Source organism: Enterococcus phoeniculicola ATCC BAA-412, assembly GCF_000407505.1.
GTDB classification, from domain to species: domain Bacteria; phylum Bacillota; class Bacilli; order Lactobacillales; family Enterococcaceae; genus Enterococcus_K; species Enterococcus_K phoeniculicola.
Map to the genome: position 1 here is coordinate 57,672 of NZ_ASWE01000003.1, position 57,671 is coordinate 115,342.

Below are 57,671 nucleotides of genomic sequence, written 5' to 3' on the forward strand. Positions count from 1 at the left end.
TAGGATAAAAATTCAGTTTTTTCATAGCTTCTTCAACTCGTGACCGAGTTTTTGGAGAAACTTTAGGACTGTTGTTAATCACCCTAGACACAGTAGTTGTGCCAACTTTTGCTTCACGTGCTATATCTTTAATCGTTGTCATTTTCTCACCCCACCTAAAAAAAACGCTTGCAAAACATATTTGCTAATGTTAATATTAACACACGAATGGTACCGATACCACTTTTTAGTGATTTTTAAGTAAAATATTTTTTTGGAACAAAATGGTATCGATACCATTTCGACGGATAAATAGAAAGGGAGAGTCAGATGAGAAGCAAATGGAAAAGAATAATCATGGGTTCAACTATTATGTGTGGAGGAATTTTACTTGCAGCTTGTGGCAATGGCGATGGTGGAGAAAATGCAGACAAGACAAACATCAGTATGTTTTTAACTAAGATTGAGTATAAAAAGGAAATGGAACAATTTGTTGATAAATTTGAAGAGGAAAATAAAGACATTGCGATTGATGTGACGTTTGTTGGTGGTGGGGAAGATTCAGAGTCTTCGCTAAAAGCAAAATTTTCATCTGGAGAAGCACCAACCATATTTATGGCAGCGGGCCTAGATCAATTTAATAATTATAAAAAATATGCGGCAGATCTTTCTGATACAGAGTCAATTAAAACGGCGATTCCAAGTACGATAGATTCTATGAAGTTAGATGATGGTGGTGTAGGAGCAGTACCGATGAGTATGGAAGTCTATTCTTATATCTACAATAAAGATATTTTTGAAAAGGCTGGTATTAATGCAGAAAATATTCAGACTCAAAGTGACTTAACTGAGGCTGTTAAAGAACTAGACAAGCAAAAAAAACAATTAGGCTTAGAGGCAGTTTTTGCATTTCCTGCTAAAGAAACTTGGTCAACTGGTATGCATGGCGGAGGGATTTTTGTGGCGCCAGAATTTGAATATGATCCAATGAAAGCATTCTCTACTGAAACGTTTAATTTCGATTACTCTGAACAAATGAAATATTATGTAGATATTCAAAATGATTATTCGATTCAACCAACAGCTAGTTTAGATTATTCAACACAAATTGATGATAAATTTGTTGGAGAAAAAGTTGCTATTGTCATGCAAGGTAGCTGGGTTGTTCCAACTCTAATGGCAGCAAACGAAGAGTGGGCACAAGATAGTGTTGGGATTTTGCCTGTTCCTGTGGAGGGGACACCAGAAGGCTATATTGATGGTGGTTGCTTGAATTACTATGTAGTAAATAAAGAATCTGGAGAAAAAGAAGTTGCAGCAGCAAAAAAATTCTTAGATTACATGAACTGCTCAGATGAAGGAAAGAAAAATACTGTGGAAAACTTTATGTTTATTCCTGCCTATCGGGGATATGAAGAGTATCAATCAGATATCAATTTGATTCAAGAATATACCCAGTATGTTAATGATGAAAAGTATCGTAATGCTGTATTTAATGCGGTAAATGTTGACTGGTTAAAAAATTCGATTGGTACAGGGATTCAAAAATATGTAACTAATGAAGCAACTTGGGATGAGGTAACAAAAGAGGTTAAAGATAATTGGAAAGCATCATCAAATAACTAGGAGGAAATACAATGGCAGTGGTGAAAGAAATAACTGTCATTGAAACCAAAGCTAAAGGAGCTAAGAAAAAGATAAACAATCAGTCTTGGTCTTATCTTTTTCTGGTTCCGGCTTTGATTGCAGTGACGGCAGTTGTAATCATCCCTTTTGTAATAGGGATATATTATTCCTTTACAAAGTGGGACGGTATTGACTCAGCGACATTTATAGGACTAGAAAATTTCAAACGGTTGTTTCAAGATAAAGACTTTTTATCCTCTCTATGGTTTACGATAAAATTTTCAACGGTGACGGTCTTATTAATTAATTTAATTGGATTAACTCTGGCATTGATTGTAACTCAAAAATTTAGAGGAAGCTCTGTTTTAAGAACTATCTTTTTTATGCCGAACCTAATTGGGGGATTAATTCTTGGGTTTATCTGGCAATTTGTTTTTATAAAAGGTTTTTCAGCAGTAGGTGAAGCTTTAGGAACACAATTGTTTAGTGGGTGGCTAGCAGACTCAACAACGGGTTTTTTGGGAATGGTTTTGATGGTTGCTTGGCAATACGCAGGGTATATCATGGTGATTTATATTGCTTTTTTACAAGGTGTAGATGAGTCGTTGTTAGAAGCAGCTAGTTTGGATGGCGCATCAGAATGGCAGAAATTTTTGCACGTAAAGTTTCCGATGATTCGTCCGGCATTTACAATCAGCTTGTTTATGACGCTATCATTTTGTTTTAAGATATATGATCAAAACTTGGCTTTGACAGCTGGAGGGCCGTATAAATCAACAACGATGGTCGCAATGGATATTGTTAATACAGCATTCTCTCAAAGAGAAATGGGATTGGCACAAGCTAAAGGAATGATTTTTTTCTTGATTTTAGCAGGAGTGTCACTTACACAGGTCTACTTTAGCCGTAAGAAAGAGGTGCAAGTTTAATGAAGAAAAGAATAGCATTCTCACCAATTTTAGGGATTCTTTTTGCTTTAGTGTGGCTACTGCCATTTTATTTAATTGTGGTGAACTCATTCAAATCAAAAACAGAAATTTTTTCAAACACGTTAGGCTTGCCAGAGAATTTTACTACTGAAAACTATCCGGAAGCATTTAAGGAATTAGATTTTGGTCTTTCATTTATGAACACGGTAATTATTACAGTCGTTTCAGTGCTGTTAATCTCAGTTGTATCTGCTATGGCAGCTTATGCAATTCAACGTTCAGAAACCAAATTTTCTAAAATTATGTATTTTGTTTTTATTGCAGCAATGCTGGTGACTTTTCAGTCGGTGATGATTCCATTAGTTTCAATTTATGGAAAGGCAAACATGTTGAATCGTGGCGGTCTGATTTTCATGCACCTAGGGTTCAATGTTAGTATGGCTGTATTTATGTTCGTTGGCGCATTGAATGGTATCCCTCGTTCTTTGGATGAAGCCGCAACTATTGACGGTGCATCGCGTTGGCAGATTTTCTTTAAGATTATCTACCCTATGTTGAAACCAACGGCAGTAACAACTGCGCTACTAAATGCTATTTTAATTTGGAATGATTATCTGTTACCCTCCCTTGTGATTAATAAGCCGGGTATGCAGACAATTCCGATTAAGATGTTTTATTTCTTTGGATCCTATACGAAACAGTGGCATCTTGCTTTGGCAGGATTATTGATAGCGATTCTTCCAATTATCATATTCTACTTCTTTATGCAAAAACATATTATTAAAGGAGTGGCCGATGGTGCTGTTAAATAGACATAGATAAAGGAAACATGAATGGTAAAAATAACTAATTATCATAATTAGGTCATACAACGTTTTAAAATTTTACAACGTTGTAGAACAAGTAAATGAGGAGTAAGAGAATAAATATGACGTCAAGAAAGAAACAATTGAGAATTCAAAAACTGCTAAAGAGAATGTCAGACATGTCTACTTTAGCGATACCACCCAAATCAGCTGAAAAGTCAGGGACATTCAGTAGCTATGATCGTGCATCAGCCTATAATGCAGATACAGATACTTATAGTAATTGGGGAGCAAATGAAGATGCTGATGGATTTATTCGGAAAGAAGGGGAAGAAGTTGTTGTTGTGGAATTAGATGGGCCAGGAGTTATTTGGCGAATTTGGTCAGCTAAACCTGAGATGGGTGCTATCAACTTCTACTTTGATGGCGAAGAGCAGCCAAGCTATACGCGTCCATTTAAGAAATTTTTTGAACAGATTACAGATGAAGTTTCGCCCGCAGGATTTCCTAATCTAATGCCAAAGCTTTCAGGTGGATATAATTCTTTTTTTCCAATTCCGTTTAAAAAGAACGTAAAAATTACATTTTCCAAAAACTGGGGAGAGTACTATCATTTTACGTATACTACGTTTGATGACGAGGAAGTGCCTAGTTTTGAAGAGTTACTTTCTAAAGAAGGGATGACCGAACTGGCAAAGCTAGACAGAGATTTTTTTGCTAGAGGAGATAGATTTGAAAAAGACTATGCTTGTGTCGAAAATGTAATTAAATCAGGCAGGACTACTTTGCTAGAAGAAACAGGGGCAGGAGCAATTTCTTATCTTGGGATAGATATTCATCATGAAAGATATACTGAAAAAGAACTGATACACTTGTTACGTTCGAGTCTGATTAACATATACTGGGATCAACAAGAAATTCCATCTGTAAGTGTTCCTCTAGGAGATTTTTTTGGCTCCGCACCTGGATACAATTTAATGAAAACAATAGGTGTGGGAATAACAGAAAAGCGATTATATGCAAATTGGTACATGCCATTTTCAAGTGGTGTTAGGATAGAGATTGTTAATGAAGGAGTATTAGATTATCCGCTTGTTATGCACTATAATATGGAACCACTGACGGTTGACGTTGCAAGTGAACTGCTTCGATTTCATGCAAAATGGCATACAGGGGATTTTCAATCCATTAATCAAGATCGTTTTATGCCCAACGGAGATAGGTGGCCAGACTGGCCGGTACTAACAGTGGAAGGAAAAGGGCGTTTTTGTGGAATGCATCTTCATGTATTGGATAAATGGATAGAACCAGGAGAAAGTAGTACATGGTGGTATGGCCATTGGGACGAGAAAACAATTGACTGGTGGTGGGGAGAAGGAGATGAAAAATTCTTTGTTGACGGAGAAAAATTTCCTTCTAGCTTTGGAACAGGAAGTGAAGATTATTTTGGTTATGCATGGGCAGCAGAGCCACCGTTCGCACTTTTTGACTCAGCATATGCTGCACAATCCTTAATGCCTGTCGACGGTAACGGACATACTTCTATTTTAAGACTTCAAGTCTGTGATAATGTACCTTTTAACACAAAATTTGAAGCTTTTATGGAAAAATATAAAGAAGAACATTGGGGTGACACCAATGTAAATATTCATGAAGTGACTCCTTATTGGTATCAGGATATTTCTCATATGGATACCTACGATAGCCCTAATCTAAATCAACGAATGAGAACAATTACAGATGAGGAGGGGGAGTTATGATCTATGGTTCAATTGAGGCTGGAGGAACAAAATTTGTTTGTGCCGTTGGAAGTGATAAACTAGAAATTATAGAACGAATTCATTTTCCTACAACAACACCTAAAGAAACAATGGAGCAAGTTATTTCTTTCTTTAGTAAATACAAAGTATCGCTTAAAAGTTTAGGAGTAGGCTCTTTTGGTCCTATTGATATACAAAAAAAGTCAAAAACGTATGGATATATAACATCTACTCCTAAAATTGCGTGGAAAAATTTTGATTTTATTGGTGAGTTAAAGAAATACTTCGATATTCCTATTTATTGGACGACTGATGTGAATGCTGCATGCTATGGAGAATATGTTGCTGGTAATGGTGTAGGTTTGTCTAGTGTTGTTTATTATACAATTGGAACAGGAGTAGGCGGTGGTGCACTACAAGATGGACGATTTATCGAAGGGTTTAGTCATCCTGAGATGGGGCATATGCGTATCTTAAAACATAAACAAGACTTGTTTGGAGGAAATTGTTCCTTCCATCACGATTGTTTGGAGGGGCTTGCATCAGGAACTGCACTTGAAAAACGTACTGGAATAAAAGGACAGGAATTGGACAAGAGTCATCCAGCTTGGGAGATTGAAGCTTTTTATATTGCGCAATGCGCGTATAACACAACTTTACTTTTCTCACCTGATAGAATTATTTTTGGTGGGGGCGTGATGAAACAAGCACATTTGGTGGAAAAGGTTCGAGAAATATTTACTGACCTACTACAAGAATATGTACAAATTCCAGCTATTGATACCTATATTGTCACACCTAAGTTAGGAGATAATGCTGGAACGATTGGTTGCTTAGCGTTAGCAAAAGAGGCAACATCGTAACTCGAACTTCTTTATTAGTAAAAATAGCTAGAACAGGCCTCTTCCAGAGAGATTCATGAGAGGAGGCTGTCCTAGCTATTTTTTTAATTGTTTTTATTGAAGATAGCAATTTTTGTCCGACTAAATTCCAAATCTTTTTGAAGATGCTGATTGATGAGCATCTCTGCGCGTTCTCCATCTCCTTCACGGATTGCCTGAACGATTTCTTCATGTTCATCAACTAAATGAGGTCGTTTTTGTAGGGTAACAATTCGACGTAAAAGGTAGATAATAGACTGCATTCGATCAATAATTCGAGTGATTTCAGAGTTATTTGTTTCGTCAACAATAATTTGATGAAATTGAAAGTTTGCTTCTAATTGTTCAGAAGTTGAACCGGTTCGTGCGATAGTAATACATTGCTCTAATTTTTCTAACGACTCTTCTGAAATATAGGTTGCACAAAACTTTGCTGCATATCCTTCAAGTAGCATGCGAACTTGAAAAATATTTCGAATATCATTTTCTGTAGGAATATAGACGTGCTTATCTTTAATGAGGCCCTCTTGTTCTAATTTGGACATAGCTGAACGAATCGGCGTTCTGCTGATATTTAATTCTTCTGCCAACTTTGCTTCTGTCAATTTTGTCTGAGGCTCAATTTTCCCATTTAAAATTTGATCTCTTATATATTCATAAGCGTAATCATAATTATGAACTTCTTTTTTCTTCACAAAAACACATCCTAAAGGTAGTAGATAAGTACTAGTATACTTGAAAAGAAGAGATAAATGAATTGTCTCTCCTGTTTCTTTTATTATACCTTTATTTATTTGTGAAATAAATAATTTGTATACAATTTAATATAAAATGTATACAAAAAATAAAAAGTGAGGTATACTTCGTTTTGTAAATGCTTACAAAAAATAAAAGGAGCGATTCTGATGAGTAAAAAAATTGGGTTTATTGGTTTAGGAATTATGGGAAATCCGATGACAAAGAATTTGTTGAAAGCAGGATTTGAAGTATCTGTATTTGATTTGAATGAAGAGGCAATCAGTCGATTAGTTGACCAAGGGGCTAAAAAGAAAAATGTCGCAGATATGGCTAAAGAGATGGATGTCATTATTACCATGTTACCTGCTGCAGCCCATGTACGGGAAACTATGGTGAAAAAAGAGGGTATTTTTGCTCATGCACGCAAGGGGTTAATTGTGATAGACATGAGTTCTATTGGACCAAAAGATGCGATTGAATTAGCGCAGCAGGCAAAAGAATATGGAGTAGAGATGTTAGATGCTCCTGTAAGCGGAGGAGAGCCAAAAGCGATTGACGGAACCCTTTCAATCATGGTTGGTGGAGAAGAAGATACGTTTGAGAAATCACTTGAGGTGTTTAAAGGTGTAGGAAAAGATGTTGTTTTAGTTGGGGGACATGGTAGCGGAGTCACAGCCAAATTAGCGAATCAGATTATTGTAAATCTAAATATTGCTGCAGTTTCAGAAGCATTAGTGTTGGCAGCAAAAGCGGGGATTGACATTGAAAAAATGTATCAAGCAATTCGTGGAGGTTTAGCAGGCAGCACGATTTTAGATGCCAAAGTTCCACTGATTTTAGATCGTAATTTTAAACCTGGAGGAACAATTGCGATTAACATGAAGGATATAACTAACGTTATGGAAACAGCACATGATCTTGATGTTCCACTGCCGATGTCCAGCCAATTACTTGAAATTTTCCATTCGTTGAAAGCAGACGGAAAAGTGATGAATGATCATGGGGGAATTGTTCAATATTATGAAAAAATAGCAAATACTGAAGTGAATAGAGGCGTACATAAATGAGTAGAGTGAAAGTCGCTGACGTATTTAACCAAATTCCTCAAAAACCAGATGAGTCCGTTGTAGATATGCAATTGAAAACGGAACTAAATAAACTAGAAAAAAAGATTATTGTCCTTGATGATGATCCAACAGGTGTACAAACAGTTCATGATATTTCCGTCTATACAGACTGGGAGACAGATAGTATTCGTAAAGGATTCTTAGAAGAAAATTCGATGTTCTTTATTTTAACTAATTCTCGTGGTTTCACTGAAGCACAAACAATAAAAGCGCATAAAGAAATTGCAGAACGAATTTGTAAAATTGCAAAGGAAACACAGAAAGAATTTTTAGTTATCAGTCGAGGGGATTCAACCTTACGTGGCCACTATCCTCTGGAAACTGAGGTTCTTAAAGACACAATTGAAGAAAATAGTGCGATTCATTATGATGGAGAAATTCTCTTTCCCTTTTTTAAAGAAGGCGGTCGATTTACAGTAAATAATGTTCACTACGTTCAATATGAAGAAGAGCTGGTTCCAGCAGGTGAGACAGAATTTGCGAAGGATCGGACGTTTGGCTATCATTCATCAAATCTTGCGGAGTGGGCAGAAGAAAAAACAAATGGACGTTTCAAGGCAGATAAAGCGGTGTCGATTACCCTTGAAGAACTACGTGCAGTGGATATTGAAAAAATAACAGAGAAGCTAAAAAGTGTAGAGAAGTTCAATAAAGTGATTGTAAATGCGGTTGATTATAGTGATGTAAAAGTATTTGTCATTGCTTTGGTACGTGCGATGAATGATGGAAAACAATTTCTCTTCAGAAGTGCTGCTGCACTCACGAAAATTATTGGGGGTGTCTCTGACCAGCCATTACTTACAAAAGAAGCACTTTTAACGAAAGATAATCGCAATGGTGGATTGATTGTGATAGGGTCACACGTACAAAAAACAACCGATCAATTGCAAGCGCTTCAAGAATTGGAAGATGTGAAATTTGTTGAATTTAAAGTTCATTTGGTCCTTGAGGAAGACAAATTTGCTGAGGAACAAAAAAGAGTTCAAGACGAAGTAAACAAGTCGATTCTTTCAGGAAAAACAGTGGCTGTTTATACAGAAAGAGAGCGATTGGATTTAGGTGAAAATAAAAAAGAAGAAGAGTTGCTTTTGTCGGTGAAAATTTCAAATGCAGTGACAGAAATTGTGAAACAGTTGAAAACTAGACCAAAGTTTATTATCGCAAAAGGAGGAATTACCTCAAGTGATATAGGGACAAATGGGTTAGGTGTGAAACAAGCAGTAGTTGCAGGACAGATTGCACCGGGAATCCCAGTTTGGTATACAGGAGAAGATTCAAGATTTCCTAGGTTACCTTATATTATCTTTCCAGGAAATGTTGGAACCAATTATACGTTGAAGGAAATTGTTGCCCAGTTAAAATAATAGTAAATAAAAAGGAGTAAATCTATGCCGATTATTTCGATTGTATTAGGTGTGGTCATGTTATTAGTTTTAATGATGGTTTGTAAATTAAATGCATTTTTAGCATTGATTCTTTCATCATTGGTTGTAGGGTTGTTGGAAGGAATGGCACCACAAGAGGTAATGAACTCAATCCAAAGTGGCTTAGGTTCATCTTTAGGAAGTCTGACATTAGTCATCATTTTTGGGGCTGCACTCGGAAAGTTATTGACTGATTCTGGCGGTGCACAAAGAATAGCAAAGACAATGGTTCATGTCTTTGGTCGTAAACATGTTCAATTTGCGTCGGTTGTCACAGCTATCGTTGTTGGAATAGCAATGTTCTTTGAAACAGGTGTAGTCGTATTAATTCCACTAGTCTTTTCGATTGCGGCAGTCGCAGGAGTACCGATTCTTTATATTGGGTTACCTGTAATTGCGGCATTAATCACGATGCATGGATTAGTTCCGCCACATCCGGGACCGACAGCAATCGTTGAAATTTTTAATGCAAATATTGGATTAACACTTATCTATGGCGTGATTATTGCCATTCCAGCCATTATTGTGGCAGGTCCATTATATACAAAAATATTTTCAAAAGAGTTTTTAGAGGTTGACATTCCTAAGGGACTCTATACGGAAAAAGAATTTGATGAAGAAGAGATGCCTAGTTTTCTTTCAAGTATAGTCACGGCTACTTTGCCAGTCATTTTAATCTCGATAAAGTCAATTGTAGAAATCATTGCTCCAAATTCAAGTATTCGCGGATTTACTGATTTTATCGGCTCTGCAGGTACAGCATTACTACTTACTTTTGTTTTTGCAATGTTTAGTCTAGGAATCATGCGTGGGAAAAAAGTTCAAGAGGTAATGAACTCATTTGGTGAAGCGGTGGCAGGTATTTCATTAATTCTCTTAATCATTGCAGGCGGTGGCGCGTTTAAGCAAGTATTGATTGATAGCGGAATTGATACATATATTGCTGGTTTAATGGAAAATTCAAGTATGTCGCCTATTTTATTAGTCTGGATTATTGCAGCGATTTTGCGTATTTCATTAGGTTCTGCTACTGTTGCTGGCATGACTGCGGCTGGAATTGTCGCTCCCATAGCCATTGCAACTGGGACACATCCAGAGCTTATGGTTTTGGCAGCAGGTGCTGGAAGCGTTGGATTTTCTCATGTGAATGATGCAGGATTCTGGATTGTGAAGGAGTACTTTAACCTATCTGTAGCAAAAGCATTCAAGACATGGACCGTTTTGACATCAATTATTGCGGTAGTTGGATTAATAGGCGTGTTAATTTTTGATTTATTTGTTTAAACGAAGCGAGGTCGGGATAGAAGTGTTCAGCTCCGAGAAATAAGCTGAACTTGCTTCTCTTCTATATGTGGGGCTGCAAATTACGATGTTTTACTTCCGATGACGTACAGTCCCTAACTCTCGTAGCTAAATATTTCTGTTCCAAACTTAACTAATTGGAAAAGGGCAAATCATCCACAAAAAACAGACGTAGTGATTTTCTCAATAGATAAACTATTGAGGGATACACATACGTCTGTTTTACAGTAGAAAATGTTTAACCAGAGTGTGGCGCTCAGAGAACTACTCACCCATCACCATGATATGGCAGGTTCTGTTTCGCACACGATTTTGATCGAAATCGACAAAATAGATATAGCCGACGGATCCTATTTCTAATTTGCCTTCATTAAGAATGAAGCTTTCGCTTGCACCAAAGAACGAAGAGCGGATATGTGCGTCTCCATTCAAAATAGTTCCAGGATCGGTAGGGTAGTTGGGATCATCTAGTCCCATTAGAAATTCCAAATGCTTCGGTCCTGGATAACGATAATTGGTATTTTCGGATAATTCTCTAGGAACAATCTTATCCAAAATACGATTTAAATCAACCTGTAAGAATTCGTCTCCATTAAAGTCTGTATCGTGCATATATTCTTCAAAAATGACGGAACATGTTGTGTGTGGGGATTGAACGAGACAGAGGCCATTTTTGATTTGACTTTTTTCTACAATCTCTTTTACTTGTTTGGTGATATTATGATAGGAAACACGATTGCCATTTGATGTTAAAGTGAGTTGTTCTTTTACAAATTTCACTTATTTACGCCTCCTTCTTTATTTCTGCTACTTTATGAATCATATCTGTTAGTATAGCTGCCGGATCGTCGGCACACACAATTCCGCTTGTTCCCCCAGTTCCATCTGCGCCAGATAACAATGCTTTTTCAACATCCGCTACAGTGGAAATTCCTGCAGCCTGCAGAATTTTAATGGTAGGATTAATCATACGAATGGCTTGATTTGTTTCTTCCATATATGAAATATCACTGGTTTGTCCGGTACCTATTAATTCAGTTGGCTCACAAACCATTACATCTGGATTTAATGAAGCGACAGCTTTTGCTTCAGTCAGTGAATCTGCACAAACAATTGTAAGAATTCCAAGTTCATCTGCTCGCTGAACAGCAGTCGTTAATTCACTTACTGTCATTGGGTGCTCTGCATGGTTTAAAAATGTTGCTGTAACGCCGGCTTCTGCGACAGCTTCTGGTAAAATATAGCCCATACCTCTTCCTATTTGAATGCCATCCAAATGTTGCACTGTGATGAATAGATGTGCGGTTTCATTTTTTATTCGTGCCGCATCGACTTGCTGGACAGTAAATAGAATGTCTACATCAAAATCAGCAGCGAGCTGATCGGCAACTTTCGCTAATGCCAAGGCTTTTTCGCCATACAGATAAGCTTTAGGATTGACAACAAAGAAGGGGGCTCGTAAGGTTCTTTTTTGCATACTCATTCTCCTTTACTCGTTGGAAGCTGTATGAAACACTGAAAAATAATGTTGCAGCGTTTCAGCCATTCCTTTATTTGCGGCTTGTTTTAATTCAAAGTAATCTTTTGGCGGATGACGGTGAATTTCATCCATTGCCGCTGAAATGAAGTCCGTAAATATATTTATTTTTCGTATGCCATTTAAGGCGCACTTTTCAAGATTTTTATCTCCAGAAGAAGAACCACCATGTAAAACCAGCGGAATAGCTATCGATTGATAAATTTCCTTCAGCACATCAAAATTAATACTAGGTGTTCCATGATAATGTCCATGTGCAGTTCCGATAGATACAGCTAGTGAATCCACGTGAGTGAGTTCTGCAAACTTAACAGCTTCTGTACACTCTGTATAAATAGAATCACTTGTACCTGTGGCCTCTAAACTATCTCCAGAGCCGACATGTCCAATTTCTGCCTCCACGACCACTCCATTTTTATGAGCCAGCTCAGCCACTGCTTTAGAACGCCGGACATTTTCTTCAAACGATTCTTCAGAAGCATCAATCATAACGGAAGTAAAGCCTAGCTGGATAGCTTGTTTAATTATCGCTTCATCTTGCCCATGATCTAAATGTAAGGCAACTGGAGAGGTACTTTTTTCTGCTAGGAATTTCCCAATTAAGGCAGCTTCTTCCAAGGACATCATGTTCATATGAGATTGAGCAAATGCTAAAATTAATGGTTTTTTCAATTGTTCCGCAGTTTCCACATAGGTTCGTGCGCTGTCTAAATCAAAAAAATTTGCTGCTGGAATTGCATAATTCTCTTTTTGTGCTTGTTCAAATAATTCTTTTGTTGTCACTAACATAGAGGGAGCCTCCTTTTATAATCTGATTTTCTTTTCAATTTCGTCATACATTTCATCTGTCCCGATTCCTGTTAATAAAGGAAGACCCATAATCACCTTGTCTTTTATTGAATCTGGGACAACGGTCGTGCTGACAACAATATCGTAGTTATCAATTTTATTCATTTCGTCGGCTACCTTTGATTGGTAAAGTTTTACTTGATCGGTTAATCCTTTTTCCTTTAACCACTCCTTCACCTTATTTGTAACAACGGTTGAAGTAGCGACACCTGTCCCACACATAATTAATAATTTTTTCATCATGAATACCTCCTATTTACTTGTTTGTTTTTTTGGTAATACTTTATTAACATAAATGAGACCAAAGACGACAACGGCAGCGATGATTGCAAGTCCGCCCCAGCTTAGCAATTTCGTAAGACCTACATATAGCCAAGTTGTCCAAAGTCCGCCTTCTGCTAGTGCAGTAATGGTTGAGTTTCCTTGTAAATCAAAGTTCGCTGATTTTGCTGCGGTAGTTACTAGCGGTGCTACCCACGAAGTAATATAAAGAATGCTCGTCATATAAATAGATCCCGCAATAACCGTTCGGATAATATTTCCTCCAAATACAGCGGCCATTAGACAGACAAGAAAAGGAATTGTTGCTAAATCACCAAAAGGTAATGTAGTGTTCCCAGGTAAAATGACTGCTAATAAAATGGTAATAGGCACCAATAGTAAGGAAGAAGAAAGAACGGCAGGATGTCCTACAGATAAAGCCGCGTCCATTCCAATATAAAGCTCTCTTCCAGGAAAACGCTTTTTGACAAAATCATTTGCTGATTCAGAGATAGGCGTAAGACCTTCCATTAACAAAGCGACCATTTTTGGCATAATCACCATAACTGCGCCTGTTTTAACTGCTAATTGTCCAACTCCAGCTACGTCATATCCAGCTAAAACTCCGATGACTAGCCCAATCATAAACCCCATGACTGTTGAATCACCGAATACACCAAATTTCTTTTGAATTGTTTCAGGATCTGCTTTCCAATTTTTCAAGCCTGGAATTCGATCAAACAACCAATTCATCGGTAGAGCAAAAACAAATCCGGGAGCAGCTGTTCCATGTGGGAAGGTAATATTTGGGAATCCGTAAAACTTATTAATTACAGGGCCTAAAATATCTCCCATCAAAAGAATCATCATTAGGTAGATAACGGTTGCCGCAATCCCCATTGCAAAATCACCAGTTAATGCATAAACTAATGATGAAATGAACGCTGCATGCCAGATATTCCAAATATCGACATTTAATGTTTTGGTTAACCCTAAAATAATCAGGACAATATTTAAGACTACCCCGATTGGAATCGCCAAGCTTCCAAGAATTGTTCCATAAGAGATAGCTGCAGCAGCAGGCCAGCCTACATCAATCGTGGTTAAATTCAAACCAAAACGCTCGACCATTTGTTGTGCTGCAGGTCCTAAGCTGTTACTCAGTAAATCAATCACTAAGTTTAGACCAACGAAACCAACACCAACAGTTAATGCTGAGGTAAAGGCTTTTCCTGGCTTTGTTCCTAGAACCATCCCAAAAATGAAAATTAAGATTGGCAGAACGACGATTGACCCTAAGTCAACAAACCATTGTAATGCGTTTAACATAATTTTTTCCTCCTTAACGTAATCCATAGTTTTTTATAATTGCTAAGTATTCCTCCACTGTATTTACCGTCAGTAACGACTCTAAAACGCCGGGCATTTGAAACATCTCAATGAGACTTTGTAACATTTCCAGTTGCTCGTGAGGTTCTTTTAAGGCAAGCATAAATAAAAGTGATACCTTTATCTCTTTATCATTTGTCCCCATTTCAATAAAAGAAAGAGGGTTTTCAAGTGACATAAACGCAATTTGCGAGTTGGTTACATACTGGCTGTCTGTGTGCGGAATAGCGACACCGATGTCATTAATTTTTAACCCTGTTGGGAAAGTTTTTTCTCGTTGTACAATATTTTTATAAAAATCATCCGTAACACAATGATTTTTAAGTAGCTCATTGGATAGTAGTTCAAAGGCCTCCTCTGTTGTTTTTGGGGTCTTTTTTACTAATGCAATCTGATGGTCAAAAAACATGCCCGTGTCCTCCTCTTAAAAGTCTGTGATACAATTCTTCTGGGGTTTGACTATTCACAACCCATTGAATTTCTTCTTTTGAATTAAATAAGTCATAAATTGATGCAATCAGCTCTTTGGCTTCAGTCATATTTTCTTCAGCAATCGCCAGCAATACGATTAATTGAATCTTAGTGTCACCCCAGGAAATGGGCGAGTGTAGAGTAACGAAAGAAAGTTTTGTTTCTTTTACGGTTTGTGGGTCTGCATGGGGAATGGCGACCCCTGTTTTTAATCCTGTACTACCTAACTCTTCTCGATCAAATAGAGATTGTTTAAATTCGTTTGTTACCAATCCTTTGTTTAAATAATCATCTGCTAGAAAATTTAATATAGCTTCTTTTGTCAAAAAGTCTTTCTTTATAAAAAGAAAAGCAGGATCTAAATATTTTTCCAGCAAAGCAGATGATTGATATTTTTTGGAATGGAATTTTTTTTCGTTCTCATTCAGATTTGAAATTTTTGCTGAAATGGTTGCAATTTCTTCAGTAGTAGGTAATGCAGACACGTATAAAATGGGTGGCTCTACCTCTTCAAGCGGAATAGTTGAGATAATTAAATCAACCATATCAAGAGAGGTGCTTGTTAGTTTATTTGATTGAATGATTTCTAATACAGTATTTGCTGAGATTGTTTGTTTTATACGATTAAAAATTAATTCTGAAGTAGCTATACCTGAACTGCATACGATTAATATGTGGTTCGTAACATTCACTTTTTCAAAAGCGAGCTGAAAATGAATGGTCAAAAACGAGACTTCATCTTCAGTCAGAGAAAGCTGAAATTTTTTCTCTAACTCTCCAATTGCATATTTGGTCAGTGTAAACATCGTTGAATACTGTTTTTTTATACTTTTAATCAAAGGATTTTTAATCAGCATGTCACTTTTTAATCGATGAATCATTGGAACAATGTGAGAGAGTAAGGCTTGTAACAATAGGTCGTCTTGTGTTAAATCAACTTTTAATAATTTTGACATCTTTTTAATCAGCTGTTTCGTATAGAGTGTTACATTGGTTTCTTTTTTTTCTGTTGACTGTATATATGGCTCGATACCATGAGCTAACAAGAGAGAACAAATGTATTGAATATCTGACTCCTGAAGAGAAACAGCTAATTTTTTATAGATGATCTCAGAAAATGAAACAGCGACCATATATAATTTCATCCGTTTTAACTCGTCAAATACCAAGTTTTCTTGTTTTTCAATATGCTTATCGATAAGCAGACGAGATAAAAAAATTTCCAATGACATTGTTAGTGAATCAATAAAATAATGGTTAATTTGCCGACCTATTGCATTGGACATTTCCGAGATAAAGTCTTCTGTTAATTCAACGACTCGAGCATCAAATAATGAAGCGATAGATGCTCTTTGATTTGTTCCAGTTTCTATCGAATGGTCCAAAAATGATTTGAATAAACTCTGCTGACTAGATTCTCTGGCAGTTAACTGTAAACCAAGGTGTGTTATTTTTCCTGTTACCTGTTTTAATTGACAGAAGTCTAAGATTTCATCAACATCTTTTTTGATTGACTGGTAGCTAACAAAAAAGTAGTCAGCGAATTCTTGATAATGCATTGGTTTTTTTGAAAACAAGTAGTTAGAAAAAATGAACATCCTTCGATAGTCTGGAGAAAATTCATCGAGTGAGTTTTGATTCTTTACCAATAATCGATAGACCTTTTGTTTTTCTAGTTCATCTCCTTCTAATCGAATCCCTTTTCTAGGGAGTCTAATGATGGCTACGCCAGTATCTTTTATCTTCTCTTCTACATTCGTCAAATCGGTATAAATCGTTTTTTGAGAGACGTATAGCTGTTTTTGAAAAAAAGATGCTGGCTGATAATCCTGCTGTTCGAGCAATAACCTTAGTAATTGCTTTTCTCTTTTACTTAAAATCATGTACCCACCTCCGGAAAGCGCTTCCCTATTTATATCTTATTGAAAACCTATTTGTTAGTAAATAACATCTAGCTACCACATTAATGTGGTAATTATGAGGGTACTACAAAATTCATTTCGATGGGTTCTTATTTACGTGGCTCTATCATTGTTTTAAGGGTGGCATAGAATATGAACGATTAGGAAGAGGACAATCGCGCTGTGATTAGAGAAGAATCATGCGGTTCTTTATAAAATCACCTATAAGGCAGAGAATAGAATGGCAGACAGTTGTTTATTGAACCTATTTTTAGTTCTGCGTGAAAAAGGAAGGACTCTATCTATATAATTTAAGTATGAATAGAGGGAGCATGCACAAATTATTTTGATGGAGGGTAACAGATGAAGGAGAAGGAAAACAAAATTTCTGCAGGCAAAAAGACGTGGGAGAGCTACGATCAATGGGGAAAATACAAAAAAAGAGGAGTTCTTTAAGGGATATGAGCAAGTAGCAGATGAGGTGAGAAAAAATAATGAATACCTGTTAGAGGCATTCAAGCAATAGTTACTTTCTGAAAATTTGAGTGAAAAAACGGTTAAAAGATATGTTGGATGAGGTCGGGACAGAAGTGTTCAGCTCCAAGAAATAAGAAGGAATTCACGAAGATTGCTCCTCAAATCTTTGGGAATTTCAGCTTATTTTCGAAGGAGTTACTTCTGTTCCCGCCGTTTATTAAGATTTTACGAGAGTGAGATATAGCTTAAATAGTTATGTCTCACTCTCTTGCTTTATTATCGAATTATCACTTCAGTATCTAGTGAGGCTGACTTAGTGGATTACCTCGGTTATTGGGCAAGCAAGAAAATGGTTTGGACGAGTGTTGATGGATTAAGAAAAGCTGCGACAAGCTTAAGACAATTCTATACGTTTTTAGTACAGGCAGGAGAAATTACAGAAGAGCAGTTCAAGCAATTGAAGGAAGAGGGATGGAAAAGAGATGGGCGAAAATGAGTTTGAGTTAGAAGCAGATGGGTACTATGACTTGTTTTAATGATGGAAAAAGGATAGAGGGGAATACCCGAAGTAACGAATGATGTTCCTTCGCTCAGTCTACAGTATCTGACTCAAAAAAAGATAAACTATGAGAACCTTACAGTAGAGCATAAGAAAGCCAACTGAGTGGTGGGTCTTCCTATGCTTATTTTTTATTTTAAAAACTTATTTCAAGGAAATGAATCCTTTTTTTAATTAGTGTTGACTCGGAAACGAAAGCTTGTTATTATAAATTTGACCGAAAGAGTATTTTAAGTCAAAAATAAAAATGATCAAAGGGGAATCCGAAAATGGCTTTTTCAGAGGTGGAAAAAAAGAATATTAGAGAGCGATTGTTGACAAATTGTGAAGAGAGCTGGTCAACCTTCGGCTATAAGAAAACAAGTGTGGATGAGTTATGTCAGAAGGCGGGAATTTCAAAAGGATCATTTTATTTATTTTTTGACTCAAAAGAAGATTTGTTTTGTCAGGTGATGATTCGCGTACAAGAGCGGCTGATTGCTATTACGAAAAATTCTTTAGGAGAAAAACCAACAAAGTATGACTTAGCCAATACGTTGAAGCTTGTTTTTAGAGAATACAGTAAAGTGCCGTTTATAACAGAAACACAATCACCAGATTTTGTTATGTTTATTAATCGTTTGTCTCCAGATAAATTAAAAGAATTAGAAGAGCACGGAAATTATGATATTCAGGATATCATCCGCGAATCAGGATTGGTGTATCGGGTAGAGGAACAAAAAGGGCTTGCTTCCTTAGCATTAATTTTTCGACCGATAGGTGCTAGTCAACAGCTTCCGTGGGAGTATCTAGATGTGTTTGATTTTGTTTTAGATACATTAATAGAAAAAATATTTGAATAAGAGGTGTATCAATGGAAAACGTGATAAAAGCAGAGAATATTAGTAAAGAGTTCAAAGGGAAAACAGTTTTAAGTAATATTAATTTGACTATTGAAAAAGGAACCATTTATGGGTTACTTGGAGCAAATGGTGCAGGGAAAACCACCTTGATGAAAATGATGTTACAGCTAATTAAGCCAACGACCGGTGAAATGACTGTTCTAGGCAGTAAGATACAGTCGGGAGATATGAGTTACCTGACAAAAGTAGGCAGTTTGATTGAAACACCCGTCTTTTATCCGAATTTGACAGTGAATCAGAATTTGAGTATTCATTGTGAATATTTAGGCGAGGAATATAAAGCTTCCATTCCAGAAATTTTAGATTTAGTTGGATTAAAAGATATAGAGGATTCTCTGATTAAAGAGCTTTCTTTAGGAATGAAGCAACGGCTTGCAATTGGAAGAGCATTACTTTGTCAACCTGAGTTACTTATTTTAGATGAGCCGATTAATGGGATTGATCCAGAAGGAATTGCTGACATCCGAAATCTTTTACTTCATATTAATAAAAAAATGAATGTCACTATGATTATAAGTAGTCACATCATTAACGAAATTGAAAAATTAGCTGATACAGTGGGGATTATTAGTGAAGGAGCGCTTTTAGAAGAGTTGGATAAAGAGGTCTTTCTAGAAGAAGCGTTTGATTTAGAAGCACATTTCATCAAGATTTTACATAAAAGTAAAGCAGCATAATAAGAGGCTTACAAAATAAAGAGGTCAAAGAAAAGGGGCAAACGGTTATGGGAATGAAAAAATTAATACATATTGAGATGGAAAAAATGAATATAAAGAAATACGTGCGGTACGCATTATGGGCAAATGTAGTCATTGCCTTACTTGTTTTTATGATGACGGGACTAACTCAGCTAGCAGGAGAAGAAATGCCAACTATAGCAACTACAACAGTGATTGATTCATTAGTAAAATCAACTTTTCTTGTTTGGGAAGCCGTACTTATTGCGGGGCTGATTATAGAAGAGTATCGAAGTAAGACAATTTTATTATTATTTTCATACCCGGTGGATAGAAAAAAAGTAATCATTAGCAAGCTTGCAGTAATCACTGGCTTTGTGTTCCTTTCAATGACTGTGTCTCAGATTTTTCAAAATGGTTTGTTTTTCTTTATCCACCAGCTATTTCCCGTCGTAGAATATAGCTTGTCTATCGCAGATGTTGCAGGAATTACTCTAACGACGATTACTTCTATTTTTCTTGGGCTGCTTCCAATGTATGTGGGAATGTTAAACAAATCCACCATTGCTACTGTTGTAAGTTCTATCCTGATTGTTGCATTGACAGTAAGCTCAGGCGGGCAGGATGGTTCAGGGCTAATCACATTAATCCCTGTGTCGATTGTTTTGGGAATTTTAGGTGCCGGTTGCGCAGGCTGGGCATTAAAAATCATGTTGTCAGAAGATATTGTACTTTAAACCATAGGAGGAAAGAAAAAATGAATAAACAAATGATCCCTGAATTAAGTCCAGAGTTGACTCTAATCGGTATTATCTTAAGTATTATTTTTGCACTAGTTATCATTGGTGTCGGAATTTATTTCAAGAAAAAGGAGAAAAGCTGGTGGTCGCTACCAGTTCTTCTAGGACTCGTGTCAATTATAGTCAACGGTGCTCGATTATTATTATAGAAAAAAGATTTACTTGCTGCAGACAGAAGTGATTTTCTCTTAATTGAAGCTTTACATATGATTACTGTTTTTTCGTAGGACAATAAAGGCAGCAATCAGAAATAAGATACCCATGAATGCAGGCATGCTATGATTGATGCTAACGTAAAGCTGACCACCTATTAATGGGCCGATTACACGTGCAAGTGCTTGAATACTTTGTGCTCCTCCTTGTACGTGACCTTGCTCATGAGGGGCGACCGATTTTGAAAGCTTTCCATTAAATGAAGGACCAAAGATAGCGTCACCTACACCAAAGAAAATCATTCCAAGAATAAAAAGCGCAGGAAGCTCAGTGAAGCTGGAACTAGCAATAAAGAGATATCCTACTATCTCACTACCGATACCCAATTGAGCGATTTGACTATCAGTGAAAACAAGAAGCAAACGTGGCATAATAATTAGCTGCGAAAAGATATCAAGAGCGCCAATAATGGAGAATGTAAGACCGATAAGTAATGGCTGCCAGTGAAATGTATCAATTGAAAACTGTGAGAAAATTGCTTGAAGAGAGCCATTTGGCAGCCACAATAGAAAGCCTGTCAACAATAAATAACTCACAGATCGAATAGAAAAAATTTCTTTTAACTGAATAAAAGGATTGAGTCGTTTCAAAGAAAGTGACTTAGCTCGAAGTGAGATGTCTAAGCTTTCAGGCATGAAAAAGTAACCATATAGCGTATTTAGTAATGTAATGAAAGCACCTGTGTACATAGGCAGCCGAATATTAAATTCAGCCAAAGTACCACCAATGATAGGACCAAGTGCGGTTCCGACACCTACGAGTGCGCTGAGCCAGCCAAAGTATTTTGTTCGTTCAGCTTCAGAAGTAATATCAGAAAAAAAAGCAAAAAGAGCAGAGATTTCACCACCTGTTAGTCCTTCAATTATTCGACCTAAAAACAGAACCCCTATGGAACCACCTATTCCTAAAATACTGTAGCCGATTGCTGAGCCCACCAGACTAAGAAGTAAAATGGGACGACGGCCAAATCGATCGCTCAGCGAACCAAGTATGGGGGAAGCTAAGAAAATGGCAAATGCATAAAGTGAAGTCAAAGCAGTGACTATGAATGCTTGGGTTGTTTCATTTTTTGTATAGGAAGCGACAAGAAAAGGGAGGACAGGTGCAACGATTGTTAATCCTAAGCCAGTTAAAAATACGGAAATAAATCCGAATACTTGTGCATGCTTATTGATTGAATGATTCATAAAAAAACTCCTTACATCTTTTTTTAGTTTCCTGGGAAACAAAATGAGTATAAGGTTTTTTTGTTTCCTTGTCAACAAAAAAGAGAGCCTGAAAAACAACCGTACTAGTTATCTACAGATTCTCTAGAATAGTAATGAAGATAGGGGAAAAGATCATCTTCACTGCGGCTCTCAATAATCTCTAAAAGCGAGACGGAGAATGGAAGGTTTCCCCTGCGTTTCGCTGTCAAAATCTCTATACGTGAGAAATGCAAGAGCTGTGGGCTTCAAATTACATCCCTGGTGTTCTAAATTCCAAAGCTGAGCACCTCCATCCCACTATTTTCTAAGTAGGGAGGTGGAAAAAAAGAGAAGATTTAGAGAGCAGAACTATTTTGTTTTTTGTAAATGATGTCTATATCTGCCGATAAAACGAAAAATCGTATCGTATTCCTCTTCTGTCATGGGCGTAAAAACCTCTTGATCTCGTTCAAGAAATCGTTGATGTAAATCTGTGTGGATTTTCCGAATTTTTTCTCCCTCTTTCGTTAGGCGAAAATAGATTTCTTTTTTATTTTCAGGCGTTTGATAGCGTTCAATAATAGATTTTTCTAATAACTTTTTGGTCAGTTTACTGATTGCTCCGCGCGTCATAAAGCTTGCCGCTGCTAATTTAGTAACATTTGCTTGAGGAATTAATGCGATATGTTCAATCACTTCAATTTCATTTAACGTATAGCCTTTAAGAGCAGCTTCTAATTCTGGTTTGTTACGCCAAATAATTTCATTACTTAAGTCCATTAGTTCACTCATTAGTATGAATCGTTTATCTTTCATTTTTACACCTCATTTAAGATAAGTATAGAAATAGATTGTTTCTTTTGCAACAAAAAGCAATGTCAAGTAAGCAATTTTCTTCAACTCTTTCTTGTTAAATAACAGGCGATTTGCTATTATGAATAATTAGTAAGCAGGTACGGATAAAAGGAGAAATGAATATGTCATATAGGGAAAGAAAAGAATATATTTTTTATACATCTATTGCATTAATTCCAGGACTCGTACTGTTTGGAATTCTCCCATTCGTAGTGATGATAGGAACAAACGACTTTACAGGTCCGTTTAACAACCTTATTTTGAATGCATTCACTTTTGCCTTTGGAGGAGGATATCTTACATTATCTCTTGTTAGCGGGTTTCTATTAATAACAAGATTTTATGCAACGAGAACAAAGACGTTTAAAGTGTTAAGTATTTTATTTTTCTTGTTTATTCCATTTTTCATTTATTATTTTTTCTTCCTTATTTCAGCTCCGTATTACATCTATAGCTTAATAAAGGTACATGACAGACGATTTATACGAGAAGGATAAACGATAAAAAAGAAAGCTTAGAGACAAGCAGACTGCTCCGAAACAGAGGAAGGGCTGCCCGTTCTAAGCTTTTTCTTCTGCTTCCGTTTCTTATTAAAGGAGCGAAATAACTCATTTAACGAGTAAATTTCTTCTATACATAGGCTTTACAATGAATATTAACGGACTATCTTGAAAGCAGAGGAATGATTGGTTGATTACAAAGAAAGAACAGACATACAAGAAGAAGTAAAAAGCTTAGTTTTTGAATTAAGAAAGAATTAAGAATTAGTTAATAACCGAGTTAAGAAATGGTTGATAAAGTAAGACTATCGAAAGAGGGGGAACACAAAAATGACTGAAAATATATTAACACTAAATAATGTAACGAAAAAATTTGGTAATCAATTCGCTTTAAAGGATGTCTCATTAACTGTGAAAAAAGGAGATATTTATGGATTGATTGGACGAAATGGTTCAGGGAAAACAACCATTATGAAATTAATCACTGATTTATCAAAAGAGTCTTCTGGTGGAGAGATTGTGTTATTGAATAATAGGAAAGGTTCAAAGCAATATCAAAAGAGCTTGCAACGTTCAGGAGCAGTTATTGAAAGTCCGGCGGCATATAGCAAATTAACAGCGTATCAAAATATGAAAATTATATGTATTCAAAAAGGGATTCATGATTTTTCTGTTATTGATGAAGTGCTTGGGTTTGTAAATTTAGCGGATACAGGGAAGAAAAAATTTAAAAATTTCTCACTAGGGATGAAACAGCGGTTAGGAATTGCTATGGCACTAGTTAATAATCCAGATTTTCTGATTCTTGACGAACCAATTAACGGGTTAGATCCAATTGCAATTATTGAATTTAGAGGGATTTTAGAACGAATCAATCAGGAGAGAAATACGACCATCATCATATCTAGCCACATTTTAACCGAACTATATCAGGTATCTAATCGTTTTGGGTTCATTAATGAAGGCGAAATGATTCAGGAAATTTCAAAAGAAGAATTTGATAACTTAGTAACAAAATCAATTATTGTTGATGTGGAAGATACAAAGAAAGCAGCAATGATTCTAGCGGAAAACCAGTTTACTAATTTTGAAGTGACGAATGAAAATATTATCCGGATTTTAGATGATCGTATGGAAATTAAAGAGATTAATAAACTATTGGTACAAAATGATATTTTAGTGAACCAAATTCAAAAACAAGAGAATAGCTTAGAAGATTATTTCACAGAATTAGTGAAAAAAGCAGGGGGAAAATAGAATGATTCGATTAATGAAAGCAGATATTTACCGTTTATTACATACAAAAGGATTTTTTGCTACTGGCTTAGCAGTCATGGCTTATGCAATTATACAAGTTATAACAGAGACTTCAGGTGGCGTCGGCATTAATCAGGATTTGATGAGTCCTGCCGGGGCTGACTTAAAAAGTGCGGTGAATGCAGCAATTTTTTCTAGCAGCATACTTGTCTATATATTTATTGGGTTGTTTGTCATGATTATTGGTTATGAGTTTTCACAAAAAAACTATAAAAATTCATTAACAGCAGGATTAAGCCGGTTTCAGTTTGTTTTTGCAAAGTATCTTAGTGAAGTCATTTACTTAACATTGTTTATTCTTATCTATTTTTTGACAGTTATTGTAACAGCCTATGTAAAATTTGGAAATACGCAAAGTGATTTTCTTTCATTAATAATGGAGGTACTATTTTTAGCAATTGCTTTTGGTTTGTTAATTAGTGTGGTTTTCAGCTTGGCAACGATGTTATTAATTAGTATGGGAAGTTTAATTGTAGGATCAGTGTTTATTGTATTTTATCCTCTTATTATTCAAATTGCCTATTCGTTAACAAGCTGGGAGCAATTAAAATATTTCGATTTTTTGGGCTTCGTTCAAATTCTTGCTACGGGACAGTTAACATTTGAAGAAATCATCCCTTATGTCATTGTCAGTGCAGTAGTGACGATTCTTGCTCTGATGGGCAGTGCGCTAGTGATTCGTAAGAAGGAATTATAAAAATAAGGACAATCAGCCGATAGCGGATTGTCCTTATTTTTTTAGCGATATTTATCTGCGAGTTCTTCATCGACGAATTCAAAAGGTCCCCTCTCTCAATCAGCCGATACATAGCTTAGCGTATCTGAACGAATAGGGATGGATAGATTGATTTGAAAGCTTGAACGCTCGGTTACTAGCTCAATATCGCCATCTAACAGCTTGATGAGTTCTTTTATGATATTTAAGCCTAATCCGGTACTCTTATTTTGACGAGAACGATCATTTGTAACAAAACGATTTAAAAGATTTTCATTCTCATCAATTGGTTGAGCAGAGTCATTTTTTACAGTCAGAAGAATGCAGTTTGCTTCTTTTTTTCCTGTAAAATGAGCGCGTGTTTGTCCATGTTTTAAAATATTTCCTAACAAATTTTGAATAATTCGCTTTAATATTGTTAGATCAGAGATGAGTAAAAGATTGTCTTCTAAATCAAAGGATAACTCAATAGCTTGTGCTAAAAAATTCTCGTAATAGACAAATGCTTCTTCCTGAAGTAACTGAGTCACATTAACTAATTCAAATTCCATCTGCAGCTTTTTTTCATGAATGAGCGTATATTCCATTAAATAACTTAAATAGTTTTCAATAGTTGAGAGACCCGTTTCTGTTTTCTTTAATAGTTCATAGGTATTAGGATCATTTTGTTTTTTTAATAACAATTGAACGTATCCTGAAGAGACCGTCAATGGTGTTTTTAAATCATGAGAAAGGTTGCTTAGTGAGTGATTAAACTGTTTTTCATTATTCCAATGTTTCTGATGAATTTTTTTGTTTTTTTGTATTAATTGATTATTTAAATTCAATAATTGGCGAATAAAGAAAATTTTTGAAGTAGAGACAAGCTCTGCATTCGTGTCATTTTTTACTATATAACTTAATTGTTGATTGATATCAAGGAGCGTGTAGACAAGAAATACAAGAAGCCCCGCAAGTACCAACACAAGTATCGTAAGAAAAAGAATCATTTAGTTTTGCTCCTTTGCTAAACGAATACCCATACCCCAAATTGTCTCAATGTATTCATTTTCAGGATCGGCACTCTTCAACTTTTTACGCAAATTACTTAAATGAACATTTAAGGTATTTTCGCCACCCAAATAAGATTCTTCCCAAACTCGTTCATAGAGATTTTCTTTTGAAAATATTTTTTTAGGGTTAGCTAATAATAAATCCATTAGCTGATATTCTTTTCTGGAAGCTTCAATAGGTTGGTCAAAAATAGTAATCTGGTGGAACTCTTCATTTAACGTGAGATTTTTATAAGTTAACTTTTTTTCTTCTAGAATAGCTGGTTGATTCCGGAATTGGACTTCAATACGAGCCTCCAGTTCATCAAAATTAAAGGGCTTGGGAATGTAGTCATTTGCACCGGCCTTCAAAAGTGTAACTGTCTTTTCTTTATCCCCAATGGCAGTCATGACAATAACAGGCGTTTGAACCTGCTGACGAATTTCTTTTAGAACCTGCTCACCCTCTTTTCCTGGCAACATCAAGTCTAGTAAAATCAAATCATAAGAACCGCTTCCCCCTAACAAAGCGCCTTCAGTTCCTGTATGTACAATCGTTAGCTGTACGCTATTTTGGAAAAATTCCCTCAAAAGCTGGCAAATATGTATGTCATCTTCAACAATTAGAATACGTTTCACTATGTCTACTCCTTTTTCCCTTTTTTGTTATCATATCATCAAAAAAGGGTAAAAATACAGTCTTTTTTAAGTTGAAAATAAGAAGTGGGTAACTGAAGTGTTTTTTTTGCTCAGTTATGAAAAAAATAGTGAGAATATAGAAAAATCTATGAGGTAGGATTTGCATAGACTAGAGAAGGGGGAATCAGCTGGAGTCCTTTTTGTCGTGGTATACTTAACAAGTAATGGTTACGTAGAAGTAATTTTGAGGTAGGTAAAATTATCGGAAATTAACTAGGTAAGTTCAGGAGGAATTTGTATGCAAACAATTTCAGAATGTTTAGGAATTCGGTACCCAATTTTTCAGGGAGCAATGGCACAGGTTTCAAGATATCCTCTTGCTGCTGCAGTGTCCAATGCAGGGGGACTAGGAATTATTGCTTCGGGTGGAATGGCAAAAGATGAGTTGAGAGAAGAAATTATTCAATGTAAAAAGCATACCTCAAAGCCTTTTGCAGTAAATCTTATGTTGATGGCACCTAATCTTGACGAGCTAATTGAGGTCATTCTTGATGAAAAGGTGAAAATCATCACTACAGGAGCAGGAACTCCTAAAAAGTATATGCCCACATTTAAACAGGCAGGGATAAAAGTGATTCCTGTAGTTCCCAATGCACATATTGCAAAGAAAATGGAAGCTATTGGCGCATCAGCGGTAGTGGCAGAAGGCTCAGAAGCAGGTGGACATATTGGCGAGCTGTCAACCATGGTATTGTTGCCACAAGTGGTGGAAGCAGTTACTATTCCGGTGATTGCAGCAGGAGGGATTGCGACTGGAAAAGGAGTTGCAGCGGCATATGCTTTGGGGGCTCAAGGGATTCAAATGGGCACCGCCTTTATGCTTGCTGAAGAGTGCCCGATTCCGCTAAATGTAAAGAAATTTATTGCAGAAGCAGGAGAATTAGATACGGTTGTCACAGGACGGTATACGGGTGCCCCTGTCCGAAGCTTAAAAAATAAAATGATTCAACAGTATGCACAATGGGAAAAAGAAGGCGTTTCAAGAGAAAAACTAGAAGAACTAACCCTAGGATCCGCGCGCAAAGCATCGAAAGGTGATATAGAAAATGGTTCAGTGATGGCTGGTCAAGTGTCAGGAGTCGTTCATGATATAAAACCCGCAAAAGAAATCATAGAAACAGTTTTATCTGAGGCTAGACAGACGGTTGCGCATTTAACTTTGAATTTTTAACATGAAAGCTATGACCTTAATTCAAAGAAAAAACCGATTCTACGCATGAGACATGCTTGAGTTGAAGGCCTCCACAGCGTTTATTTCTCAACAAATTCTACACACAGTACCTATTTGGTTCTTGGAGCTGAACACAGCTGTCTCGACCTCTATCTCCAGAAACAGATTCTTTTACGTAGGTAAAACGTGGGAAATTTAGAGCATGAGTTATAGTAATTTGAATATTGTAAATACTGCATGCTATTGTTTCAATAAAACTGGCCCCTTTTTAGGAATGTAAACGGACATATACGCTAGATAAACAGCTGTTGTATACCATAATAGACAGACAATTATCTCGCTTTACTTTATTCTGAATTCACTAGGAGGAAACAAAATGAACTTTAGCAAACAACTAAAAAAATATCGGGAACTAAATCTCCTGTCACAAGAAGTGTTAGCTGAAAAAATATATGTTACTCGGCAAACTATTTCTAAGTGGGAAAATGATAAAAGTTATCCTGATATTCATAATTTAGTCGCTTTAAGTATTCTTTTTGCTATCTCCCTAGATGAATTAGTTAAAGGAGACATGATAATTATGAAGAATGCTATTGCAAACGAAAAAATGGATAAAGATGTTAAAGGAATGTTGTTATTTATGGGATTGGGATTGATAGTAGGGGTTCCAAGTATTACTATTTTTGGGGCAAAAGGGTATATTCCTTTTGGTATTTTATGGGCAATTGGTACGTATTTTGCGATGAAAGTAGAAAAAGCGAAAAAGAAACATAATATAAAAACGTATAAAGAAATTATCGCTTTTTCGGAAGGAAATTCAAATTTAGAAGAGTTACAAAAGAAACGTAGTAATAGAAAGTATTTAGTAGAGAAAGTACTAATTGTGCTGGCTTTTACACTAACATGCAGTGCTATTGCATTGATTATCGGATTTATCACTAATATTTTTATGAAATTGTGAGTATTGAGTTATTAGCTTACATAATCAACTCATCAGCTAATCAACTCATTAGGTATAGGACAAACGAAATAACCCACATCCTCTTTTCATCATGGAAGAGGATATGGGTTTTTATGCGGGTAAAATATGGAGAATCAGAAGGTAATTACCTATCTATTTATTTTAGAGAAAAGATAGTTTGAAAAAGTGCGAAAATAATAGTGAGAAGTACGAATCCCCAAATAAATTTTCCTAACGGATGATGAGGATTAACCGTTAGTCCAAAGCCATAGATCTTAGGAATGAATAAAGGGGAATTATTTGTCGTCTTTTTTGGATAAAATTCTCGAAGAACGAAATAGCTTAAGATAACAAATGGAATGCATAAGCTAAGCAGTATAATAGATAAATAAGGTTCAAAATGCTTGTTGATGGTCAAGACCAGAATCGACAAAAGAATGAGGAAAAAGAAGAGAAGGGTCAAGTAGATTAATAATTGAGAGAGTTTCTTCTCTTTGTTAATAAGTTGATAGTCACTACCTACTTTTTCTATATACTCCTTATCTTCTTTTAATAGAGAATCCAGTGATAAGGATAAATGGTCGCTAACAGAAATAAGTGTGGGAATATCAGGATAATTTTTTCCATTCTCCCAGTTTGAAATAGTTTGTCTTGAAACAAAAAGTTTGTCTGCAAGTTCTTGTTGAGTGAGTCCTAATTGCTGTCTGCGTTTTTTTAAATGGTCTCCGAACACGTAAACGTCATCTCCCTTTATAAGTTAAAAAAAGTGTAGCAAGGCAGAGGAGAAGAAACAAGCAAGATTTGTTTGCAGTACATCAAATGTATAATTTCCGGTTGTTTGCACAGTGAATGACTAGGTAAAACAACTAGGTATTCACTAGGGTGCTTACCTGTAGATATATTAAAAATTTCTTTTTACAATCTGTTTAAAAATAATAATACTGTATTGTCAACAGAGTAATGAGCACCAAAATTCCAGGTAAAAAATTAGAAATTCGAATTTTTGTTAGGTTCAGAATATTTAAACCGATACCTAAAATCATCAAGCCACCAATAACACTGATTTGGCTCATGATGATAGCGAGTAAATCTTCTGGAACGTATTGAATGATAAAGCGAGCAAACAAAGTGATGGCTCCTTGATAAATGAGCACAGGAACGGCTGAAAAAAGAACCCCAACGCCTAAAGAGGCTGTTAACATGCTTGCCATAAAGCCATCCATTACCGCTTTTGTTAATAAGGTTTGATGATTTCCCGAAACGCCGCTTTCTATTGCGCCGATAATACCCATTGAACCAATTACAAAAATAAGTGTTGCCGTAACAAAGCCCTCAGAAAAATTGGTATTTCCTCGAGCAAATCGATTTTCTAAAAACATCCCGAACCGAGCCATGGAATCCTCGATTTTAAGCCATTCACCAATTAGCCCCCCAAGACAGATACTAATAATGATTAAGATAAAAGAGGTGGCTTGAATACCCATTTGAACAGCCAAGATGATAATGCCTAAGCCAATACCTTTTGTAACCGTATCTTTGGTTTGTTCATTGATGTTTCGTAAAATAATTCCTGCAAAACTCCCTAAAATAATTGCTAAACTATCTGCTATTGATCCAAATAAAATGATACTGTCCGCCTCCTTTATTTTTTTATGAGAAATAGATGAAAAAGTTCTTAAGTAGGATAGTAGCACAAACTTGTTTGTTTTGAAATATGAATGTATGAAAAATGAAAAAACTGTTTCTTTATGGAATTATTTATAAGTATTGATAATAAAGAGAATAGTTTTTAATTGTTAGATTATCTATTAAAAAAATAAGGTGTAGAATTAACCGTTGTTTAGAAATGAATTTGTTTTTTTATCCATTGATTTATGATAGACAAGTGAGTACGTTTTTGATATGGTTAAAAAATAAATAGATTTTGATGTGATAACAAGGAGGGAGTATATGAGTGTTAAATTAAGTGAATTATTAGCATTACCTTCATTAAAAGAAGCACAAGTCATCACGGGACAGAATCGATTGGACAGTCGAGTGACGTCATTATCTTTTTTAGAAGTATCAGATATGGCGTACTTTGAGAAAAATATACATATCCCCTATGAGTATTTTGGCGGCGAGCTTGTTATTACTTCCCTGTTTAGTGTGAAAGAAGACGTCGATAAACAATGTGAAACGATTCGTCATCTACATAGTTTAGGGGAGGTAGGGATGCTTCTTTACTACGTGGGGATTGTTTTGCCAGAGTTATCTGAAAAAGTGATCAATACAGCAAAAGAATTGGATTTTGTTATTATTCAAATGCCAAAAAATAATTTTTCACTCCGTTATAATGAAGCAATTGTTGAAATTATGGCTGAATTATTAAAGCAAAAGCCAACAGATAATATTGTGAATGAAGTACTGGAAAAGGCGTCTGCTCTACCAGTACATATTCAAAGTGTTGATATGACCTTGAAAATACTCGCTGATTTTTTGCGAACGAATATTTTGTTGACGAATAAGAATGAAGAAGTAATCAATCAGATTAAATGGCCCAGAAATTCAACAATGAAGCTTGAGCCATTCCTAAAGTCTCTAAAATTAGTAGATGGCCATAAGGTACATAAGGGAGAATTTTCTGTTTTTTATAAGGAAATCCTTCATAAAGACAATGGTCGTTTAAGCTTATATTTGGTAAAAGAGCATGAATTACTGACACAGGAGGAATGTGAGCAAGCGGTAGAGGTTGTTCGAGTGGCACTAAATCTATGGGGAAAAAAACATGGCGAAATGAGTGAGTTTGCCCTTGTTCAAGCTATCCTAAACGACGAAAGTGAAAAGATGTTTCGTTTAGCTAGTCAGCTGTCTATTGATGTAAAAGGAATCGGGATGATGTGGCTAGTACAGATGAATACGTTGGCTCATGCAAAAGAGATAAGAGAGGAGCTAATTGCGCATGTTTCAAAGCATTATCAAACCGCTCTTGTTCAACTCATTGGAAAAGAGCTTGTTGTGCTAGTAGGAAATCATAGACACAGTGATTCAGAATTGGATTTAGGAAAACAATTTGTCCAAACAAGTCAGTTTCGTGACGAGATAGATAGCATGGTTGTTTGTCCTCGTATGCGTCATACAGCAGATGTGCGACACACCTATCAGCTGATTAATGAGGTGGCTGCACATTTACCAGCTATTTTCCCAAATCGCATTCATTTTTCATTGAGTGAAATTCGACAGGTACAAAAAAGTGTTCAAATTATTCAATCTGGAGATTCACAGGTGGAAGAAATGTTGCTCATTTTAGAGCCAATTATCAAAAATCAGGAATATTTGACAACGCTGAGTCTTTTTCTATTGGATGCGCAAGCTGATTTTCAACGATGTAGTGAGCTACTCTTTGTCCACAAAAATACGGTGAAATATCGAATCAAGAAAATTAGTGAGCTCGTGGGGTATGATGTGACTCGGTTTTCTGAAAGCTATGAATGCTCACTTGCCTGCATGATTTATCGCTTGGTAAATCAATAAGAACAGGAAGCAGGTTTGTTTTCACCACTTATAACAAGAAGGAAGGAGAGGAGTTGCTTTCGTTCTCATCTGTTATTAAGAATTTATGGGATATTTTTGGGAAATAGGTCCCAAGAATGTCCCACTCTTTTTTTTAGCATATTCTACTGTTAGATTAAAAAATGATGTGTATTTTTGTCGATTTTCAAAATAATTTACAATATATTTTTCATAATGAAAAAGACTCTTCTGTTTCTTTACCGTATAATCGTAAATTAACAAGAAGGAGGAATGGATATGGAAAAGCAAGAAAACACTCAATCGTGGCAAAGTTTAGCGTTTGTTTGGGCTGGAGCAATGATTTGTGTTCCTAGTTTAATGATAGGTGGCACATTAGTGTCAGGAATGTCCTTTATGCAAACGTTACTTGTTGGTTTTATAGGGTATGGAGTGATTGTATTATTAATGATCTTGCAAGGGATGCAAGGGGCTGATTTACATAAGCCGACAGTGAGTATGGCTTCTCAGGTATTTGGAAAAGTAGGCTCTCAAAAAGTAATTTCTATTATTTTAATGATTGCGTGTTTGGGCTGGTTTGGTATTCAAGCAAATGTATGTGGGCAGGCCTTTACAACATTTTTAGCTACCTATAACATTGATTTTCCTGTTCAATTGTCTTCTCTTCTTTGGGGAATTATTATGCTGGTTTCAGCATTGTACGGAATTAAATTTTTAAATATTTTAAATTATGTAGCCGTACCTATTTTGATTGCAACGTGTATTTATGGCGTGGTTGTTTCCATAGGGGACAGTCAAACGACGTCAATTTTTTCGTATCAAGGCTCTGGAAGTGTTGATGTGATGTCTGGCTTAGCAATTACAATTGGTTCCTTTGCGTTAGGTGCAGTCATTGCGGGAGATTATTCTCAGTATTCTGCCTCAAGAAAAGATGTGATAAAAGCTGCAACATTAGGTATTTTACCTTCAGGTGTGTTGATGATTGCTGTTGGAGCAATATTGACCATTACAGCAGGAACTGCCGACATTGCCCAAGTCTTTATGAGTATTGGCTCACCAATCTTAGGTGTGGTGGCATTAATATTAGCGACATGGACAACCAATGCAGTTAATGCGTTTTCCGGTGGACTGGCACTCATTCATGTGTTTGATATTCCAAAAGAAAAAGAAAAATTAGCTGTAGGAATTTCCGGTGGAATTGGAACGATTCTGGCAGTGGTAGGAATACTAAACTATTTTGTTCCAATTATGTCTGTATTATCGGCAATGGTTCCTGCAGTAGCGGGTGTGATGATTGCTTCTTATTGGATTGTTCAAAAAGGTGACGCTGCTCGTTGGTCACCGGTAGAGGGAATGAACTGGTTGGGAATTATTTCTTGGTTAATCGGTGCAATCATTGCAGGAATTCCTGTAATCTTGAGTTTCTTTCCAAGCTTACCGCAATTACCGAATCAGCCGTTAATCGGAATTGTTTTATCTTTTATTAGTTATTTAATAGGAAATCGATTATTTGTTAAACAAGAAAAGCAGCAAATGAAATCAGAGTTGGGGGAATAAGCATGCGTTATTTAGATGCAGAAGCAATTGAAAACATAGCAATTGGGGCAGCCTTTTTAGGAACTGGAGGAGGAGGAGATCCCTACATCGGGAAAATGATGGCTTTATCCGCGATAAAGGAGACGGGACCTGTTCAGCTGGTTTCAGTAGAAGAGATACAGGATGCAGACTTCTTTATTCCATCTGCGATGATGGGTGCACCCTCTGTCTTGGTAGAAAAATTTCCTAAAGGAGATGAGTTTGTCCGTGTGTTTGACAAATTAAGTCGCTATTTAGGAATTGATAAGGTGACAGGAACCTATCCAATGGAAGCGGGTGGAGTCAATTCAATGATTCCTATCGTTGTTGCAGCTAAGTTAGGGATTCCATTAGTGGATTGTGATGGAATGGGTCGTGCGTTTCCTGAATTACAGATGACAACCTTCAATTTGGGTGGTGTGTCGGCAACTCCAATGGCGATAACAGATGAAAAAGGCAATATTGGAATTTCAGAAACTATCAGCAATAAATGGACAGAACGTTTAGCTCGCGTGCAAACGGTTGAAATGGGTGCAAGCTCTTTGATTAGCATCTATCCCTCTACGGGAAAACAGTTGAAAGATCACGGCGTGCACAATATTATGACATTCTCTGAAAAAATTGGAGAGATTATCCGTTCAAATGATGTAGAGGAAACCGTAAAATTAGACAATCTATTGACATTGATTGATGGTATTGAATTATTTGAAGGTAAAATTGTAGATGTTATCCGACGTGTTGAAGGCGGATTTAACTTTGGGGAAGCCACTATCGAGGGGCTGAACAAAGATGTAGACACTGAAATGAATGTCTTTTTCCAAAATGAAAACCTAATTGCTGAAAAAGATGGGAAAGCGGTGGCGATGACTCCTGACCTTATTTGCATGGTTGACTTAGAAACACTAATGCCAGTAACAACAGAAGCTTTAAAGTATGGCAAACGAGTACGTGTCTTAGCTTTACCCTGTGATAAAAAGTGGCGGACAGATGAAGGAATAGCAACTGTCGGACCTAAGTATTTTGGGTATGCGCTGGACTATGTGCCTGTAGAAGAACTAGCGGCAGGAGGACGAGCAGATGTATAGAATTGGAATTGATGTTGGTGGAACAAATACAGATGCGGTGATCATTGATGAACAATTACGTCTGGTTCATGGCGTGAAAATTCCTACAAGTGCGGATATTCAAACCGGAATAGAACAAGCATTGCATAAAGTGATGGTTGAATCATCAATTAATCCTGAAAAAATTAGTCATGCGATGCTAGGAACCACGCAATGTACCAATGCTATTGTTGAGCGAAAGAAGCTTTCAAAAGTGGGCGTGATTCGTTTAGGCTATCCGGCTACTGCCTCAGTGAAACCATACACTGCATGGCCTGAGGATATGATTGAAACATTAGGCGAAACCTATGACTTGGTCAAAGGTGGCTATGAGTACGATGGGCAGCCATTAACTGAACTAGATGAAACAGAAGTAAAAGACGTATTACAGAAATGGAAAGGGAAAATTGAATCCCTTGCCATTGTAGGTGTTTTTTCTTCCTTAAAAAATGACCAGGAATTTCAAGTAGCACAGTGGGCAAATGAAATTTTAGGTGAAGGAGTTCCTGTTTCCTGCTCTTCAACTGTGGGCTCTGTCGGGCTAATCGAACGAGAAAATGCAACTATTTTGAATGCAGCCTTAGATAAAGTGATGGCGATGACCAGTAATGGCTTTGAGCGTGCATTGGAAAATGAGGGAATCAAGAATGCCCAAGCCTATCTTTGCCAAAATGATGGTACATTAATGTCAATTCAATATGCACGACAATTTCCTATCTTAACGATTGCCTGTGGTCCAACAAACAGTATTCGAGGAGCTTCTTACCTTGCGAAACTGAAGGATGCCATTGTTTTGGATGTTGGTGGTACAACGTCTGATTTAGGAGTGCTGGCAAATGGATTTCCACGTGAATCTTCATTGGCTGTAGAAGTGGGAGGAATACGAACCAATTTCCGCATGCCAGATATCGTTTCAATTGGACTAGGTGGCGGGAGCATTGTCAGAGAGACTGAGGATGGTGTGACCGTTGGACCAGATAGTGTGGGCTATAAGATCACAACAGAAGCACTTGTCTTCGGGGGCAATCAGCTGACAGCAACCGATATTGCAGTGCGTTTAGGAAAAGCAGAAGTTGGCGACAAGAAGTTAGTGGCACAAGTTCCTCTTGAATTAGCTGAAAAAGCTTACCAAAAAATCAAAGAAATGATTGAAGAAGCTATTGATAAAATGAAAATTAGTTCCGGCGATGTTGAACTCGTTCTCGTTGGCGGTGGAGCTATTATTATTCCTGAAAACTTGAAGGGAGTTGCAAATGCGCATGTTGATGAACATGGCGGTGTAGCTAATGCAATCGGGGCTTCTATTGCCCAAATCAGTGGACAGTATGAGCAAATTTATATTTACTCAAAACTTTCTCGTGAGGAGAGTCTTACAGATGCGAAAATAAAAGCCGCCCAACAAGCGCAGCTTGCAGGAGCCATTGAAGAAACGATTGAATTAGTAGAGGTAGAAGAAACGCCACTTGCTTATCATCCAGAAAATGCCACACGACTTCGAGTGAAGGTTGTTGGAAAAATGAAATAATCCGTAACAATGAAAAAATCGAGTAAATGAAGACAAATATCCCCTGCATTATCGCATTCTAGTATTCAAATTAATCGCGAACTGGCAGGGGAGTTGTCTTTTTTTGATTAATGAGCAAGCATCTCTTGTGCAACTTCCTGTGAAGATAATTTTGATGGGTAGTATGTTGGCCAGTTTTCTAACTGATCAAAAAGTGCTTCTTGACTAGTTCCTCCATAGTAAATATGAAAGTGTGCTGCTTTATTTGGCGAAATTCCATGGTCACTGAATTGTACATATTTGTAGTCACCAGCTTCTTTATCTGCCGTTTCAAACAGAAAGCGTACACCACGATTTCCTTTTTTATAGGTTAAGATTTCATACCCTTTATAGGTATATTCAAAAGAATGGTGTTTTCCATCTACAATAAAATCGATGCGGTGGTCACCAATAGCTAGCTCGTCTACGTTTGTTTTATAGCCTGTTTCGTAATAGTCTTTATACTCGGTTGCCGTTTTTTCTTTTGTTTGTTTTGCTTTATAGTCAAAGACTTCATCAAGATCTCCATTTTTTAATAAAGGATAGACGGACTGCCAGCTGCCAGCGTAATCAGAAAGCGGACGGTCTGTGACTTGTTCATCTTTAAAATAACCGCTAGAAACGGATTGATTGTCATGTGGATCAGAGGTTTCTGGATGAATCTCTTTTCCAGCCTGTTTCGTTGTTTTTTCAAGGGCCAGTAAATTTTGTTCCATTACTGAAAGATAGTTTTCTCCGTTGTCTATTTGATCTTTTGTTAAGCTTTCCAAAGGATTTAGCACAGCGAGCTGTACTTTTGCTTCTTCGGCCAATGTTTTTGCAATTTTATCTGTAGCATTTTTTTCAAAATAAATATATTGAATACCGTTATCCTCTACATAGTGTTTTAACTCCGCAATTCTTGCGGCATTTGGTTCCTGATCTGGTGTAATACCGGAAATAGGGACTTGAGTTAGCCCGTAATCAAGTGCTAAGTAGCCAAATGCTGCATGTTGAGTCACAAAGCTTTTTTGTTTTGCCTGACTCAAACTATCTGAGTAACGTTTATCCAAATTTTTTAATTTTACTAAATAATTTTCAGTATTTGTTTCAAAAATTTCCTTTTTTTCTGGATATAATTCTACCAATTGATTTTTAAGTGAAGTGACTTCCTTTATAGCCATATTAGGCGAAACCCAAGTGTGAGGATCTAATTCATGATGATGATCTTCTCTGCTATGTTCATCCTCTTCACCATGATTATGTTCATCTTCTTTTCCAGGAAGCAAAATCATCGACTGTGTTCCTTTGATGATCGCCGGCTGTCCTTTTTTCCAGCCTTCGCTTGCTTTTGGTACCCACATCTCCATATTTTCATTATGATAAATAAATGCATCTGCATCCATGATAGAGGCCATATCCTTTGCAGAAGGTTCATAGTCATGTGGTTCTGTGCCTGATGGAATCAGTAACTTCACCTCTGCTTGGTCACCGACAATATTCTTGGTGAAATCATAAATTGGATAAAACGTTGTGACAAACTGTAGTTTCTCTTTTTCGGATGAAGCCTCTTTTTTTTCGTTTATTCCGCATGCAGAAAGCAAAAGGAATAGTAGAATACCTAACGTACCAACTGTAAGTGTTTTTCTCATTTTCTATCTCCTTTAGCGTTTTATTTTTGCTTGTTTTAAAGCTTTGATTACTTTTAATGCACGTTTACGTGTTTTTATATTTGGACTGTTCAGTCTTCTGTGTGCACTAGATCTATCCGTTTTTTCCAAACGAAATCCCCCTGTCTTTTTCTGCCTTTCCCTCTCCGTTTTACGAAACAGAGATACAAAACGTAATCATTACGATTTACAAGAAGGACTTTATCATCAAAAAATGTGACTGTCAAGATAAAATAACATGAAAATTCATTCAAATGAATGTTCAATCATTTTTTGTACTTATTTTTAGTGAGGGATAGTGGATAAAATCCTAGAGAATTACCTGGGGAATTAGATGGGAATCCCTCTAAATTAAAGGTTTTTGAGTGGATAAAAAACAGGAATAGGCGGCGATAAAAAAATAGGGCACACTTATTCCTGTTTTATTAAAAAACGAAATTGGAAGATGAGAACTTAAGGGGATTTAGTTGAATTTGTTATATCAAAAAGAATTTTTTTGAGAACTTCATCTACACTCATTTGCTTAGTTAAGATTGTTTCATTTAACTGAGAGGCAGTATCTTGTTCCTTCCACCATTGCTTCATGTCGTCTTCGTTGAAGGAGACCTCTTTTTTTGTCTGGTGTCTTTGGACTGTCTCAAGAAAGGGCAAGTCATAATAGTAAGCGAGTAGGATAGGAAATTCTTGTGTGATTGTTTCAAAGAGCGGAGCATACCACTCTGAACGTAAAATTCCTTCTAAAATAATAAAGGAACAATGTTTTTTCCCATAACGTAACAGCGTAGTTAATAAGGAGATGGCTGGAGTTTCAGGACCGTCTTTCACATAAAGCATCTCTCGGCGTATAACATCTTGGGAAAGAAGTAGACAATGGGGTCCTAACTCTTTTTGGAGTGCATTGGCGACGGTTGTTTTCCCACTACCAGAGTTTCCTCGCAGAATAATTAAAGTAGTCATCTCTTTTTTCCTTTCCTTTTCTAGACAATTATACAAGAAAAACTCACGAAGAACATCTCAGTCACGGTTAGATTTTTTTCGCCAGACGAGGTGACTTCCACATACGTTTTTTTGAACAGTTATTATTTTTTTCTGATATATTAGCGGCCGTTTAGCTTAAGTAAGTTAAGGGTTGACGACAGTCTCTATGAAAAAAAGACAATTTTGAAACAAGGCTTGTCAAAAAAAAAGTAAATCCAGAGGGCAAGAACCGTATAGTAAGCTGGGTGGTTTTTCTTTTTTTTTGTTTATTTAAGGAAATGGAACGTTCTTCATAAATATCAAAAGAAAATAGGAATATATAATCGATAGAACCCTTGTCATAACAGATGTTCTTTCCTTTTTTAAAGAAAAAAGTAGAAAAATAATCTTTTTTTTAAATAACGAAAGATATTTACACAACTATTATGTAAAAGGTTTTCTTGTGTGTATAATAACAAAAAAAGTGTTCTATAGGTTGGCTTGTCGAAAATGTTGCCGAATTTTCTTTATTTAAAGGTTGATTTCTTCTATAATTAATAAGAACTGTCTCTATTTTTTTATATAGACATGTTGAGGGGACGAACAATAACTAAGGGGTGTGTTCATGGGCAAAACGTTATTTAAGACGTTGACCGTTGTCGCAGCAGGTGTAGGGGCAATTGCTGTTTGTTTTTTAGGATTTAGAGAGAATAACCAACGTCAGTATCGACAACGAGTAGAGTATGCGCAAACAGCAATTAAAAGAGAAAAAGAAGGAATACCTGAAGTAGAAAATGAAGTAAATGGTTTGTTTGCTGATAAAAATCACACATTCCTCAAAAAGAGTGTTAATGATGAGACGTTGACAAAGGTTTCTGCGACAATCTCTTCAATTAAAGCTTCAGCTAAAGAATATGGGATTGAAGAAGAGGCTCTGCCAAAAGGAGCGAAAGAGATTCAGGAAAAGAAAAAAGCAATCGAAGGTTTAGTCAAAGAAGCTCGAGCAAAGCTATCGATCCAAGAAGCAGCAGGCAAACTTTTTGTTAATGGAGTGTCTGATTGGCAAAAAACTGAAAATACTGTGATTATTAAAGAAGAGTTAAAAGAGACGGACATTGGGAAAATTCGTGAAAACTTGAGTTTATTTGATGATAGTTCATGGAAGAAGAATGTAGATACGTATCTGGGATACGCAGATGCGCAAGTCAAACGAATTAGTGAGTTAAAAGCATCGTTTGATCGTATGTTAAAAGATGGAACGGTTACTAGCGCAGTAACCTATGAAGACTATCTAGCTGCGGTTGACAGTATTAGTCAAATTAGAAATGAAAAAGAAAAAGAAAAATTTTCTGCTTTAGCAGAAAAAGTAGCCCAACAAATGGGCTATGGGGCTAACTATTACGACAATACCAGTACAGATGAAACAATTTATTATTAAATGGCAACAAAAAGTTCATAGGTGATAGAATAAAGAAAACGATTCTTTCATAAATAGATTGAATTAATTGGAGGAAAGCTATGTCAAAGGGAAAAAAGATTTTTTTGATTATTTTGACAGTGATCGTGGTACTTATCATTACAGTTGTTGGTATAGGAGCGAAATTCTACAATGATCTCTCTAGTGCATTTGATAAAACCTACGAAACCGTTGATCGATCAGGAAAACTTGATAATCATCGTGAGAACCCAGTTGATTTAACGAAGCAGGAATCTGTTTCTATCCTATTAATGGGGATTGATACAGGGGATTTAGGGCGTGTGGAACAAGGGCGCTCAGATACGATAATGGTGGCAACAATTAGTCCAGAAGATCAGCAAACTACAGTGGTCAGTATTGCGCGCGATACATATGTAGACATTGTTGGACGCGGGACACAAGATAAAATTAACCATGCCTATGCTTTTGGTGGGGCAGCAATGTCCATGGATACGGTTCAAAAATATCTAGATATTCCAATTGATCATTATGTGTCAATTAATATGAAAGGCTTGAAACAGCTTGTTGATGCTGTTGGCGGGGTTGAAGTGAATAATGATTTGACGTTTTCGCAAGATGGCCATGATTTTGTTATTGGGAAAATTAAGTTGGACGGTGATGCAGCATTAGCCTATTCACGGATGCGCTATGAAGATCCTAATGGAGATTATGGACGTCAAGAGCGTCAAAGAAAAATTGTAGAAGGTATTGCGAAAAAAGCCATGAGTATTGATGGAGTAAGCAAATACCAGAGTATCTTAGGGGCTGTTGAGAGCAACATGAAAACCGACATGAGCTTCTCTGAAATGAAAACCATAGCTTTAAATTATCGCGATGCATTTGGAACAATTAAGCAAGACCAGCTAAAAGGCGAGGGCTTCATGCAAGATGGTGTCTCTTACCAAAGAGTAAGCAAAGAGGAGTTAACTAGAGTTCAAAATGAACTGAAAAATCAAATGAACATAGAGAATTAATAGAGAGTGGAGAAAAGATGGAAGAGACAATTAGTTTAAAAGATATTTTTGAAGTCCTACGCAAACACATTGCGTCAATATTTATTTCAATGTTTGCCGGTTTAGCTATCGCTGGCGTAGTCACATTTTTTGTAATTACACCCAAATATAGCTCACAAGCGCAATTGATCGTCACTTTACCTCAAACGGAAACGGCAAATGTAAATGATGTAAACACTAACCTACAGATGATAAACACTTATAAAGATATGATTGTAGGAGACCTAGTAATGAATGAGGTTGAGGAACGTTTAGCAAAAGATGATAATGTAGAAATGACAGCTAAAGAAATTAAAGGTTCTATTTCAATCATTCAATCACCAAATTCACAAATGTTTTCTATTCAAGCAACAAGTACGAATGCAGTGACCTCACAACAAATTGCTAATACAACAGCAATCGTTTTTCAAGAGAATGCGAAAGACGTGTTGAGTGTTGATAAAATTTCAATTATCTCCACAGCAGTAGCAAGCCCATCACCAGTTTCACCTAATAACAAATTGAATCTTGCGATAGGATTAGTATTAGGTTTAATGGTAGGGATAGGATTTGCATTCTTGCTACAATTGATGGACAGAACGGTTAAAGATGTTAAATTTGTGACAGATACGCTAGGCTTCACCATTCTAGGGACTGTTCCTCAAATGTCTCAAAAAGAGATACAAGCAACAATTCAAAAGAAATCTGCAGTATCCGTAGTAAAAAAAACAGAAAGCGATCCATCGACAGAGTCACGTCGTAGTCGCTCTCGTGTCTAGGAGGATTGATAGTCATGGCAAAGAAAAAAGAACATAACGGTCCTGTTACTCACCCAGTTAGTTTGATTACTTTAGTAAATCCTTCTTCACCTATTTCTGAACAATACCGGACAATTCGAACAAATATTCAGTTTGCCTCTTCTGCGGATAATCCGATAAAGACGATGGTAATCACATCTTCTGGACCAGGAGAGGGGAAATCAACGACATCAGCTAATTTAGCAGTTGTTTTTGCGAAGGCAGGTCAACGTGTATTATTAGTAGATGCAGATATGCGGAAGCCGACAGTGTATAAAACATTTAATTTAAATAATTCAAGAGGATTAAGTACAGTATTGAGTACCGCTACAAGTGTTCTGGAGGCAGCTCAGCGCACCGTGATTGACAATCTAACTATTTTAACGAGTGGGCCTAAGCCACCAAATCCTTCAGAATTATTGGGTTCTATGCGAATGGGGCAAGTAATTGAAGAAGCAAAAAATATGTATGATATTGTTATCTTTGATATGCCTCCAGTAGTGACAGTGACAGATGCTCAGATAATGGCTTCAAAAACAGATGGGACATTATTAGTTATTCGCGAGAATGTTTCAAGAAAAGAATCACTTGTGAAGGCAAAAGAATTATTGAATATGGTTCAAGCTAGAATTTTGGGAGCTATCTATAACGGTGCTGAGCATAGTAATGATCAAGGTTATTATTATTACGGAAACTAGTAGATAAGGAGACAGGCAAAATGATTGATTTACATTGTCACATTTTACCAGGAATTGATGACGGCGCGTCGTCGATAGAAGATAGTATTGATATGGCAGAAAAAGCGATCAGCCAAGGCATTACACATATCCTATGTACTCCTCATCACAATAACGGAAAATATAACAATCCTAAATCAGAGGTAATTGCGCTTGTTGCTTCTCTACAAGATGAATTAGATAATCGAAACCTACCGCTCACGCTCCTAGAAGGGCAAGAGGTTCGGATTACAGGTGACTTGTTAGAGGATTTAAAAAAAGATAATATCTTGTTTACTGATTTAGATGATACCTACATCCTAATTGAATTTCCAACAATGGAAGTACCGACTTACACAGAGCAAATCTTCTTTGAGTTACAGGCATTAGGGAAAACGCCTGTCATTGTTCATCCGGAGCGAAATGCCTATTTCCGAAAAGATCCCAATCATTTGATTCCATTTTTAGAGATGGGATGTTTGGCTCAGCTTACGGCACCTAGTTATATAGGTACATTTGGTAAGGAAATTCAAAAGACAGCCAAAATTATGGTAGAACATAATTTAGTACAGATGGTTGCTTCTGATGCACATGGAGTGAATAAACGAACATTTTATATGAAGGAAGCCTATGAACAAATCGGCAAAGATTTTGGATGGGAAAAGGTCGCTTTAATGAAACAAGTAGCCAAAGATCTCTTAAATGGGGATAGAACCCACTACTTAGACTATGTGGAAATTAAAAAGAAAAAATTTGGCTTATTTTGATTTAAGATAAAGGGCATTCATCTTGGAAAATAAGCATTTGATACAAAAATGATCCACTTTGAGCAACAAAGAAGATAATTTTTGTATTAATCAGAAGACATTATAAGAGCGGATAATAACTAGGTTATATCTGCTCTTTTTCTATAATGAGAGAAAAGAGGTATCCCATGATTCACTTAACAGAAATTAATCAGAAGAATTATAAAGTGTGTGCGAAGTTACACGTAGAAAAAACACAGGAAAATTTTGTCGCTCCTAATTGGTATTCTTTGTTGGAGGCTAAATTTGAAGAGGATAGAAAAGCATTTGGTATCTATGAGGAAGAGGAAATGGTTGGCTTTCTCATGTTTAGCTATTATCCAGCAGATGAATCTTATCCGAAAGATTCTTGGTGGATTGAACGGTTCATGATTGATTCTCGGTTTCAAAATAAAGGGTTCGGAAAAAAAGGATTGCAAAAAGCGCTGGAATGGTTCGATAAAGAGTATAAAGAAACAGAACTTCGCATTTCAGCTGTAGAGGGAAATACAATCGCTCAAAACTTATATGAACAAGTGGGCTTTGTAATGACGGGAGAAAAAGTCGACGGAGAAATTGTCTTGTTGAAGTCAGTGAATTAAGCAGGGATAAAACATCAAATAGAGGGGGAGCATCCTTCTGTTTGGTGTTTCTTTTTTTTCGCGTTATACTTAAACTAGCAGAAAAGGAGCGTGTGTTATCAATGAAAAAACGAGTAAAAGGTTCATGTACCACGATATTAGTTGGGAAAAATGCATCAATTGACGGTTCAACCATAATTTCAAGAAACGATGATGGACATGAAGCTTTAGATCCTCAACGGTTTGTCGTCGTTCAACCAGAAGCACAGCCGAAAAGCTATCAATCGGTCATTAGTGGTGTGAAAATCGACTTGCCAGAAAATCCAATGGGTTATACTTCTATGCCAAATGCTATTTTGACCAACGGAATTTGGCCGGCTGCAGGAATTAATCGTGAAAATGTCTCTATGTCAGCAACTGAAACAATTACGATAAATTCACGTATTTTAGGTGTTGATCCTTATGAAGAAGGGGGAATCGGGGAAGAAGATATGGTTACCCTCGTATTACCTTACATCAAAAGTGCAAGAGAAGGTGTAGAGCGTTTAGGTGCTTTGTTAGAAAAATATGGGACGTACGAATCTAACGGGATTGCATTTGCTGACAAAGAGGAGGTTTGGTGGCTGGAAACAATTGGTGGCCATCACTGGGCAGCTGTGCGTATTCCAGATGACGCTTATGTCGTTGCCCCAAATCGAATGAATATTGACATGTTTGATTTTGATTCTAAAAACACATTATGTTCAAAAGATTTACAAGCCCTTATTGAAGAAAATCATCTAAATCCAGATTTTGAAGGATATAATTTACGTCATATTTTTGGGAGCTCTTCAATTAAAGATACGGTTTATAATAATCCGCGGACGTGGTATGGACAAAGCTACTTCACGCCAGAAGTGGTACAAGAACCCATGAGTCAGGAACTTCCATTTATTTGTCGTGCCAATCGAAAGATTTCTATTGAGGATGTAAAATTTGTTTTAAGCTCTCATTTTGAAAATACGGATTATGACCCATATGGAGAAGGAAAAGAAAAAGAATGGTTCCGTCCAATTGGGATTAACAGAAATCACAATGTGCATATTTTGCAAGTGAGAAATGATGTTCCAGACGAAATTGCAGGAATCCACTGGTTAGCTTATGGCGCTAATACCTTTAATTCTGTTGTCCCATTCTATGCAAATGTGAAAGATACGCCAGCTTGCTATAAAGATGCGACAGGAACCTTTGACTTAACGAATATGTACTGGTTGAGCTGTACAACTGCTCTTCTTGGAGATACGGACTATGATTTTTACGTAGATATGCGAAATACGTTTGAGTTAGAAGCTGTTGCAAGCTATCGTGTTATTCAACGGGAAACTGATAAAGAAGTGAAGGCGCAGACAGATGTGCAAGCATTTCTCGAAAAGGCAAATGAACGTTTAGCGGAAGACTCTTTAAGACGTCAAACCAAGTTGTTAGGAGATATGGTAATTGCAGGCTCTGAACGGATGAAGCTACGTTATAATTTGAACGACTAAGAGCAAAAAAATAATAGGAATAGTTGGGAAATAAAGTTACACAGCTTCCCAATTGTTTATAAAAAGCTCTGTCACCACTAAGCCTTTCTCTAATAATCCAAGTAATTTTTTGATAAAATAATTTATTGAACCTAACGTTCTCTCAGTTTTTTATTTTGTGGTGATTTAATCATACTAGAGAATGATAGGTTTTTTTATATCTAAAATAAAAAAAGATTGAGGGTGAGACATAACGAATTATAGCTCACCCTCGTAAACTCTTAATGAAGGTTGGTAAGAGAAGCAACGCATCTACATTACGTGTTGAGTGGGGGGGACTCATCTTCACTGCGTTACGATCTCAACAACTTCTACGCATGGGACATGCTAGAGTTGAAGGCTTCGCAAATAAATTAAAGTCGACGTGGCGATGTCCTTGGTTCCGAAAATTTGAGGAGTACCCGGAATCAGTCAACACCAAAAGAAACTTTTTGGTGTTGACTGTCAGTTTTGGGAATGCCTGCTTATTTCAAAAAGTTCAAATTCTTCCTAACCTTTTTTATCTTAACTATTTAAAGAGTCAATTTTAGATGGGTTTGTACCTCTGCTAGTAGCGTTGGTCCTGCACAAAAAATATCTTTTTCTTCTCCTGTCGTGTACGGACTTCCATCAACTCCTTGAAAGACTACGCCATTTTCCTCTGCAAAAATTTTTCCAGCAGCAATATCCCAGAACTTCATTCCGCCTTTGTTAAGCATTCCGTCAATGGTTCCTTTCCCCAATGCAACAAGTCCTAGAGATGCACAGGACATAGAGCCTAATCCACGCGATTGATTGATTAGTTCTTTGATTCCATAGAGATTTTTATCAATATAATGGAAGCGAGCATAAATTAAGCTGTCTTCTAATTTTCGATCTATTCTTGATGGGAGTCTCGTTTGATTTTGATAAACACCTTCTCCTCTTTTAGCAGAGTAGAGTATATCTTCCATGACATCATAAATATAAGCTAATTCTCCAATTCCGTCGTGATAAATACCGATAGAGATAGCAAAATCTGCCTGTTTGTACACGAGATTAGAGGTTCCATCAATCGGATCAATTCCCCATACTGTTCCCGTAAGCTCATTTAGAGTATCGCCAAATCCTTCTTCACTAATGATATGGTGAGAAGGGTATCTATTTTTTATCTCTTGCACTAAAAATGCTTCGACCTCAGTGTCAATATTGGTTACGAAATCATGCGCATGCTTTTTTGTATGAATGGTTAAATCTTCAGTTAGCTTCCTTTGAATCATAGTTCCAGCTGCTTTAATGAGAGATTCAGTAAAAAAGTGAAGTTCATAAAAATCTACGGTCATTATGCTAAAATCCCTCCCATATAAAGTAGTGTTCCTAAAACTAAGAGTCCAATAATAAGAGAAACAACATGACGTCCATTCGTTTTTTTCAAGAATTTATAACAGCCAAAAGTCAAAAGCATAGGCAGTAGATTCGGTAAAATTCTATCCAGCATTTCTTGAATATTCAAAACATTATCTTTGCCTAACGTAAACTCTAAACCGAGGGACATTTTCACATTACTAACAACTAACGCTGCTACAACAATGGTTCCCATCGCGTTTGCGGCTGTTGAAAAACGACTAATCATCCCCTTACTATTAGGGGAGCTTAAGAGTTCGACTCCTTTTTCATAGCCCATAGTCACTCCGAGAAATTTTAAGGGCATCCAGACAGCATTGATCATTAAGAACATGACAATTGGTCCAATTAAGCTCCCTTTCATGGCTAAACTAGCGCCAATACTCCCACAAATAGCTAACCAAGTATAGCTTAATATGCTATCCCCTAAGCCTGCCATGGGCCCCATCAAACTAACCTTCATATTTCGCACAACATCTTTTTCTGTCTCACTGGTTTTTTCTTCTAGAGCCATTGAAGAGCCCAGCAATAAAAATTGGGGTACATGATGAGTAACCATATATTCTAGGTGACGCGTCATTGCGGCAGCTCGTTCTTCTTTTGTCCCATTTTGATATTTTTTTCTTAAAAACGGTAGCATGGAATAAAGGTACCCCAGGTTTCCTCCACGCTCTGCATTACCAGAAACACCAAGGGTTTGAGCTCGCCAGAATAGCTTGTTAAGGTCTTTTTTTGTCATTAAGTTTTCTGTTGTTTTATTTTTATCTATCATAAGTCGTACTCCTCCTTCTCATCATTTGTTACTACGAATGTTGGTTTTTCCTCTGCTTTTTCCTTTGTAGTAATCAGTAAGTCATAGAAATAAGCGATAACAATACCCAACATAGCAATACCAAGCGTTGGCATGTTTAAATAAGAGAACAGGACATAACCAATTAATAAAAAGACCCATGATTTTTTTTGTAACAGCATTCTTAAAAGCATAGCAAAACCAACTGCAGAAACTAATTTAGATGCGACAGTTAGTCCATCTAAAACATTTTGAGGGATAAAGGATAGAACGGTGTCAATCATTGGAACACCGAATAAAACTACTAGAAAAATAGGTACGATTCTTGTTAGTGCAATAAATAAGCCACCAGTCCAGTGAAGAAGACCGATTTTATTAGAGAACAAATCTCCTTCTTCAGCAATCGTATCTGCTCTATGTGCTAAACCAATGTTGGCAGTTTGAGCAACTATGTTCAATTGTTGTACGAGTAAAGCTGAAGGCATAGCGACAGCAATTCCTGTGGCTACGCCGCCACCAGAAAGAACGCCCATTGCTACCCCGATGATTGATCCTGCAATAATATCTGGCGGAGTGTATACACCTACATTGTTTGTTCCCAACCACATTAATTCTAAGGTAGCAGCAATAATAATTCCTTGTGTCATATCTCCTGAAATAATAGCAGCACCGGCACCTGCTAATAAGGGCTTTTGAAAGCCAAAGTGCCAGGCTTTTCCATCAAACATACAAAAACCGCCCCAAAGGCCTAACAAAATTGCTTTAACTAACATATACATCCTCCTTATAATAACTCAGATAGTTCTTTTCTCTCATCACGTGGGACTGTTTGGACAATCAGTGAAACGCCACGCTTATCTAATTCTTTAAAAATAGTTTCTTCTTTTTCTGAAATATTTACAGCTTTTGATATTCTGCGGCGCTCACTTGTCGCACGCATCCCACCAATAAAAACTTCTGAAATATCAATTCCTTGATCCAGTACTTTCTTAACATCTACAGGGTTAGTGAATAGTAGTAATGTTCTTCTCTTAATAGGATTCTCTTTTTGAACTTGAATAAATTTATCTACAGCAAAGATATGTACGCGAACACCAGTTGGTGCAGCAACCATTGCCATTGTTTTTTTCATTTCATTGCTGTTAATCTCATCGTCAGCAATGATGACTTGTTCAATTTCATAATCTTTTAACCAAGTTGTTGCTACTTGTCCATGAATCAGACGATCATCAATACGGATTAATTCAATACTCATTTTGTTCATCCCTTTGCTTAATTTTTGTGTTGATATTTGTTAAGTAGAGTGACCAGTTAGTAGAAATATAATCCGTAATTTCATCCAACCTTTGCCACTTATTAGTCACTAAATCCAACAGTAAAGGTAGATTAAATCCCGAGAAGACTTGCAAATTTTGATATTTCAATAATAATTGCGTTGCGGCATTGGAGGGAGTTCCACCAGCAATATCAGTCAAAATCAGGTAATTAATCTCAGGATTTGCCAAGATGATTGTTTCGTATTTTTTATAAAAATCATCTAATCCATCACCCGGATTTAGCTCCAGAGCAATTAAATCTGGCTGCTCACCAGCAATCATGGCTAAAGTTGCCAAAGCAGATGTTGCAAAAGAACCATGGCTGGCCAAAATCACTTTTATCGTTTGTTCATTCATAAAATTCCTCCTTCAATAAACTAAAAGCAAGAAGTGTGCCAGTTATCTGGGACACTTCTTGCTTTTAGTGATACATATAAAGAATATCGTAGAGATAACCTAGTTCTGAAGAGGGGATAGTCACACTATATTTATTTTCTATCCCACTAAGCACTTTTTTCATTACCTCGAAAAAAGAGGGAGGAATTTTTTCTAGTTGTGTTTGTGAGTAGCCAAGGATCGGTTGATTTCTGATTAACCGTTCGATCAGACAGCCGATGTGCACATAAAGAGTCATTTGAATTTTATTTTCAATTTTTCTGTTGAAAAGTATCTCCAGCTGAGAGATGATTTCTTCAATTTCATTAATGACTGTTTCACTATCCAGAATGGTAATTGATTCGATTACCTTTTCTAAAGAGAAATTTTTAATGATTTTCCGATTCACTTCTTCAATTTTTTCAATGGTGAGAAGGGGCGTTAAAGCCTCTGTTAAGACATCATCTTCTCCAGAAATTAATTTTTCTAAAGGAATGTAAGGAACGTCATTAATTTTTGGATTGTCCGTGCCAATTAAGGCGATAATTTCTGTTAGCTGCAGCTGTTCACCAATATTGTTGTGCTTTAGACTATGATAGTCCATAGCGAGAACTTCTATCCCATAATCAGGATGAAGGCTTTCTTCCAGCAGATGTTTTATTTGATTGGCAGTACCAATCCCTGTCATACAGGTTGTAATTAAAACTTTTCGTTGATTTTTCACTGGTAGATGGAGCTTTACATCTAGAGTATGGTGTTGTTGAATATGGTTAATAATCGTTTCGGGAGACTCTCTGGAAATAATCATTTGTCCCACTTGTAAGACAAAAGAGGTAGTCACATTGTTGATAATTCCAATAGTAATTTGATTATTAGGGTGTATAAACTTTTCAATTTCCTGTAAAGAGCCCATATCAACTAAAATAATAAATTCCTGACAGATTTTATTTCCACGAATATAGTCATCAACATTTCTGCCAATTTCTTGGGCAGTAGTGTCTAAAGACATGTCAAAAGCATCAAAAATATGTTGATTTAATAGTCGATTTCCAACATTTGCAAGACTGCTAGCTGTAGCAAACCCATGAGCTAAAATCAACGCTTTTATCTGATTTGATTGTTGATGAAGAATGTTGGAGCTGATAATGTAAAAGGTCAAAAGGATTTCATCTTTTGAATGAAGATAGATATCAAACTTATTTTCTAATAACAGAATCATGTTTCGAGCATTTTCATAAGAATCGGAATAATTGTTGATAAGAAAATTTTTTAACCCTAGAAGGCTGGAGTCTTGGCTCTCTTCTTTTAGGATGGTTTGCTGCATGCGATAGAACACATAGTTTGAGATAGAAAAGACACTCGTTGAAAATACCTTTAAACGGTCTTCATCCTCAAGAAATTCCATAATAGTTTTTACTTTGCGATTAATCATTTGAAGTAATAAACGATTGCTCTCATTTGGTTGATTAAAAACTAAACTATCCATCATCAAGTCAACTTTTAACAAAACTTTTTTTAGAAAATCATTTTTTGAAAGATTATGATCTAATTCTTTGTAGAGCAGAATAATCTCGTCAAATAGCTTATCAATTTTTGATAAATCATTAGAAGTACCTAGTCCTTGCAGTTCAAGAATGTTTGTTTGATCTGAAATAATAATATTTTTTACGGGTCCAAGCAAATCAAGATTATCTGGCAAAGGGTACATTTCATCTGGAAGAATGGAAGTATTAATAACGAGTTGGCTATTATTTTTCTTTTTACGATATTGAAGGGCACACAAATATTTTATGATATTTTTTAACTCTCCAACATTTCCTTTAAAGGTATAGTTTAAGAGGACATGAATCATGCGGTTGCTAATAGAGATTGTGGCGTTTAGAATACTTGCTTCTTCTTTAAAGAAATGATAAATCAATTCTAAGCGCTCTTTTTCCCGACGATCAATTAACTCAGGTAATTCAATTTGAATCGGGATACGACGAATAAAGGTAGTCAATAAAAATTGTTCTCTATTTTCCGTAGTAGCAAAGATTAATCGGACGTGTGCTGTTTTTGTCTCTTTCACTTCACCAAGAGGCGTATAGACACCTTTGTCTATAAAAATAAATAGTTTTTCTTGAGACTCTGGTGATAGTCTATGTACTTCATCTAAAAATAGGAATCCCCCGTCAGCAGCAGCTAACAGTCCTGATTTTTCCTCCTCTGCTCCTGTAAATGCTCCTTTAGTGTAGCCAAAGAGTAAGGAAGAGAGTAGCTCGGGATTGTTGGCATACTGCGCACAGTTTAAAATAATCAGTGGTGCATCTTGTTTAATGCAGTGTTGGTTTATAGCATATTGATGTGCCAAACTGGCAATATATGATTTTCCTGAACCAGAGGCGCCAAACAAAATTAATGGTAGCCCGTTATCTGGATACATGATGGCTGATTCAATTTGTTGAACGGCAGTGCGAAGACTTCCTTCAGATCCGATTAGTTTGCTGAATACTTGCTCACTTTGTTGCGTTAGTTGAGTCAAAGATTCATAGACAGTTCGTTCAATCGAGTAGCCGCAAGCCAATAATAGGTCCTTGGCAAGAAATAAAACAGGACGTGAAGTAATCTTGATGAGTTTTCCTTGTTCTAAAAGCTGATTTAAATATTTACTGACAGTATTCCGCTTTTGAGATAATTCAAGGGAAATTTCACGAGCAGTTAGACCAATAGTTTCCTGAGTATCGATGAAGTGCTGAGTTTGTTGCTCGATACAGGCAATAATTTTATTTTTCAACATCATTTTCCTCCGTTTAGATTTCTTCCAGTATAAGCCAAGAAAGCGGTTGAAAAAAGAAGAATTTAAAAACTGTTCTAAATAAATGCTTTCCGTGTGGGAAGGTAGTGACTCAATCGAACGAAATTGAACAGAATACATTTACAATGGTTATTAAGAAAAATTAGGGAATAATAGTTGATGGATGAGGAAGACATAGGGTTGAAGAATTCAGTTTAGCGAATGTTTTTTTCGATAAATAATAAAGATAAGTAGACATTGGGACTCAAAATCCCATTCTACTTATCTTTATTTTTGCTTAATTATTGAATTTTTTTAGGTCAATAAGAATCACAGACACTAAAAGTTTTACTAGATGAGACTTACATGCTTTTTTTTGCAATTCGAATACTTAAAAGTGCAGTAAGCAGTAACACCAGAGCAAATGCTGGAAATATTAGTAGCGAGCCAGTATGCATGAGACTAATTAAAAATGTGCACAGACTTACGATAAGATAATAACCAAGACTTAAGAAAGCACCTGCAATTCCAGTGAAATTTGAAAAGTTGGCAAGGGCTAAGCTTAGACAATTGGGTAAAGCCATTCCTACACCAGCAAGAAAGATGAATAGACCAAGAATATACAGTAAAACTTGAAGAAATAAACTTAGTTGAAAGAGACCAGTCAATCCAATAAAAAGGATACCAGCTAGTGAAAGTTTAATTCCTTTTTCAATAATTTCCTCTGGCTTTTGACGTTTTAATTCGTGATTGGACAGCCAGGCACCGACGATAGTTGCACAGGCGACTACCCCACCCATAAAGCCATATTGACTTTGAGTGAAGTGGAATCTTTCAATAAAAATAGTTGGTATCTCTGAGTGATAACTGAATAAAAGCCCGTTGAAAAGACCAATTAATAGCGCAAATGCACGTGTATAACGATCAAAGAGCATCGCTTTTCCCACCGCTAGGACTTTTTTTCCAGCCATTTTTTCTGAAGAAAGAGTGCCTGTTTCGGGTAGCCCTTTTAGACTCCAAAATAACAAACTCATTCCCAAAATGACAAGAGATAGAAAAACAACTCGAAGCCCATAATGTTCACCGATAAACCCGCCAAGTAAAGGACCAATCGCTGGTGAAAAGGCTAGTGCAGCTGAAATTTTAGCAAACAACTGATGACGTTCATTTCCTTCATAGTTATCTCGCAAAATGGTTTGAGTAGTTACTGATCCGGTGCTTGCACCAAATGCCTGTATAAAGCGACCAATAAACAGAAATGCAATAGTTTTTGACAAAACGCACAAAATGCAACCTAGAATGTAGACAACAAGTCCAAAATTCATGGCTTTTCTTCTGCCAAAATAGTCTGAGCCAATCCCCCAAAAGAAGACGCCCAATGCAAATGCGATGAAGTAAATACTCAAAGTCATTTGCGCAACATTCAGCTTGACCGCATAGTTTTGGGCAATTTCAGTCAATGAGGGTGTATAGATTGTTTCGCTAATTTGTGGAAAGCCTACTAGACAAATAAGTAAGCCTAAATTTATTTTTTGATTTGTTTTGATGCTTTTTTCCATATAAAAACTCCTAATTTATTAGTTGTCTGGGAAAAAACATCCTTTGGAAGGGAAATGGTGGAATCATGATTTTTATCCATTGGTAAAAGTTCATGGAATCACCCCTTTCTTTATGCGTTAAAGTACATTGTAGCTCATAGCCAGTTGATGTGTCTATGAGTTTACTGTTTTTTTGATTTGAAAGGGGAAAGCTAGTAGTTCGCTTATAGGACCACTTTGTTAATTTTATTTGAGTAGTAGTTATTTTGATTATTTCAGTAGAGCATTGATGCCGGTACAGAAGTGTTCAGCTCTAAGAACAGGTGCTATGTGCATCATTTGAAGTGAAACATGTGGAAAATATCAGTTTTAGATGAACGAATGGATGATAAGAATTGGGTACTGAAGGCAAATCTAGTTGATACTAATTTTGTGAATGATAACAATCCAAGTGGAAAACTTGCTGTTGCGAATGAAGACTTCTTCTACTATAAAAGTAATGGGAAAAAGATGAATATTTCTACAGTACCTATTGATTTGTTTATGAATATAAGCGATACAGAGGCTACTGAATTTGTTTTGGATCAAACCAATGACAATGGATTTTATTATAATCCCAACAGTTCTATGGCGCTAGGCAACTATCATGCCACAGTGAATTGGAGTCTGGTGTCAGCACCAAGTTAAAGAATAAAAAGCAGAGAGTCAGAGTAAAAAGGAGTATGCTTTGACACCTGTTTAGAATGGACAAAATCAAATACGTACGTCACTGTGTCTGTTTTTCAAAAATGGATGCAGTGACGTACTTTTACGTTATTTCTAAGGATTCTAATTTCTAAAGGTGCTGGTAGTTAGAGAGTGCTGGTCTTAAGTTAAAACATGTTATTCCCCAATATCTATTAAGAAATGAAGGCAGCCAACTAAAGCGAACAATATACGAGCCAATAATTATCAGGTGATTGTTATTAAAAAAATGATATCGTGACAAATATAAGACAGCGTTTTATGATGGAGGAACAGGAAGGATTCTTCCAGCCTATTTTCATTTTATCTTACCTATAGTGCTGTGGTAAACTTATTGAAAGGAGGAGGTTTATTATGAAAAAGATTAGAAGATTAGTAGTTGGCGTCGGGTTATGCTTCATTGGGCTATTTATTTTAAGCGCTTGCAACAAAGAGAATACAAACAATAAAGTAGTACATATTTACCAAGTTTCCAATAATGGAACACTGCAAAATAAGGCTGATTATAACCTAGTCGATGGGAAATTGACCATTGATAAAGAATTTCAATTAGCGAATAATATCAATCAGTTGCCAAAGAATTTGAAAGACGATGAAAAGATTAAAGAGACAGAGACGTATTTAAAAAAAGAGTTTCCCAAAGAATCCTTTGATGAGGGAGAGCTGATACAGAACTTCACTCGAATAATTAAATCAGCAGAAGTTATTGTTGATACGGATAAAAAGGTTACTGAGCTAAAGGGAGACAGTTATTCTTATAAATTTTATTGGGTCGATGACAACGAAAAACGAGTAAAAGATGACCTAGGTGTTGAATATGCAGTTGAGTATGATAAAAAGTAAAATAAGACAATAAAAAGTTAACACAGCGAGAGGGTGTTTGTCCCAACTTCAGAGAAGGTGAATTGGCAAATAGCCCTTTTTTTATAATTGACATAACTTGTTTTCATACCTATGAGATTTAAAAGTTTTACCAGTGGTTCTTGTCTTAAGTTTTTAGCCTCATGAAATTATAGATCTGATGATGCATAGAATGGAAGGAAATTTAAGGTCGACGTCTTTTGCTGATTGTAAAATCTTTATACTAGTTTAGTTAGCTTGCGACAAACTTTCGTACTACGTATAATTTTTGATAGAAAAGAAAAAGTAACGTTTTAGATATTGAGGAAAAACAATCTAAATCATTTCTACACTAATTTATTTAAGGAGAGTATGATGGGAAAATACGTTGAATTTGGTATCGGAAATACTTGGATAGTTCGTACAGAGTTTGAAAATAAAGATGGAACGGAATATGAAGTAAAAGGAGTAAGTGGAAAAATTTGTATCAAATCAGTATATGTAAGATTATGGATGGCGAAAAAAGTTATGATTATCGATTCAAGTGAGGGCATCAAATTTAGTAAAAAAAAACGAAATGCTTTTAAGTTGGTATTTGGAATCCACTCTGAGGTTTAAATATTTTCGTATGTATGAAAAAATATCAATTAATTAAATCTTCAAAATATTTTTTATAAGTTAGAAAAGAAGTTATTACAATTAAGTACTTTAAAGATATCGATAATGTAGCTTATGAGTTGAATTTTCTTACTCACTTCTCCTGATTTATAATAAAATAACCTGTTAGTAAATAAGAAAACATTTCTCTCATATAAAAAAGATTAATCTTTCAATAAGTGGAAACGATTGCTTTAAAATATTTAGCATCTTTAAAAAACAATTCTTCTCTACAAATAATAAACATATTAATTAATTCCTGTATAACTACATGTTTATGCTATAGATTATTTAGGCAGACCATAGAAAGTAGCAGTTGAAAGAAATGAGGAATTAAAATTGTTATTAGATATTCGTACATTAATATTTAATGACAAACGATTTAAAAATTAAAGAATGGTTCATAAATTAAAAACAGATGCAGAATGTTTTAGAGATTTAGCGTTAGGTTATAAAACGTTTGAGACTAGACAATAGACCATAAATAAGTTAGCGACATGCTATTACTGCAAAGTTTTAATAGAACAACACAAGAATACACTGGTTTTTGCTAGTATTGCGCGTATTTTCGGCAGAAAAGAACATGAAAAAGAATTTGTAAAAAAGACTATGTAATTATGTTCAGTGAATTAATAAAAAGTAGATATGTTTAAGACTAGTATTTCAAAGAGGATTATAACTGTATTTATGTTTCTATGTAAGTAGTGCGATATTATTCTTTTCGATATATTTCAGATTTCCATATTGGCTGTTGTAAACATCTTGCACCTTACTTCCAGTTTCTTTCTTAATTCTCATCATCGCCCTGAGCCTGAGCCGTAAAGGCGCATTATACTTATCATGGAAGGATAGAAAAACTTTTACCATCCCATTTAATAGTAATAATATCGACATTTTTGATTTTAGGTTTTTTTCGCAACATTTCTTTTGAAAACAAATACAGCAATGTTTTAATAGCAAAAGCATGAGTAACAATCAGGACATT

Annotated in this window: 58 protein-coding genes and 1 pseudogene (2 of these 59 cut by a window edge); 32 read left to right on the plus strand and 27 right to left on the minus strand. The window is 36.2% G+C overall.

Translation table 11 applies throughout. The annotated features are described in order from the left end of the window. Window positions 1-142, minus strand: partial view of a LacI family DNA-binding transcriptional regulator gene (locus I589_RS11000; RefSeq protein ID WP_010767834.1) — the beginning only. It extends 836 nt beyond the left edge of the window; 142 of the gene's 978 nt are visible here — the first part of the coding sequence; the start codon lies at window positions 140-142; the stop codon falls past the left edge of the window. Between the two features lie 167 nt (window positions 143-309). On the opposite strand from I589_RS11000, the gene I589_RS11005 reads away from it, so the two are divergent. The 5 genes from I589_RS11005 to scrK all read left to right on the plus strand — a co-directional run bounded on the left by I589_RS11005 (window position 310) and on the right by scrK (window position 5,963). After that, the gene (locus I589_RS11005; RefSeq protein WP_010767835.1) at window positions 310-1,605 is read left to right on the plus strand and encodes an ABC transporter substrate-binding protein; all 1,296 of its coding nucleotides are present in this window, start codon (window positions 310-312) and stop codon (window positions 1,603-1,605) included. A gap of 11 nt (window positions 1,606-1,616) precedes the next feature. Further along, window positions 1,617-2,534, plus strand: a complete 918-nt coding sequence (locus I589_RS11010) for a carbohydrate ABC transporter permease (RefSeq protein ID WP_010767836.1) — start codon at window positions 1,617-1,619, stop codon at window positions 2,532-2,534. Next, window positions 2,534-3,346 carry a carbohydrate ABC transporter permease gene (locus I589_RS11015; protein ID WP_010767837.1) on the plus strand — a complete coding sequence of 271 codons (813 nt, stop codon included), beginning with the start codon at window positions 2,534-2,536 and terminating at the stop codon, window positions 3,344-3,346. Before I589_RS11010 ends, I589_RS11015 begins: the two co-directional genes overlap by 1 nt. 116 nt (window positions 3,347-3,462) lie before the next feature. After that, the gene (locus tag I589_RS11020; protein ID WP_010767838.1) at window positions 3,463-5,100 is read left to right on the plus strand and encodes a glycoside hydrolase family 172 protein; all 1,638 of its coding nucleotides are present in this window, start codon (window positions 3,463-3,465) and stop codon (window positions 5,098-5,100) included. After that, entirely contained in the window at window positions 5,097-5,963 is an 867-nt protein-coding gene (gene scrK / locus I589_RS11025) for a fructokinase ScrK (RefSeq protein ID WP_010767839.1), read from the plus strand. The genes I589_RS11020 and scrK overlap by 4 nt, the downstream gene beginning before the upstream one ends. A gap of 83 nt (window positions 5,964-6,046) precedes the next feature. Here the strand turns inward: scrK and I589_RS11030 are convergent, their stop codons facing one another. Next, entirely contained in the window at window positions 6,047-6,676 is a 630-nt protein-coding gene (locus tag I589_RS11030) for a GntR family transcriptional regulator (RefSeq protein WP_010767840.1), read from the minus strand. A gap of 156 nt (window positions 6,677-6,832) precedes the next feature. Between I589_RS11030 and garR the strand changes: the two genes are divergently transcribed. Genes garR through I589_RS11045 form a run of 3 tightly spaced genes read left to right on the plus strand, consistent with a single transcriptional unit; the run spans window position 6,833 to window position 10,554 of the window. Continuing rightward, window positions 6,833-7,786 carry a 2-hydroxy-3-oxopropionate reductase gene (gene garR, locus I589_RS11035; RefSeq protein WP_342662919.1) on the plus strand — a complete coding sequence of 318 codons (954 nt, stop codon included), beginning with the start codon at window positions 6,833-6,835 and terminating at the stop codon, window positions 7,784-7,786. Continuing rightward, window positions 7,783-9,210 (plus strand): four-carbon acid sugar kinase family protein, encoded by a 1,428-nt coding sequence (locus I589_RS11040; protein WP_010767842.1) that lies wholly within the window; start codon window positions 7,783-7,785, stop codon window positions 9,208-9,210. The genes garR and I589_RS11040 overlap by 4 nt, the downstream gene beginning before the upstream one ends. A 24-nt stretch (window positions 9,211-9,234) precedes the next feature. Further along, window positions 9,235-10,554, plus strand: coding sequence for a gluconate:H+ symporter (locus tag I589_RS11045; RefSeq protein ID WP_010767843.1), 1,320 nt, complete (start codon window positions 9,235-9,237; stop codon window positions 10,552-10,554). A gap of 282 nt (window positions 10,555-10,836) precedes the next feature. On the opposite strand, the gene I589_RS11050 is transcribed toward I589_RS11045, so the two are convergent. Genes I589_RS11050 through I589_RS11080 form a run of 7 tightly spaced genes read right to left on the minus strand, consistent with a single transcriptional unit; the run spans window position 10,837 to window position 16,962 of the window. Continuing rightward, window positions 10,837-11,352 carry a YjbQ family protein gene (locus I589_RS11050; protein ID WP_010767844.1) on the minus strand — a complete coding sequence of 172 codons (516 nt, stop codon included), beginning with the start codon at window positions 11,350-11,352 and terminating at the stop codon, window positions 10,837-10,839. Between the two features lie 4 nt (window positions 11,353-11,356). Continuing rightward, a complete protein-coding gene (locus I589_RS11055) occupies window positions 11,357-12,049 on the minus strand; it encodes a triose-phosphate isomerase (protein ID WP_010767845.1) in 693 nt (230 codons plus the stop codon). Window positions 12,050-12,061: 12 nt separating this feature from the next. Continuing rightward, window positions 12,062-12,898, minus strand: a complete 837-nt coding sequence (locus I589_RS11060; protein WP_010767846.1) for a class II fructose-bisphosphate aldolase — start codon at window positions 12,896-12,898, stop codon at window positions 12,062-12,064. Between the two features lie 15 nt (window positions 12,899-12,913). Then, on the minus strand, window positions 12,914-13,198 hold the full coding sequence (locus I589_RS11065; RefSeq protein ID WP_034685191.1) for a PTS sugar transporter subunit IIB: 285 nt from the start codon (window positions 13,196-13,198) through the stop codon (window positions 12,914-12,916). Window positions 13,199-13,210: 12 nt separating this feature from the next. Further along, a complete protein-coding gene (locus I589_RS11070) occupies window positions 13,211-14,548 on the minus strand; it encodes a PTS galactitol transporter subunit IIC (RefSeq protein ID WP_010767848.1) in 1,338 nt (445 codons plus the stop codon). Window positions 14,549-14,561: 13 nt separating this feature from the next. Next, on the minus strand, window positions 14,562-15,017 hold the full coding sequence (locus tag I589_RS11075) for a PTS sugar transporter subunit IIA (RefSeq protein WP_010767849.1): 456 nt from the start codon (window positions 15,015-15,017) through the stop codon (window positions 14,562-14,564). After that, a complete protein-coding gene (locus I589_RS11080) occupies window positions 15,007-16,962 on the minus strand; it encodes a BglG family transcription antiterminator (protein ID WP_010767850.1) in 1,956 nt (651 codons plus the stop codon). The genes I589_RS11075 and I589_RS11080 overlap by 11 nt, the downstream gene beginning before the upstream one ends. A gap of 811 nt (window positions 16,963-17,773) precedes the next feature. Here I589_RS11080 and I589_RS11085 point away from each other — a divergent pair. The 5 genes from I589_RS11085 to I589_RS11105 all read left to right on the plus strand — a co-directional run bounded on the left by I589_RS11085 (window position 17,774) and on the right by I589_RS11105 (window position 20,544). Continuing rightward, complete coding sequence (locus I589_RS11085) at window positions 17,774-17,953, plus strand: hypothetical protein (RefSeq protein ID WP_010767852.1); 180 nt, start codon at window positions 17,774-17,776, stop codon at window positions 17,951-17,953. A gap of 332 nt (window positions 17,954-18,285) precedes the next feature. After that, a complete protein-coding gene (locus I589_RS11090; protein ID WP_010767853.1) occupies window positions 18,286-18,858 on the plus strand; it encodes a TetR/AcrR family transcriptional regulator in 573 nt (190 codons plus the stop codon). A gap of 11 nt (window positions 18,859-18,869) precedes the next feature. Further along, the gene (locus tag I589_RS11095) at window positions 18,870-19,595 is read left to right on the plus strand and encodes an ABC transporter ATP-binding protein (RefSeq protein WP_010767854.1); all 726 of its coding nucleotides are present in this window, start codon (window positions 18,870-18,872) and stop codon (window positions 19,593-19,595) included. A gap of 47 nt (window positions 19,596-19,642) precedes the next feature. Next, the gene (locus tag I589_RS11100; protein WP_010767855.1) at window positions 19,643-20,332 is read left to right on the plus strand and encodes an ABC transporter permease; all 690 of its coding nucleotides are present in this window, start codon (window positions 19,643-19,645) and stop codon (window positions 20,330-20,332) included. 20 nt (window positions 20,333-20,352) lie between these two features. Then, complete coding sequence (locus tag I589_RS11105; RefSeq protein WP_010767856.1) at window positions 20,353-20,544, plus strand: hypothetical protein; 192 nt, start codon at window positions 20,353-20,355, stop codon at window positions 20,542-20,544. Between the two features lie 51 nt (window positions 20,545-20,595). Here I589_RS11105 and I589_RS11110 read toward each other — a convergent pair whose 3' ends face one another. Continuing rightward, entirely contained in the window at window positions 20,596-21,795 is a 1,200-nt protein-coding gene (locus tag I589_RS11110; protein ID WP_010767857.1) for an MFS transporter, read from the minus strand. 369 nt (window positions 21,796-22,164) lie between these two features. Continuing rightward, complete coding sequence (locus I589_RS11115; RefSeq protein ID WP_010767858.1) at window positions 22,165-22,611, minus strand: MarR family winged helix-turn-helix transcriptional regulator; 447 nt, start codon at window positions 22,609-22,611, stop codon at window positions 22,165-22,167. Between the two features lie 161 nt (window positions 22,612-22,772). On the opposite strand from I589_RS11115, the gene I589_RS11120 reads away from it, so the two are divergent. From I589_RS11120 to I589_RS11130, 3 genes are all read left to right on the plus strand, one after another. Further along, entirely contained in the window at window positions 22,773-23,147 is a 375-nt protein-coding gene (locus I589_RS11120; RefSeq protein WP_010767859.1) for a hypothetical protein, read from the plus strand. A gap of 333 nt (window positions 23,148-23,480) precedes the next feature. Next, window positions 23,481-24,407, plus strand: a complete 927-nt coding sequence (locus tag I589_RS11125; protein WP_010767860.1) for an ABC transporter ATP-binding protein — start codon at window positions 23,481-23,483, stop codon at window positions 24,405-24,407. Between the two features lies 1 nt (window position 24,408). Further along, the gene (locus I589_RS11130; RefSeq protein WP_010767861.1) at window positions 24,409-25,164 is read left to right on the plus strand and encodes an ABC-2 family transporter permease; all 756 of its coding nucleotides are present in this window, start codon (window positions 24,409-24,411) and stop codon (window positions 25,162-25,164) included. Window positions 25,165-25,259: 95 nt separating this feature from the next. Here the strand turns inward: I589_RS11130 and I589_RS11135 are convergent, their stop codons facing one another. Together I589_RS11135 and I589_RS11140 are read right to left on the minus strand one after the other, a co-directional pair. Then, window positions 25,260-26,171, minus strand: coding sequence for a sensor histidine kinase (locus tag I589_RS11135; protein WP_010767862.1), 912 nt, complete (start codon window positions 26,169-26,171; stop codon window positions 25,260-25,262). Beyond that, window positions 26,172-26,852 carry a response regulator transcription factor gene (locus I589_RS11140; protein ID WP_010767863.1) on the minus strand — a complete coding sequence of 227 codons (681 nt, stop codon included), beginning with the start codon at window positions 26,850-26,852 and terminating at the stop codon, window positions 26,172-26,174. 298 nt (window positions 26,853-27,150) lie between these two features. Between I589_RS11140 and I589_RS11145 the strand changes: the two genes are divergently transcribed. Together I589_RS11145 and I589_RS11150 are read left to right on the plus strand one after the other, a co-directional pair. Then, on the plus strand, window positions 27,151-28,083 hold the full coding sequence (locus I589_RS11145) for a nitronate monooxygenase (protein WP_010767864.1): 933 nt from the start codon (window positions 27,151-27,153) through the stop codon (window positions 28,081-28,083). Between the two features lie 376 nt (window positions 28,084-28,459). After that, complete coding sequence (locus I589_RS11150; protein ID WP_010767865.1) at window positions 28,460-29,044, plus strand: helix-turn-helix domain-containing protein; 585 nt, start codon at window positions 28,460-28,462, stop codon at window positions 29,042-29,044. Between the two features lie 157 nt (window positions 29,045-29,201). Here I589_RS11150 and I589_RS11155 read toward each other — a convergent pair whose 3' ends face one another. Next, on the minus strand, window positions 29,202-29,777 hold the full coding sequence (locus I589_RS11155; protein WP_010767866.1) for a helix-turn-helix transcriptional regulator: 576 nt from the start codon (window positions 29,775-29,777) through the stop codon (window positions 29,202-29,204). A 193-nt stretch (window positions 29,778-29,970) separates the two neighbouring features. Next, the gene (locus I589_RS11160; RefSeq protein ID WP_034685265.1) at window positions 29,971-30,672 is read right to left on the minus strand and encodes a DUF554 domain-containing protein; all 702 of its coding nucleotides are present in this window, start codon (window positions 30,670-30,672) and stop codon (window positions 29,971-29,973) included. Window positions 30,673-30,994: 322 nt separating this feature from the next. Here I589_RS11160 and I589_RS11165 point away from each other — a divergent pair, with 322 nt between their 5' ends. From I589_RS11165 to I589_RS11180, 4 genes are all read left to right on the plus strand, one after another. After that, window positions 30,995-32,557, plus strand: a complete 1,563-nt coding sequence (locus I589_RS11165; protein ID WP_010767868.1) for a PucR family transcriptional regulator — start codon at window positions 30,995-30,997, stop codon at window positions 32,555-32,557. 276 nt (window positions 32,558-32,833) lie between these two features. Beyond that, window positions 32,834-34,111, plus strand: coding sequence for a cytosine permease (locus tag I589_RS11170; protein ID WP_010767869.1), 1,278 nt, complete (start codon window positions 32,834-32,836; stop codon window positions 34,109-34,111). A gap of 2 nt (window positions 34,112-34,113) precedes the next feature. After that, complete coding sequence (locus I589_RS11175) at window positions 34,114-35,214, plus strand: S-methyl thiohydantoin desulfurase family protein (RefSeq protein WP_010767870.1); 1,101 nt, start codon at window positions 34,114-34,116, stop codon at window positions 35,212-35,214. Next, a complete protein-coding gene (locus I589_RS11180; protein WP_010767871.1) occupies window positions 35,207-36,757 on the plus strand; it encodes a hydantoinase/oxoprolinase N-terminal domain-containing protein in 1,551 nt (516 codons plus the stop codon). Before I589_RS11175 ends, I589_RS11180 begins: the two co-directional genes overlap by 8 nt. Before the next feature lie 107 nt (window positions 36,758-36,864). On the opposite strand, the gene I589_RS11185 is transcribed toward I589_RS11180, so the two are convergent. From I589_RS11185 to I589_RS11190, 3 genes are all read right to left on the minus strand, one after another. Continuing rightward, window positions 36,865-38,406: a metal ABC transporter solute-binding protein, Zn/Mn family gene (locus I589_RS11185; RefSeq protein WP_010767872.1), complete on the minus strand. Its 1,542-nt coding sequence runs from the start codon at window positions 38,404-38,406 to the stop codon at window positions 36,865-36,867. A 12-nt stretch (window positions 38,407-38,418) separates the two neighbouring features. After that, window positions 38,419-38,535: a putative metal homeostasis protein gene (locus I589_RS18425; protein WP_162140353.1), complete on the minus strand. Its 117-nt coding sequence runs from the start codon at window positions 38,533-38,535 to the stop codon at window positions 38,419-38,421. Between the two features lie 342 nt (window positions 38,536-38,877). Beyond that, window positions 38,878-39,381 (minus strand): kinase, encoded by a 504-nt coding sequence (locus I589_RS11190; protein WP_010767873.1) that lies wholly within the window; start codon window positions 39,379-39,381, stop codon window positions 38,878-38,880. 625 nt (window positions 39,382-40,006) lie between these two features. On the opposite strand from I589_RS11190, the gene I589_RS11195 reads away from it, so the two are divergent. From I589_RS11195 to I589_RS11225, 7 genes are all read left to right on the plus strand, one after another. Then, window positions 40,007-40,819, plus strand: coding sequence for a hypothetical protein (locus I589_RS11195; RefSeq protein ID WP_010767874.1), 813 nt, complete (start codon window positions 40,007-40,009; stop codon window positions 40,817-40,819). 80 nt (window positions 40,820-40,899) lie between these two features. Continuing rightward, window positions 40,900-41,832, plus strand: a complete 933-nt coding sequence (locus tag I589_RS11200) for an LCP family glycopolymer transferase (RefSeq protein ID WP_010767875.1) — start codon at window positions 40,900-40,902, stop codon at window positions 41,830-41,832. Between the two features lie 17 nt (window positions 41,833-41,849). Next, window positions 41,850-42,629 carry a YveK family protein gene (locus I589_RS11205; protein WP_010767876.1) on the plus strand — a complete coding sequence of 260 codons (780 nt, stop codon included), beginning with the start codon at window positions 41,850-41,852 and terminating at the stop codon, window positions 42,627-42,629. 14 nt (window positions 42,630-42,643) lie between these two features. Next, complete coding sequence (locus I589_RS11210; RefSeq protein WP_010767877.1) at window positions 42,644-43,345, plus strand: CpsD/CapB family tyrosine-protein kinase; 702 nt, start codon at window positions 42,644-42,646, stop codon at window positions 43,343-43,345. A 20-nt stretch (window positions 43,346-43,365) separates the two neighbouring features. Further along, a complete protein-coding gene (locus tag I589_RS11215; RefSeq protein WP_010767878.1) occupies window positions 43,366-44,130 on the plus strand; it encodes a tyrosine-protein phosphatase in 765 nt (254 codons plus the stop codon). 167 nt (window positions 44,131-44,297) lie between these two features. Further along, window positions 44,298-44,750 (plus strand): GNAT family N-acetyltransferase, encoded by a 453-nt coding sequence (locus tag I589_RS11220; protein ID WP_010767879.1) that lies wholly within the window; start codon window positions 44,298-44,300, stop codon window positions 44,748-44,750. 101 nt (window positions 44,751-44,851) lie between these two features. Further along, window positions 44,852-46,252, plus strand: a complete 1,401-nt coding sequence (locus I589_RS11225) for a C69 family dipeptidase (protein WP_010767880.1) — start codon at window positions 44,852-44,854, stop codon at window positions 46,250-46,252. 551 nt (window positions 46,253-46,803) lie between these two features. Here I589_RS11225 and I589_RS11230 read toward each other — a convergent pair. From I589_RS11230 to I589_RS11260, 7 genes are all read right to left on the minus strand, one after another. After that, window positions 46,804-47,592 carry an inositol monophosphatase family protein gene (locus tag I589_RS11230; protein WP_010767881.1) on the minus strand — a complete coding sequence of 263 codons (789 nt, stop codon included), beginning with the start codon at window positions 47,590-47,592 and terminating at the stop codon, window positions 46,804-46,806. After that, window positions 47,592-48,425: a PTS system mannose/fructose/sorbose family transporter subunit IID gene (locus I589_RS11235; RefSeq protein ID WP_010767882.1), complete on the minus strand. Its 834-nt coding sequence runs from the start codon at window positions 48,423-48,425 to the stop codon at window positions 47,592-47,594. The genes I589_RS11230 and I589_RS11235 overlap by 1 nt, the downstream gene beginning before the upstream one ends. Continuing rightward, on the minus strand, window positions 48,422-49,216 hold the full coding sequence (locus I589_RS11240; protein ID WP_010767883.1) for a PTS mannose/fructose/sorbose/N-acetylgalactosamine transporter subunit IIC: 795 nt from the start codon (window positions 49,214-49,216) through the stop codon (window positions 48,422-48,424). Before I589_RS11240 ends, I589_RS11235 begins: the two co-directional genes overlap by 4 nt. Before the next feature lie 11 nt (window positions 49,217-49,227). Next, entirely contained in the window at window positions 49,228-49,698 is a 471-nt protein-coding gene (locus I589_RS11245; RefSeq protein WP_010767884.1) for a PTS sugar transporter subunit IIB, read from the minus strand. Next, window positions 49,688-50,116: a PTS sugar transporter subunit IIA gene (locus I589_RS17895; protein WP_010767885.1), complete on the minus strand. Its 429-nt coding sequence runs from the start codon at window positions 50,114-50,116 to the stop codon at window positions 49,688-49,690. Before I589_RS17895 ends, I589_RS11245 begins: the two co-directional genes overlap by 11 nt. Before the next feature lie 64 nt (window positions 50,117-50,180). Continuing rightward, the gene (locus I589_RS11255; protein ID WP_010767886.1) at window positions 50,181-52,910 is read right to left on the minus strand and encodes a sigma 54-interacting transcriptional regulator; all 2,730 of its coding nucleotides are present in this window, start codon (window positions 52,908-52,910) and stop codon (window positions 50,181-50,183) included. 359 nt (window positions 52,911-53,269) lie between these two features. Further along, window positions 53,270-54,466, minus strand: coding sequence for a multidrug effflux MFS transporter (locus I589_RS11260; RefSeq protein ID WP_010767887.1), 1,197 nt, complete (start codon window positions 54,464-54,466; stop codon window positions 53,270-53,272). 330 nt (window positions 54,467-54,796) lie between these two features. Here I589_RS11260 and I589_RS11265 point away from each other — a divergent pair, with 330 nt between their 5' ends. From I589_RS11265 to I589_RS11275, 3 genes are all read left to right on the plus strand, one after another. Beyond that, window positions 54,797-55,132 (plus strand): hypothetical protein, encoded by a 336-nt coding sequence (locus I589_RS11265; protein ID WP_034685196.1) that lies wholly within the window; start codon window positions 54,797-54,799, stop codon window positions 55,130-55,132. 411 nt (window positions 55,133-55,543) lie between these two features. Further along, window positions 55,544-56,032: a hypothetical protein gene (locus I589_RS11270; protein ID WP_010767889.1), complete on the plus strand. Its 489-nt coding sequence runs from the start codon at window positions 55,544-55,546 to the stop codon at window positions 56,030-56,032. Window positions 56,033-56,404: 372 nt separating this feature from the next. Beyond that, window positions 56,405-56,647, plus strand: a complete 243-nt coding sequence (locus I589_RS11275) for a DUF3977 family protein (protein WP_010767890.1) — start codon at window positions 56,405-56,407, stop codon at window positions 56,645-56,647. Between the two features lie 53 nt (window positions 56,648-56,700). Here I589_RS11275 and I589_RS18800 read toward each other — a convergent pair. Together I589_RS18800 and I589_RS11280 are read right to left on the minus strand one after the other, a co-directional pair. Then, window positions 56,701-56,832: pseudogene (locus I589_RS18800) on the minus strand (hypothetical protein); the annotation flags it as partial. A gap of 692 nt (window positions 56,833-57,524) precedes the next feature. Further along, window positions 57,525-57,671, minus strand: partial view of a histidine phosphatase family protein gene (locus tag I589_RS11280; protein ID WP_010767891.1) — the end only. It continues 498 nt past the right edge of the window; the window shows 147 of its 645 coding nt (coding positions 499-645); its start codon lies off the right edge, out of view — the gene reads right to left on this strand; it ends in the stop codon at window positions 57,525-57,527.

Coding starts and splice junctions, on each gene's coding strand:
- scrK (WP_010767839.1), top strand. CDS start 5,097: ATGATCTATGGTTCAATTGAGGCTGGAGGAACAAAATTTGTTTGTGCC.
- I589_RS11195 (WP_010767874.1), top strand. CDS start 40,007: ATGGGCAAAACGTTATTTAAGACGTTGACCGTTGTCGCAGCAGGTGTA.
- I589_RS11145 (WP_010767864.1), top strand. CDS start 27,151: ATGCAAACAATTTCAGAATGTTTAGGAATTCGGTACCCAATTTTTCAG.
- I589_RS11185 (WP_010767872.1), bottom strand. CDS start 38,406: ATGAGAAAAACACTTACAGTTGGTACGTTAGGTATTCTACTATTCCTT.
- I589_RS11215 (WP_010767878.1), top strand. CDS start 43,366: ATGATTGATTTACATTGTCACATTTTACCAGGAATTGATGACGGCGCG.
- I589_RS11275 (WP_010767890.1), top strand. CDS start 56,405: ATGGGAAAATACGTTGAATTTGGTATCGGAAATACTTGGATAGTTCGT.
- I589_RS11015 (WP_010767837.1), top strand. CDS start 2,534: ATGAAGAAAAGAATAGCATTCTCACCAATTTTAGGGATTCTTTTTGCT.
- I589_RS11135 (WP_010767862.1), bottom strand. CDS start 26,171: ATGATTCTTTTTCTTACGATACTTGTGTTGGTACTTGCGGGGCTTCTT.
- I589_RS11095 (WP_010767854.1), top strand. CDS start 18,870: ATGGAAAACGTGATAAAAGCAGAGAATATTAGTAAAGAGTTCAAAGGG.
- I589_RS11225 (WP_010767880.1), top strand. CDS start 44,852: ATGAAAAAACGAGTAAAAGGTTCATGTACCACGATATTAGTTGGGAAA.
- I589_RS11040 (WP_010767842.1), top strand. CDS start 7,783: ATGAGTAGAGTGAAAGTCGCTGACGTATTTAACCAAATTCCTCAAAAA.
- I589_RS17895 (WP_010767885.1), bottom strand. CDS start 50,116: ATGAATGAACAAACGATAAAAGTGATTTTGGCCAGCCATGGTTCTTTT.
- I589_RS11270 (WP_010767889.1), top strand. CDS start 55,544: ATGAAAAAGATTAGAAGATTAGTAGTTGGCGTCGGGTTATGCTTCATT.
- I589_RS11105 (WP_010767856.1), top strand. CDS start 20,353: ATGAATAAACAAATGATCCCTGAATTAAGTCCAGAGTTGACTCTAATC.
- I589_RS11005 (WP_010767835.1), top strand. CDS start 310: ATGAGAAGCAAATGGAAAAGAATAATCATGGGTTCAACTATTATGTGT.
- I589_RS11080 (WP_010767850.1), bottom strand. CDS start 16,962: ATGATTTTAAGTAAAAGAGAAAAGCAATTACTAAGGTTATTGCTCGAA.
- I589_RS11010 (WP_010767836.1), top strand. CDS start 1,617: ATGGCAGTGGTGAAAGAAATAACTGTCATTGAAACCAAAGCTAAAGGA.
- I589_RS11165 (WP_010767868.1), top strand. CDS start 30,995: ATGAGTGTTAAATTAAGTGAATTATTAGCATTACCTTCATTAAAAGAA.
- I589_RS11180 (WP_010767871.1), top strand. CDS start 35,207: ATGTATAGAATTGGAATTGATGTTGGTGGAACAAATACAGATGCGGTG.
- I589_RS11190 (WP_010767873.1), bottom strand. CDS start 39,381: ATGACTACTTTAATTATTCTGCGAGGAAACTCTGGTAGTGGGAAAACA.
- I589_RS11045 (WP_010767843.1), top strand. CDS start 9,235: ATGCCGATTATTTCGATTGTATTAGGTGTGGTCATGTTATTAGTTTTA.
- I589_RS11235 (WP_010767882.1), bottom strand. CDS start 48,425: ATGATAGATAAAAATAAAACAACAGAAAACTTAATGACAAAAAAAGAC.
- I589_RS11150 (WP_010767865.1), top strand. CDS start 28,460: ATGAACTTTAGCAAACAACTAAAAAAATATCGGGAACTAAATCTCCTG.
- I589_RS11200 (WP_010767875.1), top strand. CDS start 40,900: ATGTCAAAGGGAAAAAAGATTTTTTTGATTATTTTGACAGTGATCGTG.
- I589_RS11230 (WP_010767881.1), bottom strand. CDS start 47,592: ATGACCGTAGATTTTTATGAACTTCACTTTTTTACTGAATCTCTCATT.
- I589_RS11245 (WP_010767884.1), bottom strand. CDS start 49,698: ATGAGTATTGAATTAATCCGTATTGATGATCGTCTGATTCATGGACAA.
- I589_RS11240 (WP_010767883.1), bottom strand. CDS start 49,216: ATGTTAGTTAAAGCAATTTTGTTAGGCCTTTGGGGCGGTTTTTGTATG.
- I589_RS11125 (WP_010767860.1), top strand. CDS start 23,481: ATGACTGAAAATATATTAACACTAAATAATGTAACGAAAAAATTTGGT.
- I589_RS11070 (WP_010767848.1), bottom strand. CDS start 14,548: ATGTTAAACGCATTACAATGGTTTGTTGACTTAGGGTCAATCGTCGTT.
- I589_RS11170 (WP_010767869.1), top strand. CDS start 32,834: ATGGAAAAGCAAGAAAACACTCAATCGTGGCAAAGTTTAGCGTTTGTT.
- I589_RS11065 (WP_034685191.1), bottom strand. CDS start 13,198: ATGAAAAAATTATTAATTATGTGTGGGACAGGTGTCGCTACTTCAACC.
- I589_RS11175 (WP_010767870.1), top strand. CDS start 34,114: ATGCGTTATTTAGATGCAGAAGCAATTGAAAACATAGCAATTGGGGCA.
- I589_RS11120 (WP_010767859.1), top strand. CDS start 22,773: ATGTCATATAGGGAAAGAAAAGAATATATTTTTTATACATCTATTGCA.
- I589_RS11060 (WP_010767846.1), bottom strand. CDS start 12,898: ATGTTAGTGACAACAAAAGAATTATTTGAACAAGCACAAAAAGAGAAT.
- I589_RS11020 (WP_010767838.1), top strand. CDS start 3,463: ATGACGTCAAGAAAGAAACAATTGAGAATTCAAAAACTGCTAAAGAGA.
- I589_RS11110 (WP_010767857.1), bottom strand. CDS start 21,795: ATGAATCATTCAATCAATAAGCATGCACAAGTATTCGGATTTATTTCC.
- I589_RS11090 (WP_010767853.1), top strand. CDS start 18,286: ATGGCTTTTTCAGAGGTGGAAAAAAAGAATATTAGAGAGCGATTGTTG.
- I589_RS11260 (WP_010767887.1), bottom strand. CDS start 54,466: ATGGAAAAAAGCATCAAAACAAATCAAAAAATAAATTTAGGCTTACTT.
- I589_RS11220 (WP_010767879.1), top strand. CDS start 44,298: ATGATTCACTTAACAGAAATTAATCAGAAGAATTATAAAGTGTGTGCG.
- I589_RS11130 (WP_010767861.1), top strand. CDS start 24,409: ATGATTCGATTAATGAAAGCAGATATTTACCGTTTATTACATACAAAA.
- I589_RS11265 (WP_034685196.1), top strand. CDS start 54,797: ATGTGGAAAATATCAGTTTTAGATGAACGAATGGATGATAAGAATTGG.
- I589_RS11115 (WP_010767858.1), bottom strand. CDS start 22,611: ATGAAAGATAAACGATTCATACTAATGAGTGAACTAATGGACTTAAGT.
- I589_RS11210 (WP_010767877.1), top strand. CDS start 42,644: ATGGCAAAGAAAAAAGAACATAACGGTCCTGTTACTCACCCAGTTAGT.
- I589_RS11100 (WP_010767855.1), top strand. CDS start 19,643: ATGGGAATGAAAAAATTAATACATATTGAGATGGAAAAAATGAATATA.
- I589_RS11055 (WP_010767845.1), bottom strand. CDS start 12,049: ATGCAAAAAAGAACCTTACGAGCCCCCTTCTTTGTTGTCAATCCTAAA.
- I589_RS11255 (WP_010767886.1), bottom strand. CDS start 52,910: ATGTTGAAAAATAAAATTATTGCCTGTATCGAGCAACAAACTCAGCAC.
- I589_RS11205 (WP_010767876.1), top strand. CDS start 41,850: ATGGAAGAGACAATTAGTTTAAAAGATATTTTTGAAGTCCTACGCAAA.
- I589_RS11075 (WP_010767849.1), bottom strand. CDS start 15,017: ATGTTTTTTGACCATCAGATTGCATTAGTAAAAAAGACCCCAAAAACA.